The organism is Rhodococcoides sp. S146-33, assembly GCF_059489205.1.
The window spans coordinates 170,222-211,943 of record NZ_JCAJWY010000007.1 but is presented as its reverse complement, the minus strand read 5'-3'; the positions used below and the strand labels follow the sequence as shown (position 1 = coordinate 211,943).

Annotated in this window: 45 protein-coding genes and 1 pseudogene (1 of these 46 only partly in view); 15 read left to right on the top strand and 31 right to left on the bottom strand. The window is 64.7% G+C overall.

The genetic code is table 11. From position 1 onward, the window contains the following. Positions 1-114 precede the first annotated feature (114 nt). Together AC5WEY_RS23180 and AC5WEY_RS23175 are read right to left on the bottom strand one after the other, a co-directional pair. Positions 115-483 carry a nuclear transport factor 2 family protein gene (locus AC5WEY_RS23180; protein WP_495647709.1) on the bottom strand — a complete coding sequence of 123 codons (369 nt, stop codon included), beginning with the start codon at positions 481-483 and terminating at the stop codon, positions 115-117. A 3-nt stretch (positions 484-486) separates the two neighbouring features. After that, positions 487-2,244 (bottom strand): alpha/beta hydrolase, encoded by a 1,758-nt coding sequence (locus AC5WEY_RS23175; RefSeq protein WP_495647708.1) that lies wholly within the window; start codon positions 2,242-2,244, stop codon positions 487-489. A 62-nt stretch (positions 2,245-2,306) separates the two neighbouring features. On the opposite strand from AC5WEY_RS23175, the gene AC5WEY_RS23170 reads away from it, so the two are divergent. The 3 genes from AC5WEY_RS23170 to AC5WEY_RS23160 all read left to right on the top strand — a co-directional run bounded on the left by AC5WEY_RS23170 (position 2,307) and on the right by AC5WEY_RS23160 (position 4,961). After that, positions 2,307-3,086, top strand: a complete 780-nt coding sequence (locus tag AC5WEY_RS23170) for a PIG-L family deacetylase (RefSeq protein ID WP_495647707.1) — start codon at positions 2,307-2,309, stop codon at positions 3,084-3,086. Positions 3,087-3,177: 91 nt separating this feature from the next. Next, positions 3,178-4,131 (top strand): ATP-binding cassette domain-containing protein, encoded by a 954-nt coding sequence (locus AC5WEY_RS23165; RefSeq protein WP_495647706.1) that lies wholly within the window; start codon positions 3,178-3,180, stop codon positions 4,129-4,131. After that, entirely contained in the window at positions 4,128-4,961 is an 834-nt protein-coding gene (locus tag AC5WEY_RS23160) for an ABC transporter permease (protein ID WP_495647705.1), read from the top strand. The genes AC5WEY_RS23165 and AC5WEY_RS23160 overlap by 4 nt, the downstream gene beginning before the upstream one ends. On the opposite strand, the gene AC5WEY_RS23155 is transcribed toward AC5WEY_RS23160, so the two are convergent. Continuing rightward, positions 4,958-8,218 (bottom strand): AfsR/SARP family transcriptional regulator, encoded by a 3,261-nt coding sequence (locus tag AC5WEY_RS23155; RefSeq protein WP_495647704.1) that lies wholly within the window; start codon positions 8,216-8,218, stop codon positions 4,958-4,960. The genes AC5WEY_RS23160 and AC5WEY_RS23155 overlap by 4 nt on opposite strands. Positions 8,219-8,382: 164 nt before the next feature. Between AC5WEY_RS23155 and AC5WEY_RS23150 the strand changes: the two genes are divergently transcribed. Next, positions 8,383-9,660 carry a DUF7159 family protein gene (locus AC5WEY_RS23150; protein WP_495647703.1) on the top strand — a complete coding sequence of 426 codons (1,278 nt, stop codon included), beginning with the start codon at positions 8,383-8,385 and terminating at the stop codon, positions 9,658-9,660. Between the two features lie 47 nt (positions 9,661-9,707). Continuing rightward, positions 9,708-10,577, top strand: coding sequence for a 1,4-dihydroxy-2-naphthoate polyprenyltransferase (locus AC5WEY_RS23145; protein WP_495647702.1), 870 nt, complete (start codon positions 9,708-9,710; stop codon positions 10,575-10,577). An 11-nt stretch (positions 10,578-10,588) separates the two neighbouring features. Here AC5WEY_RS23145 and AC5WEY_RS23140 read toward each other — a convergent pair whose 3' ends face one another. The 5 genes from AC5WEY_RS23140 to AC5WEY_RS23120 form a co-directional block, all read right to left on the bottom strand. Then, positions 10,589-10,969, bottom strand: a complete 381-nt coding sequence (locus tag AC5WEY_RS23140) for a phage holin family protein (RefSeq protein WP_057475188.1) — start codon at positions 10,967-10,969, stop codon at positions 10,589-10,591. A gap of 33 nt (positions 10,970-11,002) precedes the next feature. Continuing rightward, complete coding sequence (locus tag AC5WEY_RS23135) at positions 11,003-11,515, bottom strand: Clp protease N-terminal domain-containing protein (RefSeq protein ID WP_495647701.1); 513 nt, start codon at positions 11,513-11,515, stop codon at positions 11,003-11,005. Between the two features lie 6 nt (positions 11,516-11,521). Further along, entirely contained in the window at positions 11,522-11,737 is a 216-nt protein-coding gene (locus tag AC5WEY_RS23130) for a helix-turn-helix domain-containing protein (protein WP_495647700.1), read from the bottom strand. A 94-nt stretch (positions 11,738-11,831) separates the two neighbouring features. After that, complete coding sequence (locus AC5WEY_RS23125) at positions 11,832-12,173, bottom strand: nitroreductase/quinone reductase family protein (RefSeq protein WP_495647699.1); 342 nt, start codon at positions 12,171-12,173, stop codon at positions 11,832-11,834. A 69-nt stretch (positions 12,174-12,242) separates the two neighbouring features. Further along, on the bottom strand, positions 12,243-12,743 hold the full coding sequence (locus AC5WEY_RS23120; protein ID WP_495647698.1) for a MarR family winged helix-turn-helix transcriptional regulator: 501 nt from the start codon (positions 12,741-12,743) through the stop codon (positions 12,243-12,245). Positions 12,744-12,819: 76 nt separating this feature from the next. On the opposite strand from AC5WEY_RS23120, the gene AC5WEY_RS23115 reads away from it, so the two are divergent. The 4 genes from AC5WEY_RS23115 to AC5WEY_RS23100 all read left to right on the top strand — a co-directional run bounded on the left by AC5WEY_RS23115 (position 12,820) and on the right by AC5WEY_RS23100 (position 18,021). After that, a complete protein-coding gene (locus AC5WEY_RS23115; RefSeq protein WP_495647697.1) occupies positions 12,820-13,728 on the top strand; it encodes an NAD(P)/FAD-dependent oxidoreductase in 909 nt (302 codons plus the stop codon). Positions 13,729-13,797: 69 nt separating this feature from the next. Further along, complete coding sequence (locus tag AC5WEY_RS23110; RefSeq protein ID WP_495647696.1) at positions 13,798-15,219, top strand: HNH endonuclease signature motif containing protein; 1,422 nt, start codon at positions 13,798-13,800, stop codon at positions 15,217-15,219. Between the two features lie 25 nt (positions 15,220-15,244). Next, complete coding sequence (gene pepN, locus AC5WEY_RS23105; protein WP_495647695.1) at positions 15,245-17,704, top strand: aminopeptidase N; 2,460 nt, start codon at positions 15,245-15,247, stop codon at positions 17,702-17,704. A 5-nt stretch (positions 17,705-17,709) separates the two neighbouring features. Beyond that, entirely contained in the window at positions 17,710-18,021 is a 312-nt protein-coding gene (locus AC5WEY_RS23100; protein WP_495647694.1) for a hypothetical protein, read from the top strand. A gap of 17 nt (positions 18,022-18,038) precedes the next feature. Here the strand turns inward: AC5WEY_RS23100 and cds1 are convergent, their stop codons facing one another. After that, on the bottom strand, positions 18,039-19,121 hold the full coding sequence (gene cds1 / locus AC5WEY_RS23095; RefSeq protein ID WP_057475184.1) for an L-cysteine desulfhydrase Cds1: 1,083 nt from the start codon (positions 19,119-19,121) through the stop codon (positions 18,039-18,041). After that, entirely contained in the window at positions 19,118-19,501 is a 384-nt protein-coding gene (locus AC5WEY_RS23090; protein ID WP_082520714.1) for a DUF4229 domain-containing protein, read from the bottom strand. Before AC5WEY_RS23090 ends, cds1 begins: the two co-directional genes overlap by 4 nt. 168 nt (positions 19,502-19,669) lie before the next feature. Here AC5WEY_RS23090 and AC5WEY_RS23085 point away from each other — a divergent pair, with 168 nt between their 5' ends. Beyond that, positions 19,670-19,885, top strand: coding sequence for a BldC family transcriptional regulator (locus tag AC5WEY_RS23085; protein WP_037187021.1), 216 nt, complete (start codon positions 19,670-19,672; stop codon positions 19,883-19,885). 136 nt (positions 19,886-20,021) lie between these two features. Continuing rightward, positions 20,022-20,219 carry a hypothetical protein gene (locus tag AC5WEY_RS23080; RefSeq protein WP_032380405.1) on the top strand — a complete coding sequence of 66 codons (198 nt, stop codon included), beginning with the start codon at positions 20,022-20,024 and terminating at the stop codon, positions 20,217-20,219. A gap of 14 nt (positions 20,220-20,233) precedes the next feature. Here AC5WEY_RS23080 and AC5WEY_RS23075 read toward each other — a convergent pair whose 3' ends face one another. The 7 genes from AC5WEY_RS23075 to hemL all read right to left on the bottom strand — a co-directional run bounded on the left by AC5WEY_RS23075 (position 20,234) and on the right by hemL (position 28,098). Beyond that, on the bottom strand, positions 20,234-21,508 hold the full coding sequence (locus AC5WEY_RS23075) for a MinD/ParA family ATP-binding protein (RefSeq protein ID WP_495647693.1): 1,275 nt from the start codon (positions 21,506-21,508) through the stop codon (positions 20,234-20,236). 584 nt (positions 21,509-22,092) lie between these two features. Further along, positions 22,093-23,058: a c-type cytochrome biogenesis protein CcsB gene (ccsB, locus tag AC5WEY_RS23070; protein WP_057475183.1), complete on the bottom strand. Its 966-nt coding sequence runs from the start codon at positions 23,056-23,058 to the stop codon at positions 22,093-22,095. 3 nt (positions 23,059-23,061) lie between these two features. Continuing rightward, complete coding sequence (gene resB, locus AC5WEY_RS23065) at positions 23,062-24,681, bottom strand: cytochrome c biogenesis protein ResB (RefSeq protein ID WP_495647692.1); 1,620 nt, start codon at positions 24,679-24,681, stop codon at positions 23,062-23,064. After that, entirely contained in the window at positions 24,678-25,496 is an 819-nt protein-coding gene (locus AC5WEY_RS23060; RefSeq protein WP_495647691.1) for a cytochrome c biogenesis CcdA family protein, read from the bottom strand. Before AC5WEY_RS23060 ends, resB begins: the two co-directional genes overlap by 4 nt. Continuing rightward, positions 25,493-26,083, bottom strand: a complete 591-nt coding sequence (locus AC5WEY_RS23055; protein WP_057475180.1) for a TlpA disulfide reductase family protein — start codon at positions 26,081-26,083, stop codon at positions 25,493-25,495. The genes AC5WEY_RS23060 and AC5WEY_RS23055 overlap by 4 nt, the downstream gene beginning before the upstream one ends. Then, positions 26,076-26,738 (bottom strand): histidine phosphatase family protein, encoded by a 663-nt coding sequence (locus tag AC5WEY_RS23050; protein WP_057475179.1) that lies wholly within the window; start codon positions 26,736-26,738, stop codon positions 26,076-26,078. The genes AC5WEY_RS23055 and AC5WEY_RS23050 overlap by 8 nt, the downstream gene beginning before the upstream one ends. 40 nt (positions 26,739-26,778) lie before the next feature. Beyond that, positions 26,779-28,098 carry a glutamate-1-semialdehyde 2,1-aminomutase gene (gene hemL, locus AC5WEY_RS23045; protein WP_495647690.1) on the bottom strand — a complete coding sequence of 440 codons (1,320 nt, stop codon included), beginning with the start codon at positions 28,096-28,098 and terminating at the stop codon, positions 26,779-26,781. Between the two features lie 229 nt (positions 28,099-28,327). On the opposite strand from hemL, the gene AC5WEY_RS23040 reads away from it, so the two are divergent. Next, positions 28,328-28,861, top strand: coding sequence for a pyridoxamine 5'-phosphate oxidase family protein (locus tag AC5WEY_RS23040; RefSeq protein WP_495647689.1), 534 nt, complete (start codon positions 28,328-28,330; stop codon positions 28,859-28,861). Here AC5WEY_RS23040 and AC5WEY_RS23035 read toward each other — a convergent pair. Genes AC5WEY_RS23035 through AC5WEY_RS23020 form a run of 4 tightly spaced genes read right to left on the bottom strand, consistent with a single transcriptional unit; the run spans position 28,858 to position 32,522 of the window. Further along, positions 28,858-29,337, bottom strand: a complete 480-nt coding sequence (locus tag AC5WEY_RS23035) for a hypothetical protein (protein ID WP_495647688.1) — start codon at positions 29,335-29,337, stop codon at positions 28,858-28,860. The two genes, AC5WEY_RS23040 and AC5WEY_RS23035, sit on opposite strands and share 4 nt — an antisense overlap. 54 nt (positions 29,338-29,391) lie before the next feature. Then, positions 29,392-30,081: a dethiobiotin synthase gene (gene bioD / locus AC5WEY_RS23030; RefSeq protein WP_495647687.1), complete on the bottom strand. Its 690-nt coding sequence runs from the start codon at positions 30,079-30,081 to the stop codon at positions 29,392-29,394. After that, positions 30,078-31,226, bottom strand: coding sequence for an 8-amino-7-oxononanoate synthase (locus tag AC5WEY_RS23025; protein WP_495647686.1), 1,149 nt, complete (start codon positions 31,224-31,226; stop codon positions 30,078-30,080). Before AC5WEY_RS23025 ends, bioD begins: the two co-directional genes overlap by 4 nt. 24 nt (positions 31,227-31,250) lie before the next feature. Then, positions 31,251-32,522 carry an adenosylmethionine--8-amino-7-oxononanoate transaminase gene (locus AC5WEY_RS23020; protein WP_495647717.1) on the bottom strand — a complete coding sequence of 424 codons (1,272 nt, stop codon included), beginning with the start codon at positions 32,520-32,522 and terminating at the stop codon, positions 31,251-31,253. Positions 32,523-32,610: 88 nt separating this feature from the next. On the opposite strand from AC5WEY_RS23020, the gene AC5WEY_RS23015 reads away from it, so the two are divergent. From AC5WEY_RS23015 to AC5WEY_RS23005, 3 genes are read left to right on the top strand one after another with little or no spacing between them, the layout of a single operon-like run. Then, positions 32,611-33,954, top strand: coding sequence for a serine hydrolase (locus tag AC5WEY_RS23015; protein WP_495647685.1), 1,344 nt, complete (start codon positions 32,611-32,613; stop codon positions 33,952-33,954). A gap of 46 nt (positions 33,955-34,000) precedes the next feature. Further along, complete coding sequence (locus AC5WEY_RS23010; protein ID WP_495647684.1) at positions 34,001-34,207, top strand: inositol 2-dehydrogenase; 207 nt, start codon at positions 34,001-34,003, stop codon at positions 34,205-34,207. Positions 34,208-34,250: 43 nt separating this feature from the next. After that, complete coding sequence (locus AC5WEY_RS23005) at positions 34,251-36,218, top strand: acyl-CoA dehydrogenase family protein (RefSeq protein ID WP_495647683.1); 1,968 nt, start codon at positions 34,251-34,253, stop codon at positions 36,216-36,218. 22 nt (positions 36,219-36,240) lie between these two features. Here AC5WEY_RS23005 and AC5WEY_RS23000 read toward each other — a convergent pair whose 3' ends face one another. The 10 genes and pseudogenes from AC5WEY_RS23000 to AC5WEY_RS22955 form a co-directional block, all read right to left on the bottom strand. Continuing rightward, entirely contained in the window at positions 36,241-37,035 is a 795-nt protein-coding gene (locus AC5WEY_RS23000) for a cyclase family protein (protein ID WP_495647682.1), read from the bottom strand. Further along, positions 37,035-38,213, bottom strand: coding sequence for a PQQ-dependent sugar dehydrogenase (locus AC5WEY_RS22995; protein ID WP_495647681.1), 1,179 nt, complete (start codon positions 38,211-38,213; stop codon positions 37,035-37,037). The genes AC5WEY_RS23000 and AC5WEY_RS22995 overlap by 1 nt, the downstream gene beginning before the upstream one ends. A 131-nt stretch (positions 38,214-38,344) precedes the next feature. Beyond that, positions 38,345-39,552 (bottom strand): annotated as a pseudogene (locus tag AC5WEY_RS22990) (PQQ-dependent sugar dehydrogenase). A gap of 88 nt (positions 39,553-39,640) precedes the next feature. Then, entirely contained in the window at positions 39,641-39,844 is a 204-nt protein-coding gene (locus AC5WEY_RS22985; RefSeq protein WP_057475166.1) for a heavy-metal-associated domain-containing protein, read from the bottom strand. 20 nt (positions 39,845-39,864) lie between these two features. Next, on the bottom strand, positions 39,865-40,146 hold the full coding sequence (locus AC5WEY_RS22980) for a metal-sensitive transcriptional regulator (RefSeq protein WP_057475165.1): 282 nt from the start codon (positions 40,144-40,146) through the stop codon (positions 39,865-39,867). Between the two features lie 16 nt (positions 40,147-40,162). Further along, a complete protein-coding gene (locus AC5WEY_RS22975) occupies positions 40,163-40,414 on the bottom strand; it encodes a hypothetical protein (RefSeq protein ID WP_495647680.1) in 252 nt (83 codons plus the stop codon). After that, positions 40,411-40,887 (bottom strand): transport-regulating membrane protein Mce1N, encoded by a 477-nt coding sequence (gene mce1N / locus AC5WEY_RS22970; protein WP_495647716.1) that lies wholly within the window; start codon positions 40,885-40,887, stop codon positions 40,411-40,413. Before mce1N ends, AC5WEY_RS22975 begins: the two co-directional genes overlap by 4 nt. A 1-nt stretch (position 40,888) precedes the next feature. Further along, a complete protein-coding gene (locus AC5WEY_RS22965) occupies positions 40,889-41,317 on the bottom strand; it encodes a hypothetical protein (RefSeq protein ID WP_495647679.1) in 429 nt (142 codons plus the stop codon). 70 nt (positions 41,318-41,387) lie between these two features. Next, positions 41,388-41,546, bottom strand: a complete 159-nt coding sequence (locus tag AC5WEY_RS22960; RefSeq protein ID WP_156399334.1) for a hypothetical protein — start codon at positions 41,544-41,546, stop codon at positions 41,388-41,390. Positions 41,547-41,643: 97 nt separating this feature from the next. Next, on the bottom strand, positions 41,644-41,722 hold the end of the coding sequence (locus AC5WEY_RS22955) for a hypothetical protein (protein ID WP_495647678.1). The gene runs 545 nt beyond the window's last position; only the last 79 of its 624 coding nucleotides appear in the window; its start codon lies off the right edge, out of view — the gene reads right to left on this strand; the stop codon is at positions 41,644-41,646.

Below are 41,722 nucleotides of genomic sequence, written 5' to 3'. Positions count from 1 at the left end.
GTCCGTTCCCCGCGTTCACGCCGACTGTCTCACGATCAGCCTGGCAAAGAACGAATAGATGGTGCCGAGGTAGCGAACCCGCGCGTTCGGCAAACGCGAGCGCGTTTGCGGCGGTCAGTTCAGCGGCGTGCCTTGATGGTGCACCAATTCCCAGCCGGATTCAGTGCGACGCCACAGCGATGTTCGGCGTGCTCGCATTCCCGCTCTTTGCGAAATCCATTGCAGCAGTAAAAAATCCCTACTGATTGATCGCCCACTCAGTTCGAGCACCTCGATCTCGGCGGAGTCTTCGCTCACCAATAGGTCGAGGATCGACGCCTTGTCCCACACCGCGCCCGAGGCTCCCACTTCGGTGAAGTCCTCGGCGAGCAGGTCGGCCAGCCGGTCTGCGTCGCATCGGCATTGCGCAGTCTGCAGCTCTCGCTCGAGCGCGAGAACCGTCGACAGGTCGGTGCCTGAACAGGGCTCATCGTTGGGCGACATGAGTCACTGTCTCACGCACAAACGCGCTCGCGTTTGCGCTCGATCAGGGGCGGGGGCGGGGGCGGGGGCAGGGTCGGCGTCGGCCCAACCCGCCATTTTCTCGTACAGTCGCTCCACGTCGGCGTCGGACCATCCGGGCGGATCGAGGATGTCGGCCCACATGCGCACCGCGTCGGCTCCGTAGCTGTGGCCGTGACCGTCGTCGACGTCGGTGGAGAAGACCTGATCGAAGGTCAACTGCCAGAACGTGACGAACGGAAACCATTGCACTCCCGGGTCGACGTCGGTGCCACGCGGTTCGCGCAGCCAGTCGGGTCGGCCCAGGATCAGATCTGGCGACCACCACACGATGGGGTCGGATGCGTGCTGCCAGTATACGATTCGAGGCTCGTCCCACGGACCGCCGATGTCGAGGTCACCGGAAGACCCGGCGAAACGCACGTGTTCGCCGCTGTCGACGACAGGCAGGATCTCGCGGGAACCGGCGTCGCGTCCCCCGGTGATACGCGCCCATTGAGGAGTGAAGTTCGGATTGCCGACCCACAGGGCACCGTCGATGCGCGCGATCATGTCCTGTGCACCGCTGAATGCATCCTGCCCGCCGTACGCACCGAGGCTCTCGCCGAAGAGCACCAACTTGGGTCGTGCATCTTCCGGAAGCTCGCTCCACACCGCGTAGATCGCCTCGAAGAGGGCTCGTCCGGCATCCTGCGGGGTCTGACGGTCGGCCAGAAATGCCATCGGGCTCGGCAGGAACGAATACTGCATCGACGCGATCGCCGTATTACCGTCGTACAGATATTCCAGTGGGCCGGCCACGGATTCGTTGACCCACCCACGTCCGGTGGTGGTCGCGACACCGAGCACGGCCCGCGAGAATGCGTCGGTACGTTCGAGTTCGGCCACCACCCGCTCTGCGACGCCCTCGACCGTGTCGGCGGACTCGACGCCGGCGTACACGCGAATCGGTTGCACTGCAGCCCTTCCGGTGAAGTCACCGATCTCGTCGGGCGATGCTCCCGAGACGACGAATCGCCTCCCCTCCTGCCCCAGCGACTCCCATTCCTCGTTCGAGGCATCCGATCCCGAAAGTTCCTCTTCCGTAGGTTTTTCCACTCCATCGTGGTTGCCGCGATCGGCAGTCGATGCCGACTTCTCCGCGACGGCCACAATGCCGCGAATCAGGGCACCGTTGACGGCGAACACCACCAGCAGCGCAACCACGATCACGCTGGCGATCCTCGCCACCGGCCTCGGCACGTATTGCTTTCCCCATCGAGTCAACGCACGTGTTGCTCGCCGCAGCAGCCGACCGAGAGCAAGCACGGCCACGGCCACCACCAACGAGAGCACCAGCACCGCGATGTACAGGGGTCTGCCGGAGTCCTCCACACCGACCAGCCTGCGGACGATCTGCTGCCACCACGATCCCAAGATCAGGAACAGTGGAACGACCACCATCGCAGCCGCGGCCAACGCCCACCACCCACGTCGACGCCACTGCTCCGACCAATCCGGTGACACTCCGCAGAGTCGGACCACCCAGGCAACGAGGCACCCAACCCCGTACCCGATCGCGACGCTGATGCCGGTGGCCACAGCCTGCAGATACCACACACGGGGCAGGAGAGACGGAGTCATCGACAGCGCAAAGAACACCAAGGCGAAGAAGATCCCAACCGGATGTAGTGCGCGGCAGTACCGACCTGCTCGTGACTCGCGCCAATACGAACGAATCGAGGTCGACCGCTGTGTGGTCACCAATCGATCGTATTGGCCCGCCGACTGGGCCGCACCCGCTTCGACGTGCAAGCATTCAACGCATGAGTGTTCTGGTCTGCTTTCACGCACATCCCGACGACGAAGTGTTCGGCACCGGTGGGGTGATGCGTCTGGCTGCCGATGCCGGCCATCGCGTCGTACTCGTCACGGCAACCGACGGTGCCCTCGGAGAGTTTCCGGACGGAATCCTCACCGACGGCGAGACACTGGCCGAGCGCCGACGCGTCGAGCTGGATCGTTCGGCCGCCGTTCTGGGGGTGGACCGCATCGTTAGGTTGCACTACGCCGATTCCGGCATGGCGGGCACAGCCGAAAATGCGAATCCGGAAGCCTTCTGCAACGTCGACGTCGACACTGCCGCGCAGCGTTTGGCCGAGGTCCTGCGCGAGGAGCAGGCCGACGTCGTCACCATCTACGACCCGAACGGTGGCTACGGCCACCCCGACCACATTCAGGTGCACGTCGTCGGCAAGCGTGCCACCGAGATCGCCGAGACCCGGAACGTGTACGAGACCACGACCAACCGCGACCACATGCGCCGCCTGATGGAGGCGAACCCGCACTGGGGCGAGGAGGCGTCACCGCCGGACATGGAGACGTTCGGACTGCCGGAAACCGAGATCACCACCGTGGTCGACGTGTCCAGCGTGATCGCCGCGAAACGGGCAGCCATGGAAGCGCACGAGACTCAGGTCGGCGATTTCGGTCCATTTCTGAAGATGCCCATCGAACAACTCACCACCGCATTCGGCACGGAATGGTTCAGGAAGTTGCGCGGCACCGGAGGCGTCGGCCTGACTGAGACGTCACTGCCGCTGTGACACCACGAAAGCTGTGACACCACGCGGCACATGACAGGTGACGCAAGCGCGACGTACGCATCGTGCAAGCGGTCGGGGCGATCGTTGTCCCATGACCACACCAGCTATCGAGGCAGACGGCCTCGTCAAGACATTCGGTAAGCAACGCGCGGTCGACGGCGTCAGCCTGACCGTCCCCACTGGGGCGGTCTACGGCGTCCTCGGCCCCAACGGCGCGGGCAAGACCACGGCAGTCCGCATGCTCGCCACCCTGCTGCGGCCCGACGGCGGCTCGGCTCGTATCTTCGGCCACGACGTCGTCGCCGACGCCACCGCGGTCCGGTCGCTCGTCGGTGTCACCGGCCAATACGCGTCAGTGGACGAGGACCTCACCGCAACCGAGAACCTCGTCGTCTTCTCCCGGCTGCTCGGCCTGAGTCGACGCGACAGCAAAGCCAAAGCCTGCGAGCTCCTCGAGGAATTCGGGTTGACGGATGCAGCGTCGCGACCGCTGAAGATGTTCTCCGGCGGTATGCGTCGGCGCCTCGACCTGGCCGCGAGTCTGATCTCGGCACCGCCACTGCTGTTCCTCGACGAGCCGACCACCGGTCTCGATCCCCGCACCCGAGCCCAGATGTGGGACACCATCCGTCGGCTCGTCGCGCAGGGCTCGACCGTTCTACTGACCACTCAGTACCTCGACGAGGCCGACCAACTGTGCGATCGCATCGCCGTCATCGATCACGGCCGCGTGATCGCCGACGACACCGCCGACGGGCTCAAGTCCTCGGTAGGGACTTCTGCGCTGTCACTGACTCTCACGGACCGACACCAGATCGACGACGCCCGAGCTCTGGTCGCGAAGCAACTGGGCACAGACGTGTCGGTCAGCCCCGAGTCCGCTCGTCTGACCGCACCCATGACCGACACATCGATCACCCCCGACATCTTGATTCGCTTGCGCGACTTCGGCATCGACGTCAGTGAAATCACCGTCACCAAACCCAGCCTGGACGAGGTCTTCCTGACCCTCACCGGCAAGAGCGCCGACGAGGACGCAGCATGACCACTACTCTCACTCCGCAACCATCGACGTACATCGACCCCGCCGACCGTCCGGTCGTCCGACACATCGGCCTGGCCCGCACCGCCGCCCAGTCCGTCACCATGGGATATCGCGGGCTGCTCAAGCTTCGCCACAATCCCGAGCAACTCACCGATGTGGTGCTGCTACCGGTGATCTTCACCCTGATGTTCAGCTACATATTCGGCGGCGCGGTGGCCGGCGACGTCACGTCCTACCTACCGATGATCGTGCCCGGAATCCTGGTGCAAACGGTCATCACCGGCTCCGTCGTTACCGGCACACAGCTGCGAGAAGATATGGACAAGGGCGTCTTCGACCGATTCCGCTCTCTTCCGATCGCCCGAATCTCCCCGCTTGCCGGAGCATTGATGGCCGACATCATCCGCTACTTGATCGCCGCGGTCGTCTGTTTCCTCACCGGGTTCGCGATGGGTTACCACCCCGCAGGTGGCGCACTCGGCCTCGCCGGAGCCGTCCTGCTGGTGATGTTCTGCGCCTGGGCGATCAGTTGGATCTTTGCGCTGCTGGGCACCCTGATGAGCAAAGCTTCATCGGTCCAGGGCATCTCGATGCTGGTGCTGTTCCCACTGACCTTCCTGTCCAACGCCTTCGTCGACACCTCCACGATGCCGAACTGGCTGCAGGCATTCGCCGACGTCAACCCCGTCTCACACCTGGTGACGGCGGTCCGAGAGCTGGCGAACAACGGGCACTTCGGTATTCACGTCGTGTACTCACTCGTCGGTGCCGTGGTCATCGTCGCCATCTTCGCCCCACTGACCGTCAAGTCGTACATGCGCAAGGCCTAGGACAACGGAAGCGAACTCAAAATTTCCTGCAGTGCAGCAGGTCTGGTGATACCAGCAGCCCGCGCGATACCGGCATCGACCGTAGGGTCACCGACAACCGCGCGGGCTGCGGCCACGTGCCGATCGATGCGCATCGACGGAAAATCCTGGCGACCCACCGCCCGGTCCGACGCGGCCAGCAACCGAACTCCGCGTCCGCGGTCCCCGCACTGCACCTCGAAGGACCCCACCGCACACGCAACAGCACCCAGCATGGGAATGTCGTAGAAACCTCCCGGCACCAATGCATCCCACGGCGTGCGCACCAGCTCCCCCACCGCCTCGCGCATATCCCTTGCACGACCGTGCAATACATGCGCTCCGACGGCCGCGCACACCAGAATCGTCATGAACGGATCGCTCGCGTCCTGCGACGGCCAGCCCCCGATGGCCAGTGCTTCCCGAAATTGCGCCAAACCTCGTTCGACGTGACCGTCTTCCACATCCGCCGCTGCCCGAGCCGCGGTCAGCGACGCAGACGTCGACTGCTGCTGCGCACGATCCCACCGAGCGCCGGAATCGTGGGCAGGACCCCGTTCAGCGGTGTCACCGGAATTGCCCGGGCTCCAGTCCTGTGCCATACCTCCCGACGCCAATTCCTCCACCAACGCCCGCCCCTCGTCCACCCGACCCGCGCCGATCAAAGCCATTGCCAGGAAGGTTCGGGTTTGCATGCTCTCCTCGTAGGCATGCATCGCCCACATGACATCGGCGGAGGTGCGGTAGTACTGGGCGGCCGTGGCTTGATCACCTGCCAAGCCGTAGGAGCTGGCAAGTGTTTGCGAGGTGGACCCCACTGCCCACAGGTCACCGCGACTACGCGCGATGGCGAGAGCGCGCTCACCGTCTCGAATCGACTCGTGCAATCGCCCCGAATTCTGTGCCAGCATCGCGCGAACCACGTACGCGTTGCAGCGAACATCGTCGTACTCGGAGCGAGTGGCGAGAGCCAGTTTTCGCGCCAAACCCTGACCCCCGATGTGGTGCACGAGCACCTCGGCATTGAACCGCAACCCCGGTGCGATGAAGGTTCTGTGGCGCAACAGATTTCGTAGATCGACTCGGACTCGAGCTACTCGACGCAGTTGTCGTCCGTACGCGAAATGCGCCGCCAGAACCAGCATGCACATGACGGCGTTGTCGTCGGGTGTCTCGGCGATCCCGCGGCGAATACTGCTCTGCACCCGGTCGGCCCAGTTCAGCACCTCGGAATGCGCGCCGCGCATGGCCCAGAAGTATCCCAGTACCGCAAAAAGAGTGCAGACGTGCTCCGAAATATCATGCGCGAAAGAATGTCTCATCATGGAGAGCAGGTTGTCGTGCTCCGCCTCGAGCAGCAGAACCATCTCCGCCGGACGCCCACCGGCATAGCCCGCGGAAATCCTCGTCGACACTGCAGTCGACCAGGCTCGCAGGCGTAGGGCGACCTCCTCGTCCTCCCCGCTGGCGTTCAGCTGCTCCTCGCCGTACTCGCGGACGGTCTCGAGCATGTGGTAGCGCACGCCCGTAGACGTCTCGGCAACGGCCAGCATGGACTGATTCACCAGACCGTCGAGCGCAAACGACACATCCTCGACCTCGGACCATTCCGCCACCGTTCGCGCCGCGTCGAGATCGAAGCCCGCAGGAAAACGACAGAGCCGGCGAAGAGTTGCCTGCTCTGTGCCGTCGAGCAGATTCCAACTCCAGTCGATGACTGCGTGCAAGGTTCGATGACGTTCCGGACGGGTTCGGTCCGTCGATCGCAGCAGCGCGAATCGTTTGTGCAACCGACTGCCGATGTCCTCCACACTCATCGACTTCACTCGCGCTGCAGCCAGCTCGATAGCCAGGGGCAGGCCGTCCAGAGTGCGACACAGAGCCGCGACCGCGTCGGGTTCGAGTCGTACAGACGGGCGAACAGCGCGAGCTCTGATACAAAAGAGCTCTGTTGCAGGCGAATTCGGGCCGAGAATGCCTAGCGAGGGCAGCGGAAACACCGATTCGGCCGTCGACCCCATCGGCGAACGAGAGGTCGCCAATACCGTCACCAGATCCGTTGCGGCCACCAGCTCGTCCACGACTGCCGCCACCTCGTCGATCACGTGCTCGCAGTTGTCGAGGATCAACAAGCCTCGGCGGGTCGAGAGGACGTCGACCAGACGCTCGTGAATCGAGTGCACCCGGGCGACCTGAAGACTGCCGACAGTGAAATCCGCCTCGGTCAATCCGAGGGTGGCTCCGATCGCCGAGGCGACGTCCTCGCCACTGCGCAGCGATGCCAACTCCACGAACGCCACCGGCATCGAATCGGCAGCTCGATGGCCCAGGGCATGCGCGATGCGTGTCTTGCCCGCGCCGCCAGGACCGAGGACGGTGGTGACGCGAGAGGTGCGCAGCAGTTCTTCGATCGCATCGATGTCGTCGCCTCGACCGATCAAGGCATTGGGCGCGGCACGAAGACCGATGGTCTGCAGCACCTTCGGAGCGTCGTGGCCGAGAATTTCGGCATTCAGTGCAGTCGTCGCCGACGACGGATCGGTTCCCAACCGTCGAGCGAGATCGGTACGCAATTCCGCGAACACCGCCAGCGCGTCGTTGGGTCGGCCGACACCGTGCAGCGCGCGCATGAGGTCGGCGGCAGCGCGCTCGTCTGTTGGATCCTCGGCCGCGCGAGCCTGCGCATACGGCAGGGCATCGCCGAACCTTTGCAGACCGAGGAGGGCCGCGACCCGAAGTGATTTCAGAGCCGTCCCCACCGCGTCGGCCTCGACCCGAACGGAGTCGATTGGGTCACCGCGCCACAGACCGAGGGCTTCGACCACCAGGTCGAGTGCATCCTGGAAGTGCTCCTGAGCGAGGCAGCCCTCCGCGCCTCGGAGCAGAGCGCGGGCCCGGCCGAGATCGACGTCCTCGGTACTCAGAACCAACCGATATCCCCCTGGGCCACTCTCGACAGCGCCGCTGGGCAGTGCCGATCGCAGCCGGGAGATCTGGGTCTGCAGAGCATTCTTCGGCGATCGGGGAGGCTCTTCGGGCCACACCTGCTCGATGAGCGCCAGCGAAGAACGCGCCCGCCCCGGATCCAGCGCCAACGCCACCAGCAGAGCTTGCGCCCGTGTACCCGACAGTGGCACGGCATTGCCGTCGATCACGGTGGTGACGACGCCGAGAATCCCCACCACCGGAAGTCCGGCCGTGAGGTGCGTCGTCTCGGGATACGCGATGTCGTTGGGCACTGTCTCCGATCGTAGGCCGCGAGGCCGAACCCCTCGAATTGACGTTTGGATTGTTTTGAGACCCTAACCAAACCGTGAGACGGTAGAGTGACGTCGTCGCGTGTCTCGAAGGCGCGCACTGTGCACCTGATTCCCGTCACAAAATCGGAGAGGCCGGAGAAGCGATGCGTTCGTCCGTGGGTGTGTCACTGGGCACATGCGGCATCCGCACTGCCCGGACCACCGAAGACGGCACCTGGACCGATGGCACCCCGTTCGACGATTGGCAACTCTCCCCATCGGCCGAGGACGTCGCGCGGGTGGTCCGCGGCATCGTCGATCGGCCCGACGCACCGCAGTCCTTGGGCGTCGCCCACCGCACCCCCGCCGAACGGGAACAGATTGCCGCGGCGTTAGCCGAGGAGTACGTCTCCGACGTCCACCTCATCGACGAGACCGATGCTGCGCTCGAGTACCTGCGCCCCGGCCTGCCCACCCACCACCGAACGATCGCGTTGTTCGACGCGGGCGAGACCGGCGTGGACATCGACATCGTCGACGTCGAATCGGGCCGCTCCTACGGCTCGACCCGAACCACGGCGATCAGCGGCGCGTCGTTCGATGCGGTGGTCCGCGAGCATATTCTGGGCCTCGGCATAGTGCGGGAGCCACACACTCACGACGAGGACGCTGCCCTGACGGCATTCTGCCGGGGAATCAAGGAAGCGCTGTCCTCCCACCAGACCACCAGCACACCCGACGGCGAGCACGTCCTCCTCGAACGGCACATCTTCGAGTTGTCGATTGCGCGCTCCACCGAGCAGGCCGCCGCGACGGTGCGCCAACTCGGTGTCGAGGCCGAGTTCTATCCCGACGCCGTCGTCGCGATCGGTGGAACATCCAATGTTCCGCTGGTCCGGGCCACGCTGGAACGCTTTCTGCAGCTCCCGGTCATCGTCCCGGACCGGCCCGAGCTGGTGATCGCCGGTGGCGCGGCCGTGCACGCCGCCCGCGTGGACGCGACCCACGTGCCGCCCCTCGTTTCACACCGACCGGCATTGACCCGGCTGGCCATGATCGCGCTGCCCATCGTCGGCGTCATCGCGGTCATCGGGCTGTTCACCGCGCTCGGGTCCAGCGAGGGAGACCAACCGCTGAGCACGCCCGCCAGCGTCGGCGAGCGCGTTTCACAGACAACATCGCCCGCGGCCGGCACCACGACGACCTCGACTTCGGCTTCGGCTTCGGCTTCGACCTCGGCACCCACGCCCGACGTGCCGCCGCCGGCTCCCACGACGACCGCCGCGCCGGCGCCCGCGGCCGATCCGGCCCCGTATGTTCAGTATCAACCGCATTACTACCCACCGGCACCTGCACCCGCTCCCACGGTGCCGCTACCGCAGATTCCCGGCGTCCAGATGCCGGTCATTCCCTTGCCGGTATTGCCGCGCCTGCCGTTCTGACCGGCCGCGTTCTCACCCGTCGAACACATACGGAAAGATCGTCGCTCATGGCCACCACTGCGCAATGGATCGAAGGTGCGCGACCGCGCACACTCCCGAATGCGATCGCTCCCGTCCTCGTCGGTACCGGTGCAGCTGTGTCACTGGACGCCGGAGTGTGGTGGAAGGCGCTGCTGGCCCTGATCGTCTCGCTGGCCCTGATCGTCGGCGTCAACTTCGCCAACGATTACTCGGACGGAATCCGCGGCACCGATGACGATCGAGTCGGGCCCTTGCGACTGGTCGGCTCCAAGGCGGCCTCCGCAGGCGCGGTCAAGAGGGCCGCCATCGGCTGCTTCGCCGTCGGTGCGGTGGCCGGATTGGTATTGGCTGCCACCAGCGCATGGTGGTTGGTGGTCGTAGGACTGATCTGCATAGCCGGTGCCTGGTACTACACCGGCGGCTCGAAACCGTACGGCTACAGCGGATTCGGCGAGATCGCGGTATTCGTGTTCTTCGGGCTCGTCGCGGTTCTCGGCACGCAGTTCGTGCAAGCAGAGCAGATAGATTGGGCCGGAGTGCTGGCCGCGGTGGCCGTCGGATCGTTCTCCAGTGCAGTGCTCGTCGCCAACAATCTCCGTGACATCCCCACTGACACCGAGTCCGGAAAACTCACGCTCGCAGTGCGATTGGGCGACACCCGCACTCGCTACCTGCATCTCGCATTGCTGGTGGTGCCGTTCGCGATGACTGTGGTTCTGATTGCCCGAACTCCGTGGGCCCTGGTGGGCTTGCTGGCACTCCCCTTCGCTGCTCGCGCGAACTCGCCGGTACGCAAGGGTGCCCACGGGTTCGAATTGATTCCCGCACTGCGCGATTCGGGCTTGGCGATGCTCGTCTGGGGAGCGAGCACGGGTGTTGCGTTGGCCTTCGCCTGACGCTTGTTCGCCTAACGCTTCTCGGGCACGAACGCGCCGAGTAGGAAGTTCACGATCGAGATGATGATCGCGCCCCAGAATGCCGCGGCGAATCCGACGATCTCGAGGCCGTAGCCGGTCTGCGACGACAACCAACCCGTCAACAGCAGCATCAGCGCATTGATCACGAGAGTGAACAGTCCGAGAGTCAGAATCAGCAACGGTAGCGACAGCAGCTTCACCATCGGCTTGATGAACGCGTTGACGATCGTGAGCACGGCCGCGATACCGAGCAGCACCACGATGTCCCACCCGTCACCGCGACCCGAACTGGTGACCGTGATCCCGTCGACGAATTCCTTGGCGACCCAAATGGCAACAGCGTTGATCACGAGCCTGATCAGAAAGTTCATGGCCGCCATCGTAGGGTTTGCGGCGTTGGGCGGCTACGGCGTCCGAACGAGCAGGACCGTCGACCGCAGCTTATCGAGCGAACTATGCCGCTGCACCAGTTCGGTGAACCATGGATCGGCACCTCGAACCAGACCGAGAAGAACATGTTCGACGCCGATCTTGCGATCGTGTCGTTCGACGGCTTCCTTCAGTGACAGCTTCAATACTTCCTTGGCCGACGGCGCGAACGGTATGTGATTCCGGCCGCCCGCCTGCGCCCCGTCGACGGCGTGCGGATCAAAGGCGGCGTCGACGGTCGTCAGGACGGCGTCCAGGTCGATCCCGAGTGAACGCAGCGCACGCGCATCCTGAGACTGCGCGTCCGCGCGTACTCCATCGACGGTGAATCCGGCCTCGGCCAGCGCGCTCTTCAGCGGCTCTTCGACGACCGCGAGCGCACCGAGGAACAGATGGGTGGGCTCGATACGCGGTGAGTGCAGTGCCCGCGCTTGTCCCTGGGCATCGACGACTGCCGCCCTTGCGGACGTGGTGAATCGCTCGAACATTGCTGTCTACCTTCCTTTTCCGCCGTGCTTCTTGTGGACGGCCTGTCTGCTGACTCCCAGCGAATCGGCTATTGCCTGCCAGGACCATCCCTGATTTCTGGCATTGCGAACCTGAACGGCCTCGAGCCGCTCCAGCAATCGACGGAGAGCGGCTACCGCACGCAGCCCCTCCCCCGGATCGGGACTAGCGGCTGCGGCTGCAAGTGCAGTGGCTTCGGTCATGATTGTCAACATAGGTTGACAGACTGATTGTTGTCAACCCTCATTGACAATGAGGTGTGCGGATCCGGCACTCCGGACAGAGTTCGGGCGGCGCTCAGCGATCCACGGCGATGTCGACGAACACTCGCCCGCGATCGTCGCGGGTCGCCGTCGCGAGGCCTGTGTACCGAACTCCACCCAGGTCGACGTCGACCCGACTGCCATCGTTCATGAAGTTTCGCCACCAGTTCTTCTTGTCGGGCATCGCAACCCCGATCTTCAGGTGGTCACCTTTCCGGCTGATCGCGACCGGCAATGAGATCTTCTTGCCGGACTTTCGGCCGGTGTAGGTCAGGATGCCCATCGACCGTCCGAGCACCCTGTCGAGCACGGGTGCCTTCATCACGACCATAAAAACCTTGTTGAACGCTGCCGCCGATTTCTGAAATGTGTTCATCGTGTGCTCCTCCGAGCTCGCTCCCGCACCTGCTCGCGAGCGTAGCCCTCGTGCAGGTCGACGGAGCGCTCACTGCGACGACAGACCGACCTCCATCGACTCAGCGAGGATGGTCAATGCCTCGAGGACTCGCTCACGACGAGCGCCCAATGCGTCGAACAGGCGCCCGTGAGCGGCGAGCTCGCGAGGAAAGACCTCGTCCACAACACTTTTCCCCGCCTCGGTCAACGTGATCGAAGCAGACCGTCGATCTTCCGTGTTGGTCTGGCGCTCGACGAAACCGCGGCGTTCGAGTTTGCCGAGCGCCTTGCTCACCCCGGCGCGTGTCATGCCGAGCAACTCTGCCAACCGCACCGCTGTCACCTGCTCGACTGCATAACGCAGGGGCACCATCAACTCCACCTCGGCGACGGAGACGTCGGCGGCGGCGTATATCGGCTCGACGGCCAGATCGGACAGCGCGACGATGCGTTTGATCTGTGCCACCACCTGCATCGGCGAAGTGTCCAGTTCCGGATTGAACTCGGTCCACCGTGCGCATGTCAGCTCACGGAGCGAGGCGTCGGTCATCGTCACCACCAATATTGTTAACCAGTTGACAGTTCTGCTACGTTCGGATCTTAGCCCATCGACTTCGAGGAGCCTCTTGACGTACGACACCGTGGTGATCGGCGGCGGGCCCGCCGGGCTCAGTGCCGCAACCCTTTTGGCGCGGGCCCGCAGGCGCGTGATCGTCGTCGACGCCGGAGAGCCGCGCAACGCTCCTGCCGACCATGTTCACAACTTTCTCTCCCGCAACGGTTCCGCACCTGGGGACTTGCGTGAGGCCGGACGTCAGGAGGTTCTCCGCTATGGCGGAGAGATCCTGCAGGGCAATGCAACTCGAATCGACGAGGGTTTCGAGACCCACCTCGGCGATGGCACATTCCTGACTTCGCGATCGGCATTGGTGGCCACCGGGCTTCGCGACGAACTACCCGACATCCCCGGCGTCCAGGAGCAGTGGGGTTCGGGGGTTCTGCATTGCCCGTACTGTCACGGCTACGAGGTACGTGATCAGCCCATTGCCGTTGTCGGCGGACCTAACCGGCCGTTCACGGTCCATCAGGCTTCGTTGATTCGACAGTGGTCGCAGGACGTCGTCTTCTTCACCAACGGCATCGAACTGAGCGACGACGAACGTCTCCGACTCGACGCTCGGTCCGTCGACATCGTCGACGCGCCCGTTGCCCGAGTCGTCGTGCGAGATGGTCGCGTCGCCGGCATAGAGCTGTCCGACGGGACCGTCGTTCCTCGAACAGTCGTGTTCGTCGGCCCGACATTCGTCCCGAACGACACGCTCCTGACTCATATCGGATGCTCCCGTCTCGACAACGGGTGGGTCGCTACCGACCCGACCGGGCTCACCAGCGTCGATGGTTTGTGGGCCGCAGGGAACGTCTCGGATTCTCCCGCCCAGCTGATCAATTCGGCAGCGGCAGGATCGAAGGCTGCAATCGCCATCAATCACTACCTCCTCGAACTCGATGTGACGCGCGCCATCAGCGCGCTCTGAAGGCCGTCCACCAGGGCCGGAGAATGTGTCGGTGCCTTGGTTTACGCTCGTCGCAACGAGGTCGAATACGTGTTCGATCTTCGGTCGCTGGGGGGTGACATGGGGCTACGAAAAGCGGCATGGACGGCGGACGATCATTCGGCGCTCACTGATGTTCTTGGCGCGCGTCGGGCAATCAACGCTGCCGTCGCATCGGAACTCGACCTCATGGACCACTATGTCCGAAATCGAACGGCATCCGTATCACCGTGGGACACCGGAGTAACCGAGAAAGATCTGTACAGCTCGGCGATCTGCGAACTGGCGGCGGCGCTGTCGTCCACCTTCGCCGCTGTGAACAACAAGCTGCAGATGTGGCGTGAGCTTCGCCCTCTCGTACGGCAGGGTTTCATCGACGGCGCGCTCGATCTGGAGCGAGTCAGGACGATCCACGATCATCTGCTTCATGCCCGGCCGGAGACGGTCGTCGCTCTGGAGACCGAAATCCTGAAAGCCGCCGGGGAGATGGCTCCGGGCACCTTGGGTCGCGAGATCGACCGACTGCTCATCGAAGCCGATGCCGATTGGGACCGCGCGATGCGCGATAGAGCCGCACGCACCGAGAAGCGAGTTCGGCTTCGTCGCCGTGCACGGGGACTGTCGAGCCTGACCACGCTGATGACCGACGGCGAGGCCGACGAACAGCTTTCGCGGATCGACGCCGAGGTCACGCGCCTGCACCCGGAGGATCCGCGTTCGGACGACCAACGGCGAGGCGACGCGCAGACTGCATTGATGCGCGGCGAGGCACTGCGGTGCGAGTGCCCGACGTGCGAGGCGTCTCGAGATGATTCGACGGATCCAGAGGTCCCTGATGCGCAGGAGCCCGGGATTCCGAGCCAGGAGACAACAGAGTCCTCGGACACAGATTTCGACTCAACCGACGCAATATCAAGCGAAAGAACCAGTTTCGCTCCGGACACGACGCCACCGGCACCGGCACCGGCACCGGCACCTAAGCCTCCTGCGCCCGGCCCATCGGCAGCCGATACACCGCCGCCCGATACACCGCCGCCCGATACAGTGACGCGCTCGCGGCCGGGCGGAGGAACGCTGATCGAACGGTGGCGTGCCATCGTCGGGGACGACCCCATCGGCGTCCATGCCTTGTACCCCGACGGCCATGGGGGCATGAAACTTCCGCCTCCGGGCGCACTGAGCTACGCGCCCAGTCGAGCACTTTCGGCTCGAGTTCGTGCCGAACAGCCGTACTGCCTGCATCCTGGCTGCAACGTGCCCTCGGAACGTTGCGACCTCGACCACATCGTCGAATTCGACAGACAACAACCCGAGAAAGGCGGCTGGACGATCTTCACGAACATCGGTCCGCGCTGTCGGCTCCACCACAACCTCAAAACGCGGAAGCTGTGGCGCACCGAACTACTCCCGGAAGGAGTCCTACACATAGTCGATCCACTCGGAAATCACTACTTCACCCCGCCAGCCCTGTGAAAATGAATCACCTAGGGTTGATTCGGTGAGCACCGCAAATCTGACCCGGACCGAAACTCGCAGGCGATCCCGACACATCGACGGGGTGATGTATTTCGTCCATCTGAATCTCCTGCGGGCCGAAGACATGGATGTCGATACCTTCGAGACGGTCACGACAATCGAGTTCGACGGCACCACCGCCGCGACATGGGTCGACTTCATCGGTGCCGCTGTCGATGAGGTCACCGTCAACGGCACCGACTGTCAGGTCGATTACGACGGCGCTCGCATCCAGCTGATCGGACTCACCGAGCACAACATCGTTCGCATACGAGCACGCGGCCGATACAGCAGGTCGGGTGAAGGACTGCACCGGTTCGTCGACCCCGTCGACGACAGCGTGTACCTCTACACCCAATACGAGCCGGCCGATGCGCGCCGAGTGTTCGCAAACTTCGAGCAGCCGGACCTCAAGGCATCGTTCACGCTGACGGTCACGGCACCATCGACGTGGACGGTCTTGTCCAACCGCGCGGGGGTCACCGACGACACAGTCACTACGTTCGCCCCGACCCTGCCCATATCGACCTACATCACCGCGGTCGCGGCCGGGCCGTATCACGGCGTCGAATCATCATGGACGCGAGGCGAACTGACCGTTCCCCTCGGCGCATACTGCCGAGCCTCACTCGCCGAACATTTCGACGCCGAGGACATCTTCGACATCACGAAGCGAGGCCTGGACTTCTTCCACGACAAGTTCGACTATCCGTACCCGTTCGGTAAGTACGACCAGATCTTCGTGCCCGAGTACAACCTCGGTGCGATGGAGAACCCAGGGCTCGTCACGTTCACCGAATCGTACGTATTCCGTTCGGCGGCAACCGAAGCCCAGTACGAGGCTCGTGCCAACACGATCCTGCACGAGATGGCGCACATGTGGTTCGGCGATCTCGTCACGATGCAGTGGTGGGACGATCTGTGGCTCAAGGAGTCATTTGCGGACTACATGGGTGCCTACGCTTCGGCCGAGGCCACTCGTTTCACCGATGCCTGGGTCAGTTTCGCGAACCGCCGAAAAGCATGGGCTTATCTGCAGGATCAACTCCCCACCACTCATCCGATCGTTGCCGACATCACCGATCTGGAGGCCGCCAAGCTCAACTTCGACGGCATCACCTACGCCAAGGGCGCGAGCGTGCTCAAACAATTGGGGGCATTCGTCGGTGCCGAGGCCTTCTTCGCTTCCTCTCGCAACTACTTCCGTACCCACGCCTTCGGCAACACGACTCTGACGGATCTGCTGAGCGAGATGTCCACCGCCAGCGGACGCGACCTCGACACCTGGGCGGCCGCGTGGCTGCAGACCACCGGCGTGTCCACCCTGTCCTATACAGGTGATGCCATCGAACAGACGGATCCGCGTCCGCACCGCATTGCCGTCGGACTCTACAACCTGGACGAGGACGGAAATCTGACGCGAACGCACCGCCGTGAACTCGACATCACCGAGGCGCGAACACCGGTCGACTTCGAAGATGCCGCACTGGTTCTGCTCAACGACGACGATCTGACCTACGCCAAGATCCGATTCGACGAGCGCTCCACCGCCACCGTGCGGGCTCACCTCGACCGCATCGTCGATCCACTCGCGCGAGGGCTCGTGTGGTCTGCGCTGTGGAATTCCACCCGTGACGGCGAGCTCTCACCACTCGAATACATCGATATCGCAACCAGATTCGCGCCCAACGAGCCCAAGATCGGCCTTCTCTCCGCGGTCACGGCCAACGTGGCATTCACGCTCGGGCACTATCTCGGTGACGATCGGCGGGACGAACCCACCCGGCAATGGCTGACTGCGTCGTGGGCGCAACTGCAGTCGAGCGAACCCGGGAGCGATACTCAGTTGGTGTGGGCGCGTGCTGTCGCATCGACTGCGCCGCTCGACGACTTCTTGGCGGAGGATCTGCGCTCGCTTCTCGATGGAACTCTCACCATCGCGGGGCTGCGACTCGATCCTGATCTCCGCTGGGCATTCTGGCTGGCACTCGCCGCCACCGGCCACGCGACTACCGACGACCTCGATCGTGAACTGGCCTCGGACGACACCTCGTCGGGGCGCACCGCTCATACTGCGGCGTCGACGGCGATACCCGACGCCGCGGTCAAGGCGAGCGCGTGGTCCGCCGTCACCGAACGCGAGGACATCTCCAACGATGTGCTCGACGCGTTCATCACCGGCTTCGGGGCGGGTCACCGACCGGACCTCACTGCGCCCTACGACGATCGATACTTCAAGTCCATTTCGTCGTTGTGGACCTCACGCAGTATCGAGATCGCACGTCGAATCGTCGTCCGCCTGTTCCCGCAGCAGTCATCGACCGACACCGCGGACGCGTGGCTCGCCGACCACGAATGGGCACCTGCTGCGCTACGGCGGTTGGTGATCGAGCAGCGAGACCACCTGGCCCGGAGTCTGCGCGTCCAGGCCCGGCTAGGGTGACGAACATGCCCGATCACGATGCTCGACGGTCGATTGCCACTTCTGCTCTCGCCGCAGGTGGCTTGCTCGGCGGCTTCGCCGTAGCCCGGCAATCGGGCAACCGGCAGTTCGGCGGAGCCGTCCTTGCGGCGGTCGGGGTTGCGTGTACAGCGCAGTGGCAGAAGTCCTCGGGCTCGGCTCGCGCCGGCGCACTGCTCGGCACCTACCTCGTCGCGTTCGGCGCATCGCACCCGCTTGCGAAGAAGATCGGCGCGTGGCCGGCTGTGGGCGCGGTCGCCGCTGCAACTGCGGTGGCATCGTTGGTGGTGAGCAGGTAGGTCGACCGAACGCCGAATCAGAACGCTCCGGTACGAATGAACGTTTCGAGAGTGGCGGTCGGTTCGTCGAGATCCATGCCTTGGTCCGCGACCCAGGTGTCGTCGAAGTACGTCTGCGAGTACCGATCTCCACCGTCACACAGCAACGTCACCACGCTGCCGCGTCGACCTGCGGCGATCATCTCCGCGATCAATCCGAAGGCTCCCCAGATGTTGGTGCCCGTCGATCCGCCCACCCGCTTTCCGAGTGCCTCCGAGGTGAATCTCGCAGCGGCGACCGATGCGGCATCGGGAACGGCGATCATGCGGTCGATCACCTGGCCGACGAACGACGGTTCGACGCGCGGTCGTCCGATGCCCTCGATGCGGGAGGACAAGCCGGTCTCGAATCCTGCGTCGCCGGTCTCGTAACCACCGATGAACGCCGAATTCTCTGGGTCCACCACAGCCAGTTGCGTTGCGTGCCTGCGATATCGGATATAGCGACCGATTGTTGCGCTCGTTCCACCGGTCCCTGCGCCCACCACCACCCAATCGGGAACGGGGCATTCCTCGAGCTGGAGTTGCTCGAAGATCGACTCGGCGATGTTGTTGTTGCCGCGCCAGTCGGTAGCTCGCTCCGCATGGGTGAACTGGTCCATGTAGTGGGAGTCCGGTTCGGCCGCGAGCCTGTGCGCCTCGGTGTACATCTCGCCCGGTCGATCGACGAAATGGCAACTCCCACCATGAGACTCGATGAGCGCAACCTTGGCCGGGCTGGTGCTCCGCGGCATCACTGCGACGAACTTCAGGCCCAGCAATCGAGCGAAATACGCCTCACTGACGGCAGTTGAGCCCGACGATGCCTCGATCACCGTCGTACGCTCGGTGACCCACCCGTTGCAAATCGCGTAGAGGAACAGGGACCGAGCCAGCCGATGCTTCAGGCTGCCGGTGATGTGGGTGGACTCGTCTTTGAGATATAGCGAAATTCCCCAAGCCGGTGGCAGGGGGTAACGCAACAAGTGCGTGTCGGCACTGCGCTGCGAATCGGCCTCGATCAGCCGGACTGCATTGTCGACCCATGTTCGCGATGCCGAGTGATCGACCGTTGCGGTCATTTCTTGCCGTCTTCACCACGCAGCTTCGACTGAAGGTCCGCACGCGCGGTGCGCCGGTCCTCGTCGACTGCTGCGATGGACTCGTTGACGCGGATCCTCATCTTCTTGAACAGAAGCAGCGACAGTGGCAATGAGATGAGCACTGCGAAAATCGCGGCGACGAGAACCGGAACCTCCACACCGAACAGTAAACCGACGCCGACGATGACCACAGCGATCACGATGACGAGCGCCAGCCGCGCAAAGGTATAAACGCCGAGGTTCACGGCGAGGGACTTCTTCGCCGACCTAGCTGGAACGGCATTTCCGCTGCTCGGTTCGCTGCTGTCGGCATTCGTCGCTTCACTCACGGCCTCCAGGTTACCGGGCTGGCCGGGCATTCCGACCCGCCCCTGCAGTGACCGATTTGTCCATTACCTCCCCTTTACCAACCTTGTATCAGTCGAGTACCTAGGGGTTCGAGTGCAACCATGGGCTTCGAACGCAGCAGACCGATATCTCCGATTCGACGCACATGCGACGAACCGCACCGTAGGAGGACACGACAGATGAGCGCACCCACATTCCACAAGGCTCAGGACTCACTGCTCACGCCGGGTCAGGTAGCCGCGCTTTTTCACGTCGACCCCAAGACCGTGACTCGGTGGGCACATGCCGGACGCCTCGGATCGCTACGCACTCCCGGTGGGCATCGTCGATTCCGTGAGACCGAGGTCATGCAGCTGCTGACCTCCCTGACGACAGAAGCCGGCGCACACCACTGATTCGGACGCTTGCGTAACCGAAACACGCGCAATATCCGCACCTGGAAGAACTCATCGAACATTCTCAGGAATCTTGGACGCTCGACGGGTGCGGAGCTTGTTGCATCGCGGCTACCCTCGTAGGAGGAGGTGCGTCGTGATCTATCTATTGGCGTTGATCGGCTTGGTGGCAGTAGTGGTTCTGTTCTGGAAGGCCTTCGGACCCAGCGCAGGTGCTGCACCGACCCGCACAGTCGGACCCGATGACGATCCCGATTTTCTGTGGCGAATCAATCGTGAAGCTCGCCGCGGCGGGAAAGACGGAACCGAGGCCGGCACCGAACCGACCGAGTAGAGGTTCGGCAGTTTTCAACTGGGGTCAGAGGCGGTGGGCGAGTCCGGAAACCCGGCCGCTACCGCCGCCGCCACTTCCAGAAGCGCGGTGCGAGTACGTCCGTGCAAGCGGTCCAGCTCGATTTCCGCACCTTCCTCGAGATGCGGGTCGAAGGGAATCGTCAGCACATGGGCACATCGCTGCTCGAAGTGCTCGATGACCTTCTGCAAGTCGACTTTTCCCGCTCTGGGTCTGACTCCGTTGACCACGGCTACCGACGTGGCCACCAACGTGCGATACCCGTGCGCATCCAGCCAGTCCAACGTTGCCGACGCGCTCCGGGCACCGTCCACAGATGCCGAGCTGACGACCACCAGAGTGTCGGTGCCTTCGAGAATGCTCTCCATGGCCGAATGCATCAAGCCGGTTCCACAATCCGTGATCACGATGCTGTAGAACTTTTCCAACATGGCGACCGCTCGGTCGTAGTCTTCGCCGCTGAACGCCTCCGACGCAGCCGGATCCGAATCGGATGCCAACACCTCCAATCGGTTGGCATTCTGCGACGTGTAGGCACGCACATCGCTGTAGCGGTCCACAGAATCGATGTCACGCAACAGGTTTCGGACGGTTGCAGTTGTTTCGCAGGGAACCTTCTGCCCCAGTGTTCCGCGGTCGGGGTTGGCATCGATCGCGATCACTCGATCACCGCGGATGTGGGCGAACGTCGAGCCGAGCGTCGCGGTGGTGGTCGTTTTGCCGACACCGCCTTTCAGTGAGAGCACCGCGACGCGATAGCACCCCACCAGTGTCCGATCCACCTGTGCGGTCAGCTCGAGCCGACGCTGCTGCGCGGCGCTGTTACCGACATCGATGCGGCCGCCGGACATCACATACAACGCCCGACGCCACCCGGAAACCGGTGGCACATTCGCCGATCGAACGAGCAACGAGTTGCCGAGATCGTGCGCGGAGACCGGCTGCAGAATGACACGATCAGCGGGCAGGCCCTGACCGACCGCCACTACCTGGGGAACCAGAACCGGCGCGTCGACCGCGCCGCGTTGCTGCGTCTGCTGCGGCGACGGCGGCACCTGACCCGGAGGCTGCGGCGGGTGCGGCGGGTGCGGCGGGTGCGGTGCGGTGGGATACGGAGGCTGCGGCCACTGACCGGGCTGCGCTGACCACTGATTCTGCGGACCCCACTGACCCTGTGGCCCACCCTGCCCGTGAGGCGGCATCTGCCCCGGAGGTGCCATCTGTCCTCGCGGGACCCAATTGTTCTGCGGCGGCGCTTGGTTCTGCGGCATCCGCTGTCCAGGCGGAGGTGGCCCCGACGGTCCTGGAGGACTCTGGATCGGCCTCGGCTCGGCCGGTGGAACGACGGGCATCGTCGCCGCTCTACCACTGGTGCTCTCCGCCACCGAACCGACAACCGCCACCTCACCGACACCCGGACCCGTATGAGGCGCGTCTGGGCTGATGACTTCGGAATCGACTGTCGACACAGCCGCAGGTTCAGAGGGAACCCGCGGCGGAATGGGCACGGCCTCGGGTGGCGCTACCGGTAGGTTGTCCGCGCTCTCGGGCGGCATAGCGATAGGTGTCGAGCGGAACGGTTCCCGCTGCACCGCGGGCTTCGCGTCAGGGACCGGCGCAGTGTCGACGGCTACTGCAGGAGCAGGAGGCTCTCCATTCACCACCAGGTCCGGACTGCGTTCGTCAGGCCCATCGTCGTCCAACGGTCGGACGGGTTGCCAATTGTTCTCATGCCGATCGGCCATGACCGAATCCCCCCAGTTCGCGTCCTACATCCTTGAATCCGGCTCGGATGTCTCCCCCATCGAGCCGGATCGGACGCTACCAGCTGAGCGGCCTGCGCAGAGGCCGAGTGCTAGTTCAGGCCTGCGTAGCTGTGCAGCCCCGAGACCACCATGTTGATGATGAACAGGTTGAAGAGCATGGCGGTGAATCCGGCAACGTTGATCCACGCGGCGCGGGTGTTCCGCCAGCCGGAGGTGGCGCGAGCGTGCAGGTAGGCGGCGTAGATGATCCAGGTGATGAACGACATCGTTTCTTTGGGGTCCCAGCCCCAGAAGCGTCCCCATGCAGCCTCGGCCCAGATCGCGCCGAGGATGACGCCTGCACCGAAGAGTGGGAACGCGACGATGGTCGTCTTGTACGCGAGTCGGTCGAGGGCTTGGGCGTCGGGCAGCTTGGATGCGAATTTGCCCCAGAACCCGATGCTTTCTTCACCGAGGGGCTGCTTGATGCGCAGCAGGAACAGCAGGGACGCCACGCCGGAGACCAACAGGATGCCGCTGCCGACGCTGACGATGGTGACGTGGATGGGCAGCCAGTACGAGCGCAGCGCCGGGACGACCGGGGCGGCGTCGGCGTAGAGCTTGGTGGCGGCGAAGAACATCAGCACGATGATCGGTGCGAGAACGAACACCAGCATCGGACGCATGACCTTCTTACGCAGGGCGATCACCGAAGTCAGAGCGGCGGCTGCGGTGGCCATGGTGACGAACTCGTACATGTTGCCGAGCGGGAAGCGGTGCGTGGCGAACCCGCGCAGCACCACCGCGGTGACGTGCAGGAGGAGGGCCGGCGCGAGCAATGCGAAGCCCATGCCTGCCAGGCGTTCGGAGAGCGGACGCTTCGGCGCTTCGGTGACGCGACCCGGCCGGGTCTCGACCACCGGGGCACCTGCGCCGACGAGTTCCTTGGCCTGGGCAGCCGTGGCTTTGGCCGACGCGTACTGAGCGATGAGCAGGACGAATGCGAGCACGTAGATCGTGAACGCTGATTCGAACGACCAGTCGCTGTACTGCGAGAGGGTCTCATTGATCGGCATCGGTCAGTTCTCCTGTTTCGAGGTGTCGCCGAGCAGGCGGGTGCACAGGCGGTCGAACTCTTCGCCCCACCCCGCCTGATCGGTGCGTGCAAGTCCGCCGAGGTCTACTACAGTACGTCGTGCCTGAGTGTCGGCAGTGAGCCGGACCCAGATTCTGCGACGCTTGATCACCAGTGAGACGAGCAGTCCGCCCATCATCGTGAGTGCGAAGACGAGCACCCAGGTCTGGGCCGGGTCGTGCGAGACCTGGAGGTTGACGAACTCCTTCGCCCCGTCGAACGTGACGACGGTGCCGTCGCTCAGCGTCGCGGACTCTCCCGGCATCAGGTTGACGCGATCCTGCTTGACCAACCTCCCCTGAGCGATCATTTCCTGATCGAGCGAGAAGATGGACTGCGGTAGTCCGGTGTCGAGTCCGGTGTCGCCCTTGTAGATGTCGACGGCGACGGCAGGGTCGTTCATCGCGGGGAAGCTCGACGACAGCAGGCTGCCGTGGAACGACGCCGTCGGTGCGAACAGTCCCTCGATGGCGATCTGGTTCTTCCGGCGATCCAACGCGTCGGGATAGAGGCCGCCGGGCGGGTCGACGCGAAGTACGCCACTGGACAGGAAGGTCGTGGCGTCCGTGGGTTGCCACTGGATGGTGTCGGTGCGGGTCTCACCGTTGGGGAACGTCACGGTGAATGTCGGTGCGTAGCCGTGCCCCTGCAGGTAGACGCGGTCGCCTGCCACGCGCAAGGGGTGGTTGACCTGAAGCTGATCGTCGCGCCACACGTTGTTGGTCAGGTCGTCGCCTGCCTGATATTCGATGTTGGAGGTGAACATCTCGGCTTGGCCGTTGTCCAGGTAGTCGGCCTGAAAGTCCTTGACGCGGACGCACAGTGGCTCGAGCTCGGTGCCGTCGACGAGGTTGCCCGCCCGGAACGAGTCGTAGTTGGCGGGTGTGGAAGTGCAGAATCCGGGGCCGTCGTCGGCGATGACGATGCGGTTTCCCTCGTAACCGAGCAGCTTGCCCATGGCGATCGCAGCCAACAGTCCGACGAGCGAGAGGTGGAAGACGAGGTTTCCGAGTTCGCGAACGTAGCCCTTCTCCGCCGAGAGCGTCACTGCTCCGCCGTCCTCGGATCGCTGGGCCACGCGCCAACCGCGAAGCTGAGCACGCACCTGCCCGGCGATGTCCTCGGGTGTGCCGTCGACCTCGTACCGACTGTGGTGCGGCAGCCGCGAGAGATTGCGGGGCGCGCGAACAGGCTTGGTACGCAACTGCTTTGCGTGCTCGATGCACCGCGGCAGGATGCAGCCGATCAACGAGACGAACAACAGGGCGTAGATCGCGGTGAACCAGAAGCTGCCGAAGACGTCGAACAGCTCGAACTTGTCCATGATCGGACCGAGAGTCGGACGGTCGGCGATGTACTCGTCGACCTTGCCCGCGTTGAGACTGCGCTGCGGCACCAGGGCACCGGGCACCGCGGCGAACGCCAGCAGAAACAGCAGCACCAGCGCGGTGCGCATGCTGGTCAGCCCACGCCAGGTGTTGCGGACCAGGGCCACTCCCCTGCCCATGACCGACTGCTTGTGGGGCGGCGACGCCTCGGTGCGCTCTTCGGTGTCGGCGGTCATATCGGCAACACCACATCGGAGACGAAGGCGTCGCGCACCCAACCGACGAACTGATCCCAGGCACCGGTGACCAGTGCAATTCCTACCGCTATCAACATGATTCCGCCGAATACCTGTATCTGTCGTGCGTGTGTACGTAGCCAGCCGACGCCTCGAAGCGCACTGACCGAACCGAACGCGAGGATCACGAACGGCAGTCCCAGACCGAGGCAATACGCCACGATCAGGACGACGCCGCGCGCTGCCGTCGCACCGTCGGTGCCTGCGGCGAGCGAGATGACGCCTGCGAGTGTCGGCCCGAGGCACGGGGTCCACCCGAGTGCGAACACGCCGCCGAGCAACGGCGCGCCGGCCAGTGAACCGATCTGCTTCGGCTCGAAGCGCACGTCGCGCTGCAGCGCAGGGATCAGTCCGACGAACACCAGTCCCATGGCGATGGTGACGACGCCGCCGATCCGCATGAGCAGCTCGCGGTTGATCGCCAGTGCCGAGATGGCCCCGAACACCGACGCGGTCGCGAGGACGAACACCACGGTGAATCCGAGCACGAACAGTCCCGCCGCTCCGGCTACTCGAACCCGGCCGTTGCGCACCTTCGTCTTGACGGCAGCTTCGTCGGCACTGACGGCCGGGGCGTCGGCCCCGACGACTCCGGCGAGATAGGAGAGATAGCCCGGCACCAGCGGTACGACACACGGGGACGCAAAAGAGACGAGACCGGCCAGGACGCACGCTCCGAGCGCCAGGACGAGCGGCCCGGAGGCCGCGGCTTCCTGGAAACTCGCGCCGACCCCGGCAAGGTAGATCTCGTTCACGGTTGCACTGGCTCCTCGGCTGCTATCCGTTCGACGACGGGCTGCAGATCCTCGGCAAGCAGTTCACGCAGGAACACTGCGGCGACGCGGTGCTGTCGGTCGAGCACGACGGTCGTCGGAATGACGGAGGTGGGAACGCCACCGAGCGCGGTCAGGGTGCGCATCGGCGGGTCGTAGATCGAGGAGTAGGTGACGTTGTTGCTGACGACGAAATCCTGTGCGGCAGTTTGTGATTCGTCGCGCACGTTGATGCCGAGGAATTCGACACCCGAGGCCTTGGTGGCCTCGTAGACCTTCTCGAGATCGTCGGCTTCACCGCGGCAGGGGCCGCACCACTGACCCCAGACGTTGAGCACGACGACGTCACCGTCGTAGTCCGACAGCGAGGTCGTCTTGCCCTCGGTCATCAGGTCGGGCCCGGACAGTTCGCCGAGGGCACCGCGCTCGGACGGCGGATCGTAGAAGATGTCGGTCTTCCCGCCCGGCGAGACGAATTGGAAGGTACCGCCTTGAGCAACCGCGTCGGTGCCGGTCGAACAACCAGCGACGAGGGCCACAGCGGCAACCGCGAGCAGAAACCTACGCACCGGAGATCCTCGGGTCGGACGCTCCTGCAGGCTCGGAGTAGACGAGGTCGACGAGCTGGTCCCCCTCGTAGACCAGCGACGTCAGAGACGCGAGCCCGCACTGACGGTTCCGCGGGTCGTGCCAGAGCCGATCGCCCTGCAGGAAGCGGCGAAGCGTCCACACCGGGAGTTGGTGGCTGACACAGACGGCCTCGTGCCCGACGGCCGCGACGCGGGCTGCGTTGACAGCGGCGAGCATGCGGTGGGCGATCTGCAGGTACGGCTCGCCCCAGGACGGCGTGAACGGATCGCGAAGTTTCCACCAGTGCCGTGGACGACGCAACGCTCCGTCACCGACGGCGACGCGCAGCCCCTCGAATTCGTTTCCTGCTTCGATGAGGTTCTCGTCCTCGGCGATGGTCAGGCCGTGAGCCGCCGCGATGGGTCCGGCGGTCTCCTGCGCACGCAGGAGCGGTGATGCCACGACGTGGGTGATGTCGTGGCCCGCGAGCGCGTCCGCCACTGCCTTGGCCTGCGACTGGCCGGTCACCGAGAGCTTGAAGCCAGGCAGCCGCCCGTAGAGGATGCCCTTGGGGTTGTGCACCTCGCCGTGCCGGAGGACGTGCACGATGGTGCGCGTCGTCGAGTGCGGATGTGTTGCGGGGGCCTCGGTCACGTCGGGGTCCTGTTTCTCGCTAGTCGGGTGGTCGGGGTGATCAGTGCGGTGCGGTAGCGGCTGCTGCAGCTTTCGCTGCCGCCGGGGCCGCGTCGGCGATGATCTCGAAGGCTCGGTCGTCGAGCGCGGCCGAGACGAACCAGGCCTCGAACGCGCTCGGCGGCGGGTACACACCGCGCGAGAGGAAAGCGTGGAAGAACGCCGGGTAGCGCCACGTCTGCGCGGCCTTGGCCTGCGCATAGTCGGTGACGGGTCCATCGGCGAAGAACACACTCACCATAGTGCCCGCGAACTGCACCTGATGGGTGACGCCTTCGGCGGTGAGGGCATCTCCGAGCAGCGTTCCGAGCCGGTGCGAGTTCGCCTGCAACTTCTCGTAGACGGCTGCGTCGGCCAATTGCAGGCTCGTCAGACCGGCTGCGACGGCCACGGGGTTACCGCTGAGCGTGCCCGCCTGGTACACCGGTCCGGCCGGCGCGAGGTAGGCCATGATGTCCGCTCGGCCACCGAAAGCGGCAGCGGGCAGTCCACCGGACATGACCTTGCCGAAGGTGTACAGGTCGCCTGCGACACCGTCGATGCCGTACCAACCGGCGGCGCTGACGCGGAACCCGGTCATCACCTCGTCCATGATCAGCAGCGCGCCGTGCTCGGTCGCAAGACGGCGAAGTCCATCGTTGAAGCCGGTGACCGGGGCGATCGCGCCCATGTTGCCCGCGGCGGCCTCGGTGATGATGCAGGCGATCTGGCCGGGGTTGGCCTCGAACGCGGCGGACACCGCGGCGAGGTCGTTGTAGGGAACGACGATGGTGTCCGACGCCTGTGCGCCGGTGACTCCCGGCGAAGTGGGGAGTCCGAAGGTGGCCAGACCCGAACCGGCGTCGGCGAGGAGCGCATCGACGTGGCCGTGATAGCAGCCGGAGAACTTCAGAATCTTGGTGCGGCCGGTGAAGCCGCGAGCCAGGCGCACCGCGCTCATGGTGGCCTCTGTGCCCGAATTCACAAGGCGAACCTGGTCGACGGGGCCGACTCGACGGACGATTTCCTCGGCGAGCTCGATTTCGCGCTCGGTGGGTGCACCGAACGACAGGCCGGTTGCCGCTGCCTTCTGGACGGCCTCGACGATGGCGGGATGGGCGTGTCCGTGGATCATCGGGCCCCAGGACGAGATGAGGTCGACATAGGACTTACCGTCCGCGTCGGTCATCGTGTATCCGCTGGCCTGCGTGATGAAGCGGGGCGTTCCGCCGACCGACGCGAAGGCCCGCACAGGCGAGTTCACGCCGCCGGGGATCACCGTGCTCGCGCGAGCGAAGAGTTGGGCCGATACGGGGGCGTCGTCGCCGGTAGAAGCAGTCACGACTTCCAGTGTCCCAGGTTCGTCGAAACCGCCAACTACAGGGAGTAATACTGCGCTCGCCCGAAGGCGTCAGTCCGTGTCGGTTTTCTTCGATCGGGCATGGTCACCATCGCGATAACGACGATGGCCCACATGCCGAGGGATCACAGTTCGTTGCTCACGCGCAGGTCCATCGGATGTTGTGTCACCTCAAAGGTTGGGTGAGCTGCACACCGGGTAGTTGGTTTCGATGACCGATACCGATGCGAAAAACAACGAAAGCTCAGCGGACGGCGTCACCAAGGTCGCTGAATTGATCTCCGAAGCCGGACTCTGCATGTTCACCACCGTCGGCCGAGACGGCCACCTCATCTCACGTCCGATGGCGTTGCAGGAAGCCGAGTTCGACGGCGACCTGTGGTTCTTCGCCGCGCACGACTCACGCAAGGTGGCCGACATCGCGGCGAATCCGACGGTCAACGTCTCGTTTCAGTCCGGCGAAGGCTGGGTGTCCCTGTCCGGCACCGCGGCCGTCGTCGAGAATCGGACGAAGGCCGAAGAACTGTGGAACACCCGGGCGGCCACGTGGTTCGAGAAGAACCCCGATTCCCGTGAGGTGGCACTGATACACGTGGCCGCCGAAGGTGCGGAATACTGGTCGACCCCCGGATCGAAGGTCTCGAATCTCATGGCTTACGCCAAGGCCAAGATCACCAACGAGCGGCCGAACCTGGGCGAACACGAGGTAGTCGAACTCGAACTACCTCACAATTCGACCGACTAGTTTCGCTCGTGCCGGGGTGCTGCCGGGGGCACGTCCGGATCGCCCAGGACGTTCCGGTGGCCTGTGACGTTGCGGTCGTCTGCGACGTTCCGGTCATCTCGCACGTTGCGGTCGTTTGTCATCTTCCGGCCGTTCTTCACGTCCGGGTCGATCCGATTCGCGCGCTCGAACTCCGAGTCGACCTCGTCGCGGGACGACGCGGCGACACCCTGATGAGACTGCGCCTGCTGCGCAAGTTTCTCCGCCTCGGCGGCTTTGACGTCGGCCTCGGCCTGCGCCCGACGCGCTTTGGCCTCACTTTCGCGGGCCAGCAGCTCACGCTCCTCTACGATGGCCGCTTGATCGGCCGCCTTCTCGCGAATGTCGTTCGCTTCCAACCTCTTACGCTCTTTGCCCTTGCGCGCCACAACCATGGCGACGGCAACGACCAGCACTACGACGACTACTGCAACAATGATCCACACTGCGGTACTCATAATTGGAACTCCCGATCTGTTTCGAATGCCGAAGCGGCAGACGTTCCCGACCGCTTACCCGAGTAACGATTCAGTAAACTCGCCGAACATCGTGCAAGCGAGCGCACCGAATTCCTTCTCGTCCAACGCGGCGGCCCCGGCAGGCATACTCGAGATCAGCTCGACGCCCGTCACGAGCGGCAACTCGTCCAGGTTGACCCGCGCCGCCAGACTCGGTTCGGTCGGCCACGACCCGACGACCAGGCCGGAACATGTCACACCCGAGGCGCGAACGGCCGCGACAGTCAATGCGCTGTGATTGAGCGTCCCCAACTCGGCCCCTGCAACGACCAGCACCGATGCTCCGACGGCACCGGCGATGTCGAGCGCAGTGAACCCTCCGGCACCCAAGCGCACTGCCACTCCGCCCGCACCCTCGACCACAACGAGGTCGTGGGTCTCGTCGAGTGCCAGAACCGCGTCGACCACGGCGGCGAGTTCGAGCATCGGCCGACCCGATCGACGGGCGGCGACATCGGGCGCAAGCGGCTCGGGGTACCGCGCGAACTCGACTCCCGGTACCCCCGAAAGACGTTGCACCACATCGATATCAGCTTCGTCCAGGCAGTCATCTCCGACGCCCGTCTGCGCGGGCTTGCATACCGCGACGGAGCGTCCGCCTGCCAGCGCTGCCGCCGCGAGTGCAGCGGTGATCACCGTCTTGCCGACGCCGGTCGACGTTCCGGTGACAAGCAGCACGGTCATCTCAGCACCGCAGCATTCAACACCGCAGCATTCAACACCGTCGCCAGAACGACTGTGGCACGGTCGATGTCGGCGTCGGTGAGGTCGGCGCGGGCGGTCAATCGCAGCCGAGATGCGTTCGGCGGAACCGATGGCGGCCGAAAGCACCCGACGTGCACGCCGAGGTTCAGACAGTCACCGGCTGCGCGGACGGCACGCTCGGCATCGCCGAGTATCACCGGAACGACCGCCGATACAGTCGGTTCCACTCCCGCTGCAGAGGCCAACTGTATTGCCCGAGAACCGATTGCAGCCACGCGATCGGGTTCGGCGCGCAGAACTTCCAGCGCGGCCGATGCTGCACCCACCGATGCCGGGGCGAGCCCGGTGTCGAACACGAACGTGCGCGCACCGTGCAGCACCTGAGTGCGAACCGCTGCCGACCCGAGCACCACTCCACCCTGCGATCCGAGCGCCTTGGACAGCGTTGCGGTGATCACCAGGTCCGGCGCTCCGGCGAGGCCTGCTTCGTGAACAGCTCCCCGGCCGCCGTCCCCACGTACACCCAATCCGTGTGCTTCGTCGACGACGAGCACCGCGCTCCGTCTCCGACACACCGCGTACAACTCGGCCAGCGGTGCCAGATCGCCGTCGGCGCTGAACACCGAGTCGGTCAGCACCAGAGCCCGCGTCTCGGTTCGCTCGCCAAGAAGTCGATCGACGTGCTCGGGATCGCAGTGTCGCGCGACAGCGACCCGAGCTCGGGAGAGACGACAGGCGTCGATCAACGACGCGTGCGACGCGGCGTCGGAGATCACCAGCGCGTCGCGTCCCGCCAGTGCCGACACGACACCGAGATTGGCGGTGTAACCGGAGGAGAAGACCAGCCCGGACTCGGCCCCGACAAAATCCGCGAGATCCTCCTCGAGGCGCTCGTGTGCCGTGGTGGTGCCGGTGACCAGACGAGACCCGGTGGATCCACCGCCCCAACGGCGCACCGCCGCGCAGGCCCCCTCGATGACGGCCGGGTGCCGGGCCAGACCGAGGTAGTCGTTCGACGCCAGATCGAGGACCGCGTCCTCGGCGGTGCGGGGGATCACGATGCGCTCGAGGCCGGCCTCGCGTCGGGCGTGCGCGGCGGCGTCGAGCCATTCCAGAGCGGTCATGGCAGCACCATACTTGAACACCGTTCAAGTATGGTGCTGCGCTACCGCCACCAGGGCTTCGGCGATGGCAGCCACCTCCGCATCGGTGCAGATGAACGGCGGCATGGCGTACACCAGACGACCGAACGGACGCAGCCACACTCCCGCCCCGACGGCCGCGGCGGTCGCCCGTGCCATGTCCACCGGCGCGTGCATCTCGATCACCCCGATCCCGCCGAGGACCCGGACGTCGGCGACCCCCGGCAGCGAACGAGCAGGTGCCAACCCCAGAGCCAACCCCGATGCCAAACCTGCGACCTCGGCGCGCCAGTCGCGTGAAAGCAACAGTTCCACCGAGGCCACCGCAATCGCGCACGCGAGTGGATTACCCATGAACGTCGGCCCGTGCATCAGGCCTCCAGCCTCGCCACCCGACACCGTTTCGGCTACCTCGGTGGTGCACAGCGTCGCCGCGAGGGTCACATATCCTCCGGTCAGAGCTTTGCCGACGCACATGATGTCGGGCGCAACACCGGCGTGATCGGCGGCGAACAGCTCCCCGGTGCGGCCGAAACCGGTGGCGATCTCGTCGAAGATCAGCAGAATGCCGTACTCGTCGGCCAGCCGGCGTAGTTCGAGCAGGTAGCGCGCATCGTGGAACCGCATCCCGCCCGCACCCTGGACGATCGGCTCGACGATGATCGCCGCAAGTTCGCTGGAGTGTTCGCTCAGTACCCGCTCGAATTCGGCGACGTAGCCGGCGTCGAACTCAACGGGCGGAGCCGGCGCGAATACCTGCTTCGCCAGCACGTCGGTCCACAGTGTGTGCATCCCGCCGTCCGGATCGCACACGCTCATCGGAGCGAACGTGTCGCCGTGATATCCGCCCCGCCAGGTCAACAGACGTGTGCGCCCGTGCTCGCCGCGGGCACGCCAGTACTGCAACGCCATCTTCACCGCGACCTCGACCGAGACCGATCCGGAATCGGCGAGGAACACCTTGTCGAGCCCTGCGGGAGTGATCTCGACCAGCAGCTCGGCCAATCTCGCGGCTGGAGCGTGAGTCAGTCCACCGAACATCACGTGACTCATCCTGCTCAGCTGGTCGTGCGCGGCGGCGTCGAGCACCGGGTGGCGGTAGCCGTGCACCGCCGCCCACCACGAACTCATCCCGTCGATCAGCTGCCGGCCGTCGGCGAGGCTCAGTCGCACGCCGGATGCACTCTCGACCACCAGCGGCGTCGCGCTTGCCGGAAACCGGCTGTAGGGATGCCACAGGTGGTCGGAATCGATTCGACGGACATCGGCGGGAGTCAGCACGCCACAGCACCCTGCCACAGCGACCGAGCCCTACCGACTCCCTCACCGTAGAAGGCGAAATGTCCGAATCCGTTAGCATTGCGACATGATGACGCCGACGAGATTCGCAGGTGCCGCCCTGGTGGCGACTCTGACACTCGCTGCCTGCGGGGGTACAGCCGAGGTTCCGTCGCCCACGAGCACCACCGACGCACCGGCCTTCGTCGTCGATACCTCTACTCCACTGGGCGCGCTCAACGACCGGATTCTGCAGTGGATCAACGGCGAAAATGCACCCGATCCCACCGAGGTGGAGGCTGTCGTCGGCCCCGAGTTGACCGAGGCCGTGGCCCCGCTGGGCGGGCTCGTCACCCCTCTCGAACAATTGAGAGCGGGGGCTCCGAATGTGGCCACCGGCTTCGAGGCCGGCCCCGATACCGGCGTCCTGCGCTTCACCACCGCGGGTATCCCGGCCACGATTTCCACCTCCGTCGGTGCCGATGGCAAGCTCGACGGATTCCTGGCCAGACCCGACACCCCCGAGATCTCGTCGTTCGACGACCTCGATGCGGCGCTGTCGAAGGTGGCCCCGAAGTACTCCTACAGTGCGTCTCGTCTCAACGGTGGTGACTGCGAGGCCGTCTACTCCACCGATGCGGACGCCGTGCTCCCGCTGGGGTCGGTGTTCAAGTTGTACGTCCTCGGCGCGCTCACCGACGAGATCGAGGCGGGCACGGTCCGGTGGGACGAGCAGCTCACCGTTCGTGATGCGACCAAGAGCGCGCCGTCCGGCGAGTTACAGAATCGGCCCGACGGCACCGCGGTGTCGATTCGGGAGGCTGCCGAGAAGATGATCTCGTTGTCCGACAACACCGCAACGGATCTGCTGATGGAACGACTCGGCCGCGACAGGGTCGAACGCCAGCTCAGCGTCATGGGACATCACGATCCCTCGGTCATGACGCCGATGATGGACACCCGGCAGTTCTTCGTCATCGGATTCGGCGATCCGAACATGCGGGCCGAGTGGTCCGGTGCAGACCCCGACTCCCGGGCCGAACTGCTCGAGCAGGCGGACGCGCGGCCGCTCGAGATCGACTTCGAGAACTTCCTCGACAATCCGGCGTCGGCCGACGGCGTCGAGTGGTTTGCCAACGCGCAGGACGTCTGTGCGGCGATGGGTTATCTGGCCTCGGGTCCGGCAGCGGAGGAGAACCGCAGGATTCTGGCGATCACTCCGGGCGTGCAGTTGGACCCGGCGCTGTGGCCGTACTCCGGCTTCAAGGGTGGCAATGCACCCGGTGACCTCGCCGGCGCATTTCTGGCCACCGATGCGTCCGGTCAGGACTGGATCGTCACCGAACAGTTTCAGGCCGACGAAGCGATAGACCTGATTCCGTCCAGTTACGCGTTCCTCATCGCTCAGGAGGCATTCGCACTGCTGAAGTAGGTGTGATTTGTAACATCGATGTTACTGCTGCATTACACTCGCGGTCGTGGAGGCACAACACGAACCAGCCCAGCACGCGTGGCCGTCGGGCTTCAAAGAGTTCTTGGTCAGCGAATTCACCGACTTCAGCCCCCTGGTCGACAGGGCTTTGGAGGACAACTGCGCATCGCTGTTCCGTGACGGTCCCTACGCGAAAACGGGCTTCTGGCGCACCTGTGGAGCGGTCTTCAGAGAATTCGTCTGGCCGGTCTGAGTTTCCGGCCCTCACAGGCGGCGGCAAAAGGTTACCGTCGAGTATGGCAACCACAACGGATCACCTTCGGAACACTCTGGACGGCCGCTGGCGAGATGTGAAGAACCAGGCGCGGCAGCAACTTGCACGCGAAGAGTTCCGACCGCACTACACGCCGAACACCGTCATCGCCCGCACCAAAGCAATGGAGCAAATGAAGTTGCTCGCTGCTGCCGGTGCAGCCGACAACGGCTTCAAGAAGGAACACGGCGGCACCGGCGACGTCGGGGCAGCGGTCACGATGATCGAGATGCTCGCGATGAGCGACCTGTCACTGATGGTCAAGGCCGGCGTCCAGTGGGGGCTGTTCGGCGGTGCTATCGAAAATCTCGGCACCGAACGCCACCACGAGGCCTACGTCCCCAAGATCATCAGCCTCGATCTGCTCGGCTGTTTTGCGATGACCGAGACCGGCCACGGCAGCGACGTGCAGTCGCTCGAGACCACGGCAACGTACGACCCGAAGACGGACGAGTTCGTCATCAACTCCCCGACGCCCTCGTCGCGCAAGGACTACATCGGCGGTGCCGCCGAAACCGCGACCGTCGCTGCGGTGTTCGCTCAGCTCATCACCGCAGGCCCGGGCGAGGAGCCCGAGAGCCACGGCGTCCACTGCTTCTTCGTTCCGCTCCGAGACGAGAACGGTGATGATCTGCCCGGTGTCACCACGTCGGACTGCCAGTACAAGGGCGGCCTCCCCGGCGTCGACAACGGACGCCTGATGTTCGATCACGTCCGTATCCCGCGAGACAACCTGCTCAACAAGTACGCAGACGTGTCCGACGACGGCACGTACACCTCCCCCATCGAGAACAAGTCTCGACGGTTCTTCACGATGCTCGGTACGTTGATCCGCGGCCGTGTCACGGTAGGCGGCAGTGCCGCCGCTGCTGCGCGAGTCGCTCTGGACATCGCGACGCGATACGCCTTGCAGCGCAGGCAGTTCGCTGCGCCCGATTCCGATCAGGAAGTTCTGATCATGGACTACCTGGTGCATCAGCGTCGACTGTTCCCGCTCATCGCCAAGTCCTACGCCCTGCAGTTCGCGCAGAACGAGCTCGTCTCGAAGATGCACGAGCTGCAGACCGCGGACAGCCCCGACGCCGAGGAGCAGCGCGAACTCGAGGCGCGTGCGGCCGGCCTCAAGGCGGCGAACACCTGGCATGCGACCGCCGCAATTCAGGAAGCCCGCGAAGCGTGCGGCGGTGCAGGCTATCTCGCCGAGAACCGGCTGATCTCGCTCAAGGCCGACACGGATGTGTTCACCACGTTCGAAGGTGACAACCATGTGCTCACCCAGCTGGTGGCCAAGGAACTGCTCACCGCGTACGCCGACGACGTCAAGTCCATGAGCCCGGTCGAATGGGTCAAGTTCGCCGCGGACATGGTCGGCGACCGAGTGGTCAAACGCACTGCAGCACAAGCGATCATGCAGACCATCCTGGACCGCCGTCAGGACAACGAGGAAGAGGGCTCGCTGTTCAACCGCGGCACCCAGGTCAAGATGTTCGAGGATCGCGAGGAGTACCTGCTCTCCACCGTCGCGCGGCGATTGCAGTCCAAGTCCAAGGAGACCACTCCGTTCGACGCGTTCAATGCGGTGCAGGATCACGTGCTGCACGCTGCGAGCGCACATATCGATCGCATCATCTTCGAGGCCTTCATCGCCGGCATCGAATCGTGCGAGGATCCCACCACCAAGGATCTCCTCGAAGAGGTCTGCGACTTGTACGCCCTGTCGGTGATCGAGAAGGACAAGGCCTGGTTCATCGAGCACCGCTACCTGTCGACCGAGCGGTCCAAGGCCGTCACCCGCGCCATCAACGAGCGCTGCCGCACGCTGCGTCCGCACGCGGAATTGCTCGTCGACGGCTTCGGGGTGCCCGACGCGTTGGTCGGTGCGGCGATGCTCGGTGAGCCGGGAGCGGGAACCGAGGAAGAGCCCGCTGCCAACCCCAGTCACGCGCACTGACGCGTAGCGGGATCGAAACCCCCTAGGGGACGATCGCGAAAACCCGGCAGGGGCCTCCGGTCGCGCCGGCGTGCTTGGGCGCGCCGACGACGACCGTCGCCCCTGCCGGAGGCACATCATCGAGATTGGCCAGCGCTTCGATGCCGTATCGGCCTGCGCCGAGAACCGCTGTGTGCGCTGGGTATTCGCGGTCGTTCATCCGGTCGAGGCTCAATGTGTCGACCCCGATTCCGACGATGTTGCGCTCGCGTACCAGCAACCGGGCCGCGTCTGCGCCGAAGCCGGGCGCGGCACGCTCGGCAAGTCGGGTCTGCCACCGACTGTGCATCGCAACCAATGCTCGTTCGGGTATCCGGCCGTGTTCGCGCTCCCACCGGTCGATGTCCTCGGGTGTCACCACAGCTTCCGGATCGGCTTCGGCCCGCGCCGATATGTCCAGGACGACGAGCGGGGCGATCAGATCTTCCAGCGGCAGAACGTCGGCCGTCGCCCCGCCTCGAACACGGTGCGCAGGGGCATCGATGTGCGTGCCGGTGTGCTCCCAGTACGAGAGCTTGTTCACCAGGAATCCGCCGAGCTCGTAGGCCGCGACCGGGCGCATCGAGAACGGTTCGTTGCCCGGCCACACCGGGAACGTGGGGCTCAGGGTATGTGTCAGGTCGACCAGTCGACCGGCCGGAACAGCTACGGCAACACCAGGTTCGGCGCGCACCGGTCCGCTCGCCGCGACCGTGAGCGCAGCCGCCCCCAACGATCCGAACAAAGCCCTACGGCCAATTCTGCGGTGAACCGTCTCGACGACCTCGGGGCCACACATCAGCCGGCAGCGGGAGTGACGAGCAGGACCTTGTCGTCGGACCCGTTGTCGGTGGTGAGCAGAAAGGCTCCGTTGTTGCCGAAGCTGGTCAGCGAACGCAGGCGTCCGTACGTGCCGACCAGTGCATCCGCCTCGTCGACGTATTCGGTGCCGTCCTCGGACAGCTTCAGGAACACGAGTTTCTCGCCCTGCTGACTCGACACCACGGCTGCACCGTTCCACGAGCCCCATCCCGCACCGTTCGCGAAAGTGAGGCCGGGCGTCGCGATTGTGGGGCTACCCGAACTCCAGACCGCCTCGAGTGCACCGGGCACCCGGGTGGGATCGGTCATCGGTACCGATTCGTCGTAGATGAACGGAAGTCGATCGGGGCGATAGCCGTAGTTGCCGCCGGGCACCAGCAGATTCAGCTCGTCGTCTCGGGTCGTGCCCTGCTCCACCTCGTAGATCTGCCCGGTCCCGGGTCGAATCGCGAGCCCCTGTACGTTCCGATGTCCCAGAGTGAAAATGCGATCCGGTGAACCCGCCGCCGGTGAACCATCAGCGTTGACGTGCAGAACCTTGCCGCCCAACGAGTTTCGATCTTGCGGCACCGTCGGCGTTGCAGTGTCCCCGGTGCCGACGTAGAGGGTGCCGTCGGGGTGGGCCAGGATTCGGCAGCCACCGTGGCGGCCCCCGTCGGCGACGGGAATGTCGTCGATCAGCGTGCCGGTGCGCGTCAGCGCCGTCCACCCCGGGTCGACGGTCCACGAGAGGACCGCTATGTAGTTGTCGCTGCTGCCGCCACCTGCGCTGCCGGTTCCGGCGCTGCCCGTTGCGGCTTCGCCGCCCTGCACGCCCTGACACGTGTAGATAGTTCTGGACGTTCTGAAATCCGTTGCCAGGGCAATTCCCATCAGGCCGGTTTCACCCGATGCGTACAGATCGTCCAGGTCGGCTTCGAGCTCACGGGTGGCCCCGTCGACGGCGCGGATAACGAACCGCCCCGATCGTTCCCCGGTCAGCACCGTTCCGTCGGGCGCGACCACGGCATCCCATGGTTTCGTCAGTCCCGTGAGCACCGTGGTGACCGTCAGGCCGGGGAGAGGATCGCCCTGAGCCGTTGCGGTGGTCGTAGCGGCAAGCGTCAGGAGGACACTGGCCGCGATTACTCCGGATCTGGACACCAGCTTGTTCATCGGCACTCCTGACGGTCCGCGACCAGCCCGATATGACCGGTATCACATGATTTTAAACACAATCGGGAGGTGAACCGCCAGCTCACCCACCGACCGCACCAGCTGTCACGCGCGGTCAGGGCAACCTCGGTTCAGCCGATCTCGGGCGTGACGAGCAGTATCTGATCGTCGGATCCGTTGTCGGTGATGAGCAGGAAGCCGCCGTCGCGTCCGAAGGGGGTGAGCGAACGCAGCCTGCCGTAGGTGCCGTTCAGCGCCTCCGTCTCGGCGACGTACTCGGTTCCGTCCTCCGACAATGCCAGGAAGACGAGCTTCTCGCCCTGCTGACTCGAGATCACCGCGGCACCGTTCCAGGCGCCCCACTGCTCACCGTCGGTGAAGGTGACGTCGGGGGTGGCGATGGTCGGATCACCCGAGCTCCACACCGCAGGCAGAGCACCGGGAACCCGGTCGGGGTCGGTCATAGGGACCGATTCGTCGTACACCGACGCGCGTCGATCGGGGCTGTAGCCGTAGTTGCCGCCCGGCACCAACAGGTTCAGCTCGTCGTCTCGGCTCGTTCCCTGCTCGACCTCGAAGATCTGATCGGTTCCGGGACGGATCGCCAGTCCCTGCACGTTGCGATGACCGAGAGTGAAGATGCGATCCGGTGCGTCGGCTGCGGCGGTGCCGTCGGCGTTGACGTGTAACACCTTGCCGCCCAGCGAGTTCCGATCCTGAGGAAAGGTCGGTTTCGCGTTGTCACCGGTGCCGATGTACAGCGTGCCGTCGGGGTGGGCCAAGATGCGGCAGCCACCGTGCCGCCCGCCGTCGGCGACGGGAATGTCGTCGACGATGGTTCCGGTTCGCGAGAGCCGAGTCCACTCCGGTTCAAGGTCCACGACATCACGCCGATGCGGTTGCCTGCGTCGCCGCGCACACCCTGACAGGTGTAGATCGTTCGCGACGCGGCGAAATCGGTAGCCAGTGCGATTCCCATGAGTCCGGTCTCCCCGGCGGCGTAGAGATCGCCCAGGTCCGCGTCCAGTTCACGCTGCACTCCTGCGGAGTCGCGGATGACGAACCGGCCGGAGCGCTCCCCGGTCAGCAACGTGCCATCGGGAGCAACCACCACGTCCCATGGTTTCTCGAGGCCGTCGAGCACGGTGGTGACCGACAGGTTCGGCAGCGGCCCGACAGGCGCGGCCTGTGAGGGGGCATCTTCGGAAACCGATCCCTGCGACGATGAGGTCGCGGACGGCTCGGCGCTACCGCCCTGTTCGGTGGTGTCCGCCGAGCAGGCCGCTACCAGGGCGACGCTCATAGCGATGACCGCTGCGCCGGTGACCGGTTTCTTCACGAGCCCTCCTGACGATTTTCGGTGAGTCCCATTTCTCCGGTATCACCGTTTTCGCCGTTTCCGAACCACCGTCGGAGGGCGGAGGTGTTCACGACACCAGTCGGTACCCGGCTTCGGCGACGGCGGCGTCCACCGCCGCGGTATCGAGCGTCGAATCGCTGCTCACCACGACCGCACCGGAATCCACATCGACGTCGACGCCGGTGACTCCCGAGATCTCCGATATTTCTTCCTTCACCGACGCAGCACAATGTGCGCACGTCATGCCCTCGACCGAATATGTCGTGTGCATCGTCGACTCCCCTTCCGTCGTCAGGAGCGCACGAGACGCGCTATGGCCTCGGACGCCTCTTTCACTTTTGCGTCTGCTTCCGGCCCGCCCTGCCTGGCGGCCTCCACCACGCAGCCGGCGAGGTGGGCATCGAGCAACTTCAACGAGACCGACTGCAGCGCTTTGGTTGCGGCAGAGACCTGGGTGAGAACGTCGATGCAGTAGCGGTCGTCGGCGACCATGCGGGATATCCCGGCTACTTGACCTTCGATGCGACGCAGTCGCTTCAGCAGGTCGTCCTGCTCTGCGGTGTAGCTGCTCATGCCGCCAACGATACCCCTACCCGGTAGGGGGTGTCTCGTCCGTCCGTACTCGGCGCACACCGTCGACGAACAGCAAACCCGCGACGATGACGGCAAGCGCACCGAGCGCGATCCAGGACCCCGAGTAGAACGTCCCCTGATATGCCGGAGACACGTCGGGAACCGCGGGGAACTCGGTGGTCCGCACGCCCACGTTCCAGCACGCCACGGCTCCGATCCCCGCCAGCAGCGCAACAACGAGCTCCACCCAGCCGACGGACTTGCTCACAGGTACTCCCGTTTGGCCGTTTCGAGGGCCGCGCGCAACCCGTCGTCGTCCTTGGCCCAGGCCTGAACCATCCCACCGCCCACCAGCCGCAGACCGATGCCGTGGCGCTTACGCGGCACACCCGAGAGCTCCCCGAGCACTCGCGCCGTCTCCCACCTCTTCGGCTCGTACTCGTCGTCGGCGTACTCGGCCGGAGGGAAGATCTCGTCGATATCGGCGACGTCGACCGTCTCGGTTCCCTGGCGCAGCGCCCGGGTGGTGAGTTCGACGCTGACGTGCATGCGAGCGGCACGCAGCTGGACATAGGTGAGACCGACGAGGATGAGCGAGAACAGCACCAGTGCGAACCAGTGGATCACCGGACCGGACGCGATCTCGACGGCCAGCACCACGAGGCAGAACACGGGCCCCCACGCCAGCATGCGCCAGCGACCACCGGGTTCGTGGAACAGCACGGTCTCGCTCGTCGACATCTCACTGCTCACGCTGAAACCACTCCCGCGCCGACGGTCGGTAGACGAGAACAGCGGCGAGCACGAGGCCGATGGTGATCACCAGCGGAACGAACGGGAACACCAGTGCCGCGAAGATCAGCAGCAGAGCGGCAATTCCCGACAGCGTCACCAGAGCGCGTCGAAATCTGGGATCACCGCCGCGGACGTGGCTCGACATCAGCCCGACAGCCAATCCGACCACTCCGGAGATCACGCCGAGGCCGCGAAAGACGGTCAGGAACGAATTGCCCTGCGCTTCCGAGCTGAACGAGGCGCGAATCTGATCGGCGGGGAGCGTCAGGGCGATCATGCAGACGACGATCAGCAACACGGCCGAGGCAAGCCACAGCCAGTAGGCGGCCGAGACCACCCGAGGACGGACGATCGATGCGTTTGTGTCTGCGCTCACGTCAGACATCCTGCCACCGCGGGGTGACACAGAGTTCCGCCGGCAGAAATTCCGGACGGTCACCGAGCACTCAGCCGGCGGAAATCCCCAGCGCCATGATGGCGATTGCGGCCGAGACGGCAAGGAGCAACCCGAGCAGAGCCCAACCGGGTCGGCCGCTCTCCCGGGGACAGGCCTCAGGGTCGACTGTCTGGGCGACGCTCGCTGCTGCAGGGGTGTTCTCTGCCATGTCGGATCCGATCACTCGAAACGATATCGAGAGTGATGCTAGTCACACAGCCGTGCTGGTAGCCGAGAACACGCCCGAAACTACCCAGTTCCGACAACTACGCCCGCTTGGACGCGAAGAAGTATTCGTTGGATTCACGTCGATGCATCAGGTAGATCGCCCCGGCGGCGAGTACA

Excerpts from the sequence above, each read along its gene's own strand:
- AC5WEY_RS23180 (WP_495647709.1), bottom strand. The coding sequence starts at position 483 with ATGTCGCCCAACGATGAGCCCTGTTCAGGCACCGACCTGTCGACGGTT.
- AC5WEY_RS23170 (WP_495647707.1), top strand. The coding sequence starts at position 2,307 with ATGAGTGTTCTGGTCTGCTTTCACGCACATCCCGACGACGAAGTGTTC.
- AC5WEY_RS23165 (WP_495647706.1), top strand. The coding sequence starts at position 3,178 with ATGACCACACCAGCTATCGAGGCAGACGGCCTCGTCAAGACATTCGGT.
- AC5WEY_RS23160 (WP_495647705.1), top strand. The coding sequence starts at position 4,128 with ATGACCACTACTCTCACTCCGCAACCATCGACGTACATCGACCCCGCC.
- AC5WEY_RS23150 (WP_495647703.1), top strand. The coding sequence starts at position 8,383 with ATGCGTTCGTCCGTGGGTGTGTCACTGGGCACATGCGGCATCCGCACT.
- AC5WEY_RS23145 (WP_495647702.1), top strand. The coding sequence starts at position 9,708 with ATGGCCACCACTGCGCAATGGATCGAAGGTGCGCGACCGCGCACACTC.
- AC5WEY_RS23140 (WP_057475188.1), bottom strand. The coding sequence starts at position 10,969 with ATGAACTTTCTGATCAGGCTCGTGATCAACGCTGTTGCCATTTGGGTC.
- AC5WEY_RS23135 (WP_495647701.1), bottom strand. The coding sequence starts at position 11,515 with ATGTTCGAGCGATTCACCACGTCCGCAAGGGCGGCAGTCGTCGATGCC.
- AC5WEY_RS23130 (WP_495647700.1), bottom strand. The coding sequence starts at position 11,737 with ATGACCGAAGCCACTGCACTTGCAGCCGCAGCCGCTAGTCCCGATCCG.
- AC5WEY_RS23125 (WP_495647699.1), bottom strand. The coding sequence starts at position 12,173 with ATGAACACATTTCAGAAATCGGCGGCAGCGTTCAACAAGGTTTTTATG.
- AC5WEY_RS23120 (WP_495647698.1), bottom strand. The coding sequence starts at position 12,743 with ATGACCGACGCCTCGCTCCGTGAGCTGACATGCGCACGGTGGACCGAG.
- AC5WEY_RS23100 (WP_495647694.1), top strand. The coding sequence starts at position 17,710 with ATGCCCGATCACGATGCTCGACGGTCGATTGCCACTTCTGCTCTCGCC.
- cds1 (WP_057475184.1), bottom strand. The coding sequence starts at position 19,121 with ATGACCGCAACGGTCGATCACTCGGCATCGCGAACATGGGTCGACAAT.
- AC5WEY_RS23090 (WP_082520714.1), bottom strand. The coding sequence starts at position 19,501 with ATGCCCGGCCAGCCCGGTAACCTGGAGGCCGTGAGTGAAGCGACGAAT.
- AC5WEY_RS23085 (WP_037187021.1), top strand. The coding sequence starts at position 19,670 with ATGAGCGCACCCACATTCCACAAGGCTCAGGACTCACTGCTCACGCCG.
- AC5WEY_RS23075 (WP_495647693.1), bottom strand. The coding sequence starts at position 21,508 with ATGCCGCAGAACCAAGCGCCGCCGCAGAACAATTGGGTCCCGCGAGGA.
- ccsB (WP_057475183.1), bottom strand. The coding sequence starts at position 23,058 with ATGCCGATCAATGAGACCCTCTCGCAGTACAGCGACTGGTCGTTCGAA.
- resB (WP_495647692.1), bottom strand. The coding sequence starts at position 24,681 with ATGACCGCCGACACCGAAGAGCGCACCGAGGCGTCGCCGCCCCACAAG.
- AC5WEY_RS23040 (WP_495647689.1), top strand. The coding sequence starts at position 28,328 with ATGACCGATACCGATGCGAAAAACAACGAAAGCTCAGCGGACGGCGTC.
- AC5WEY_RS23035 (WP_495647688.1), bottom strand. The coding sequence starts at position 29,337 with ATGAGTACCGCAGTGTGGATCATTGTTGCAGTAGTCGTCGTAGTGCTG.
- bioD (WP_495647687.1), bottom strand. The coding sequence starts at position 30,081 with ATGACCGTGCTGCTTGTCACCGGAACGTCGACCGGCGTCGGCAAGACG.
- AC5WEY_RS23025 (WP_495647686.1), bottom strand. The coding sequence starts at position 31,226 with ATGACCGCTCTGGAATGGCTCGACGCCGCCGCGCACGCCCGACGCGAG.
- AC5WEY_RS23015 (WP_495647685.1), top strand. The coding sequence starts at position 32,611 with ATGATGACGCCGACGAGATTCGCAGGTGCCGCCCTGGTGGCGACTCTG.
- AC5WEY_RS23005 (WP_495647683.1), top strand. The coding sequence starts at position 34,251 with ATGGCAACCACAACGGATCACCTTCGGAACACTCTGGACGGCCGCTGG.
- AC5WEY_RS23000 (WP_495647682.1), bottom strand. The coding sequence starts at position 37,035 with ATGTGTGGCCCCGAGGTCGTCGAGACGGTTCACCGCAGAATTGGCCGT.
- AC5WEY_RS22995 (WP_495647681.1), bottom strand. The coding sequence starts at position 38,213 with ATGAACAAGCTGGTGTCCAGATCCGGAGTAATCGCGGCCAGTGTCCTC.
- AC5WEY_RS22985 (WP_057475166.1), bottom strand. The coding sequence starts at position 39,844 with ATGCACACGACATATTCGGTCGAGGGCATGACGTGCGCACATTGTGCT.
- AC5WEY_RS22980 (WP_057475165.1), bottom strand. The coding sequence starts at position 40,146 with ATGAGCAGCTACACCGCAGAGCAGGACGACCTGCTGAAGCGACTGCGT.
- mce1N (WP_495647716.1), bottom strand. The coding sequence starts at position 40,887 with ATGTCGACGAGCGAGACCGTGCTGTTCCACGAACCCGGTGGTCGCTGG.
- AC5WEY_RS22960 (WP_156399334.1), bottom strand. The coding sequence starts at position 41,546 with ATGGCAGAGAACACCCCTGCAGCAGCGAGCGTCGCCCAGACAGTCGAC.